The organism is Nostoc sp. CALU 1950, from assembly GCF_051172895.1.
GTDB classification, from domain to species: Bacteria; Cyanobacteriota; Cyanobacteriia; order Cyanobacteriales; family Nostocaceae; genus Nostoc; species Nostoc edaphicum_A.
Window position 1 is genome coordinate 1 of sequence record NZ_JBDNJQ010000048.1, and the last position, 47,732, is coordinate 47,732.

The 47,732-nt window shown below is 41.3% G+C and carries 50 protein-coding genes and 2 pseudogenes; 20 read left to right on the plus strand and 32 right to left on the minus strand.

Annotated features, from left to right (window positions below; genetic code table 11):
• Window positions 1-259: 259 nt before the first annotated feature.
• Both ABF638_RS14975 and ABF638_RS14980 read right to left on the minus strand, forming a co-directional pair.
• Complete coding sequence (locus ABF638_RS14975; protein WP_435023491.1) at window positions 260-589, minus strand: hypothetical protein; 330 nt, start codon at window positions 587-589, stop codon at window positions 260-262.
• 108 nt (window positions 590-697) lie between these two features.
• On the minus strand, window positions 698-976 hold the full coding sequence (locus ABF638_RS14980; protein WP_435023492.1) for a hypothetical protein: 279 nt from the start codon (window positions 974-976) through the stop codon (window positions 698-700).
• Window positions 977-1,440: 464 nt separating this feature from the next.
• On the opposite strand from ABF638_RS14980, the gene ABF638_RS14985 reads away from it, so the two are divergent.
• Window positions 1,441-1,734 (plus strand): hypothetical protein, encoded by a 294-nt coding sequence (locus ABF638_RS14985; RefSeq protein WP_435023493.1) that lies wholly within the window; start codon window positions 1,441-1,443, stop codon window positions 1,732-1,734.
• Window positions 1,735-1,958: 224 nt separating this feature from the next.
• Here ABF638_RS14985 and ABF638_RS14990 read toward each other — a convergent pair whose 3' ends face one another.
• The 12 genes from ABF638_RS14990 to ABF638_RS15045 all read right to left on the minus strand — a co-directional run bounded on the left by ABF638_RS14990 (window position 1,959) and on the right by ABF638_RS15045 (window position 8,702).
• A complete protein-coding gene (locus ABF638_RS14990) occupies window positions 1,959-2,267 on the minus strand; it encodes a hypothetical protein (protein ID WP_435023494.1) in 309 nt (102 codons plus the stop codon).
• 26 nt (window positions 2,268-2,293) lie between these two features.
• Entirely contained in the window at window positions 2,294-2,443 is a 150-nt protein-coding gene (locus tag ABF638_RS14995) for a hypothetical protein (RefSeq protein ID WP_435023496.1), read from the minus strand.
• A gap of 126 nt (window positions 2,444-2,569) precedes the next feature.
• Complete coding sequence (locus ABF638_RS15000; RefSeq protein WP_435023497.1) at window positions 2,570-2,974, minus strand: hypothetical protein; 405 nt, start codon at window positions 2,972-2,974, stop codon at window positions 2,570-2,572.
• An 11-nt stretch (window positions 2,975-2,985) separates the two neighbouring features.
• On the minus strand, window positions 2,986-3,300 hold the full coding sequence (locus ABF638_RS15005) for a hypothetical protein (RefSeq protein ID WP_435023499.1): 315 nt from the start codon (window positions 3,298-3,300) through the stop codon (window positions 2,986-2,988).
• A 603-nt stretch (window positions 3,301-3,903) separates the two neighbouring features.
• Window positions 3,904-4,158 carry a hypothetical protein gene (locus ABF638_RS15010; RefSeq protein WP_435023501.1) on the minus strand — a complete coding sequence of 85 codons (255 nt, stop codon included), beginning with the start codon at window positions 4,156-4,158 and terminating at the stop codon, window positions 3,904-3,906.
• 108 nt (window positions 4,159-4,266) lie between these two features.
• Complete coding sequence (locus ABF638_RS15015) at window positions 4,267-4,545, minus strand: hypothetical protein (RefSeq protein ID WP_412982556.1); 279 nt, start codon at window positions 4,543-4,545, stop codon at window positions 4,267-4,269.
• A gap of 142 nt (window positions 4,546-4,687) precedes the next feature.
• A complete protein-coding gene (locus ABF638_RS15020; RefSeq protein ID WP_435023503.1) occupies window positions 4,688-5,710 on the minus strand; it encodes a tyrosine-type recombinase/integrase in 1,023 nt (340 codons plus the stop codon).
• Between the two features lie 319 nt (window positions 5,711-6,029).
• Window positions 6,030-6,527: a DUF3368 domain-containing protein gene (locus tag ABF638_RS15025; protein WP_435023505.1), complete on the minus strand. Its 498-nt coding sequence runs from the start codon at window positions 6,525-6,527 to the stop codon at window positions 6,030-6,032.
• Window positions 6,524-6,769, minus strand: coding sequence for a UPF0175 family protein (locus tag ABF638_RS15030; RefSeq protein WP_292840248.1), 246 nt, complete (start codon window positions 6,767-6,769; stop codon window positions 6,524-6,526). Before ABF638_RS15030 ends, ABF638_RS15025 begins: the two co-directional genes overlap by 4 nt.
• Before the next feature lie 119 nt (window positions 6,770-6,888).
• Entirely contained in the window at window positions 6,889-7,314 is a 426-nt protein-coding gene (locus tag ABF638_RS15035; protein ID WP_435023507.1) for a hypothetical protein, read from the minus strand.
• Complete coding sequence (locus ABF638_RS15040) at window positions 7,311-8,036, minus strand: ParA family protein (RefSeq protein WP_435023509.1); 726 nt, start codon at window positions 8,034-8,036, stop codon at window positions 7,311-7,313. Before ABF638_RS15040 ends, ABF638_RS15035 begins: the two co-directional genes overlap by 4 nt.
• Window positions 8,037-8,285: 249 nt before the next feature.
• A complete protein-coding gene (locus tag ABF638_RS15045) occupies window positions 8,286-8,702 on the minus strand; it encodes a lysozyme inhibitor LprI family protein (protein WP_435023511.1) in 417 nt (138 codons plus the stop codon).
• A gap of 471 nt (window positions 8,703-9,173) precedes the next feature.
• Between ABF638_RS15045 and ABF638_RS15050 the strand changes: the two are divergent.
• Window positions 9,174-9,452, plus strand: a pseudogene (locus tag ABF638_RS15050) (ATP-dependent RecD-like DNA helicase); the annotation flags it as partial.
• A 35-nt stretch (window positions 9,453-9,487) separates the two neighbouring features.
• On the opposite strand, the gene ABF638_RS15055 reads toward ABF638_RS15050, so the two are convergent.
• Both ABF638_RS15055 and ABF638_RS15060 read right to left on the minus strand, forming a co-directional pair.
• Complete coding sequence (locus ABF638_RS15055; protein ID WP_190938666.1) at window positions 9,488-9,856, minus strand: DUF2834 domain-containing protein; 369 nt, start codon at window positions 9,854-9,856, stop codon at window positions 9,488-9,490.
• 256 nt (window positions 9,857-10,112) lie between these two features.
• Window positions 10,113-10,718, minus strand: coding sequence for a GIY-YIG nuclease family protein (locus ABF638_RS15060; RefSeq protein ID WP_435023513.1), 606 nt, complete (start codon window positions 10,716-10,718; stop codon window positions 10,113-10,115).
• Between the two features lie 333 nt (window positions 10,719-11,051).
• Here ABF638_RS15060 and ABF638_RS15065 point away from each other — a divergent pair, with 333 nt between their 5' ends.
• Window positions 11,052-11,429, plus strand: coding sequence for a hypothetical protein (locus ABF638_RS15065; protein WP_435023515.1), 378 nt, complete (start codon window positions 11,052-11,054; stop codon window positions 11,427-11,429).
• A gap of 379 nt (window positions 11,430-11,808) precedes the next feature.
• On the opposite strand, the gene ABF638_RS15070 is transcribed toward ABF638_RS15065, so the two are convergent.
• The 5 genes from ABF638_RS15070 to mobV (ABF638_RS15090) all read right to left on the minus strand — a co-directional run bounded on the left by ABF638_RS15070 (window position 11,809) and on the right by mobV (ABF638_RS15090) (window position 16,754).
• Window positions 11,809-12,279: a GIY-YIG nuclease family protein gene (locus ABF638_RS15070; RefSeq protein WP_104902360.1), complete on the minus strand. Its 471-nt coding sequence runs from the start codon at window positions 12,277-12,279 to the stop codon at window positions 11,809-11,811.
• A 146-nt stretch (window positions 12,280-12,425) separates the two neighbouring features.
• Window positions 12,426-13,100, minus strand: a complete 675-nt coding sequence (locus ABF638_RS15075; protein ID WP_435023516.1) for a hypothetical protein — start codon at window positions 13,098-13,100, stop codon at window positions 12,426-12,428.
• A 106-nt stretch (window positions 13,101-13,206) separates the two neighbouring features.
• Window positions 13,207-13,842: a hypothetical protein gene (locus tag ABF638_RS15080; protein ID WP_435023518.1), complete on the minus strand. Its 636-nt coding sequence runs from the start codon at window positions 13,840-13,842 to the stop codon at window positions 13,207-13,209.
• An 89-nt stretch (window positions 13,843-13,931) separates the two neighbouring features.
• Window positions 13,932-14,258, minus strand: coding sequence for a hypothetical protein (locus ABF638_RS15085; protein ID WP_435023519.1), 327 nt, complete (start codon window positions 14,256-14,258; stop codon window positions 13,932-13,934).
• Between the two features lie 768 nt (window positions 14,259-15,026).
• Complete coding sequence (gene mobV, locus ABF638_RS15090; RefSeq protein ID WP_435023521.1) at window positions 15,027-16,754, minus strand: MobV family relaxase; 1,728 nt, start codon at window positions 16,752-16,754, stop codon at window positions 15,027-15,029.
• A 640-nt stretch (window positions 16,755-17,394) separates the two neighbouring features.
• Here mobV (ABF638_RS15090) and ABF638_RS15095 point away from each other — a divergent pair.
• Together ABF638_RS15095 and ABF638_RS15100 are read left to right on the plus strand one after the other, a co-directional pair.
• Window positions 17,395-17,736: a hypothetical protein gene (locus tag ABF638_RS15095; protein ID WP_435023523.1), complete on the plus strand. Its 342-nt coding sequence runs from the start codon at window positions 17,395-17,397 to the stop codon at window positions 17,734-17,736.
• Window positions 17,737-17,835: 99 nt separating this feature from the next.
• Window positions 17,836-18,729 (plus strand): hypothetical protein, encoded by an 894-nt coding sequence (locus ABF638_RS15100; RefSeq protein WP_435023525.1) that lies wholly within the window; start codon window positions 17,836-17,838, stop codon window positions 18,727-18,729.
• Between the two features lie 132 nt (window positions 18,730-18,861).
• Here ABF638_RS15100 and ABF638_RS15105 read toward each other — a convergent pair whose 3' ends face one another.
• Both ABF638_RS15105 and ABF638_RS15110 read right to left on the minus strand, forming a co-directional pair.
• On the minus strand, window positions 18,862-19,128 hold the full coding sequence (locus tag ABF638_RS15105; protein ID WP_190938010.1) for a hypothetical protein: 267 nt from the start codon (window positions 19,126-19,128) through the stop codon (window positions 18,862-18,864).
• 187 nt (window positions 19,129-19,315) lie between these two features.
• Complete coding sequence (locus ABF638_RS15110) at window positions 19,316-19,468, minus strand: hypothetical protein (protein WP_435023527.1); 153 nt, start codon at window positions 19,466-19,468, stop codon at window positions 19,316-19,318.
• A 67-nt stretch (window positions 19,469-19,535) separates the two neighbouring features.
• Here ABF638_RS15110 and mobV (ABF638_RS15115) point away from each other — a divergent pair, with 67 nt between their 5' ends.
• A complete protein-coding gene (gene mobV / locus ABF638_RS15115) occupies window positions 19,536-19,976 on the plus strand; it encodes a MobV family relaxase (protein ID WP_435023529.1) in 441 nt (146 codons plus the stop codon).
• Between the two features lie 14 nt (window positions 19,977-19,990).
• Here the strand turns inward: mobV (ABF638_RS15115) and ABF638_RS15120 are convergent.
• Window positions 19,991-21,482, minus strand: a pseudogene (locus tag ABF638_RS15120) (ISNCY family transposase).
• Window positions 21,483-21,676: 194 nt separating this feature from the next.
• Here ABF638_RS15120 and ABF638_RS15125 point away from each other — a divergent pair.
• From ABF638_RS15125 to ABF638_RS15140, 4 genes are all read left to right on the plus strand, one after another.
• Window positions 21,677-23,014 (plus strand): DUF3991 domain-containing protein, encoded by a 1,338-nt coding sequence (locus ABF638_RS15125; protein ID WP_435023531.1) that lies wholly within the window; start codon window positions 21,677-21,679, stop codon window positions 23,012-23,014.
• A gap of 1,099 nt (window positions 23,015-24,113) precedes the next feature.
• Window positions 24,114-24,434, plus strand: coding sequence for a hypothetical protein (locus tag ABF638_RS15130; protein WP_435023532.1), 321 nt, complete (start codon window positions 24,114-24,116; stop codon window positions 24,432-24,434).
• A 752-nt stretch (window positions 24,435-25,186) separates the two neighbouring features.
• Window positions 25,187-26,116 carry a HEAT repeat domain-containing protein gene (locus ABF638_RS15135; protein ID WP_435023533.1) on the plus strand — a complete coding sequence of 310 codons (930 nt, stop codon included), beginning with the start codon at window positions 25,187-25,189 and terminating at the stop codon, window positions 26,114-26,116.
• Window positions 26,117-26,134: 18 nt separating this feature from the next.
• The gene (locus ABF638_RS15140; protein WP_435023535.1) at window positions 26,135-28,303 is read left to right on the plus strand and encodes a pentapeptide repeat-containing protein; all 2,169 of its coding nucleotides are present in this window, start codon (window positions 26,135-26,137) and stop codon (window positions 28,301-28,303) included.
• Between the two features lie 746 nt (window positions 28,304-29,049).
• On the opposite strand, the gene ABF638_RS15145 is transcribed toward ABF638_RS15140, so the two are convergent.
• The 5 genes from ABF638_RS15145 to ABF638_RS15165 all read right to left on the minus strand — a co-directional run bounded on the left by ABF638_RS15145 (window position 29,050) and on the right by ABF638_RS15165 (window position 35,914).
• Window positions 29,050-29,199 (minus strand): hypothetical protein, encoded by a 150-nt coding sequence (locus tag ABF638_RS15145; protein ID WP_435023537.1) that lies wholly within the window; start codon window positions 29,197-29,199, stop codon window positions 29,050-29,052.
• A 1,210-nt stretch (window positions 29,200-30,409) separates the two neighbouring features.
• Window positions 30,410-30,655, minus strand: a complete 246-nt coding sequence (locus ABF638_RS15150) for a site-specific integrase (protein WP_435023539.1) — start codon at window positions 30,653-30,655, stop codon at window positions 30,410-30,412.
• A 118-nt stretch (window positions 30,656-30,773) separates the two neighbouring features.
• Entirely contained in the window at window positions 30,774-31,478 is a 705-nt protein-coding gene (locus ABF638_RS15155) for a hypothetical protein (protein ID WP_435023541.1), read from the minus strand.
• Between the two features lie 358 nt (window positions 31,479-31,836).
• Window positions 31,837-35,130: a plasmid replication protein, CyRepA1 family gene (locus ABF638_RS15160; RefSeq protein WP_435023566.1), complete on the minus strand. Its 3,294-nt coding sequence runs from the start codon at window positions 35,128-35,130 to the stop codon at window positions 31,837-31,839.
• A 601-nt stretch (window positions 35,131-35,731) separates the two neighbouring features.
• Window positions 35,732-35,914: a copy number control protein gene (locus ABF638_RS15165; protein ID WP_435023543.1), complete on the minus strand. Its 183-nt coding sequence runs from the start codon at window positions 35,912-35,914 to the stop codon at window positions 35,732-35,734.
• A 286-nt stretch (window positions 35,915-36,200) separates the two neighbouring features.
• Here ABF638_RS15165 and ABF638_RS15170 point away from each other — a divergent pair, with 286 nt between their 5' ends.
• The 8 genes from ABF638_RS15170 (at window position 36,201) to ABF638_RS15205 (ending at window position 41,843) form a co-directional block, all read left to right on the plus strand.
• Window positions 36,201-37,259: a ParM/StbA family protein gene (locus ABF638_RS15170; protein WP_435023545.1), complete on the plus strand. Its 1,059-nt coding sequence runs from the start codon at window positions 36,201-36,203 to the stop codon at window positions 37,257-37,259.
• Entirely contained in the window at window positions 37,246-37,473 is a 228-nt protein-coding gene (locus ABF638_RS15175; protein WP_196516384.1) for a hypothetical protein, read from the plus strand. Before ABF638_RS15170 ends, ABF638_RS15175 begins: the two co-directional genes overlap by 14 nt.
• A 2-nt stretch (window positions 37,474-37,475) precedes the next feature.
• The gene (locus ABF638_RS15180; RefSeq protein WP_435023547.1) at window positions 37,476-37,691 is read left to right on the plus strand and encodes a hypothetical protein; all 216 of its coding nucleotides are present in this window, start codon (window positions 37,476-37,478) and stop codon (window positions 37,689-37,691) included.
• A complete protein-coding gene (locus ABF638_RS15185; RefSeq protein ID WP_435023548.1) occupies window positions 37,688-37,963 on the plus strand; it encodes a hypothetical protein in 276 nt (91 codons plus the stop codon). Before ABF638_RS15180 ends, ABF638_RS15185 begins: the two co-directional genes overlap by 4 nt.
• Before the next feature lie 248 nt (window positions 37,964-38,211).
• Window positions 38,212-38,655: a hypothetical protein gene (locus tag ABF638_RS15190; RefSeq protein WP_435023551.1), complete on the plus strand. Its 444-nt coding sequence runs from the start codon at window positions 38,212-38,214 to the stop codon at window positions 38,653-38,655.
• A 12-nt stretch (window positions 38,656-38,667) separates the two neighbouring features.
• Window positions 38,668-39,384 carry a hypothetical protein gene (locus tag ABF638_RS15195; RefSeq protein ID WP_435023553.1) on the plus strand — a complete coding sequence of 239 codons (717 nt, stop codon included), beginning with the start codon at window positions 38,668-38,670 and terminating at the stop codon, window positions 39,382-39,384.
• Window positions 39,385-39,405: 21 nt separating this feature from the next.
• On the plus strand, window positions 39,406-39,954 hold the full coding sequence (locus tag ABF638_RS15200; protein WP_435023554.1) for a hypothetical protein: 549 nt from the start codon (window positions 39,406-39,408) through the stop codon (window positions 39,952-39,954).
• Window positions 39,951-41,843: a hypothetical protein gene (locus tag ABF638_RS15205; protein ID WP_435023556.1), complete on the plus strand. Its 1,893-nt coding sequence runs from the start codon at window positions 39,951-39,953 to the stop codon at window positions 41,841-41,843. Before ABF638_RS15200 ends, ABF638_RS15205 begins: the two co-directional genes overlap by 4 nt.
• 91 nt (window positions 41,844-41,934) lie before the next feature.
• On the opposite strand, the gene ABF638_RS15210 is transcribed toward ABF638_RS15205, so the two are convergent.
• Complete coding sequence (locus tag ABF638_RS15210; RefSeq protein WP_435023558.1) at window positions 41,935-42,108, minus strand: hypothetical protein; 174 nt, start codon at window positions 42,106-42,108, stop codon at window positions 41,935-41,937.
• 98 nt (window positions 42,109-42,206) lie between these two features.
• The gene (locus ABF638_RS15215) at window positions 42,207-44,510 is read right to left on the minus strand and encodes an NACHT domain-containing protein (RefSeq protein ID WP_435023559.1); all 2,304 of its coding nucleotides are present in this window, start codon (window positions 44,508-44,510) and stop codon (window positions 42,207-42,209) included.
• A 126-nt stretch (window positions 44,511-44,636) separates the two neighbouring features.
• Here ABF638_RS15215 and ABF638_RS15220 point away from each other — a divergent pair, with 126 nt between their 5' ends.
• Together ABF638_RS15220 and ABF638_RS15225 are read left to right on the plus strand one after the other, a co-directional pair.
• A complete protein-coding gene (locus tag ABF638_RS15220) occupies window positions 44,637-44,993 on the plus strand; it encodes a hypothetical protein (protein WP_435023561.1) in 357 nt (118 codons plus the stop codon).
• 1,087 nt (window positions 44,994-46,080) lie between these two features.
• Window positions 46,081-47,070 (plus strand): tetratricopeptide repeat protein, encoded by a 990-nt coding sequence (locus tag ABF638_RS15225; protein ID WP_435023563.1) that lies wholly within the window; start codon window positions 46,081-46,083, stop codon window positions 47,068-47,070.
• A gap of 186 nt (window positions 47,071-47,256) precedes the next feature.
• Here ABF638_RS15225 and ABF638_RS15230 read toward each other — a convergent pair whose 3' ends face one another.
• Window positions 47,257-47,388: a hypothetical protein gene (locus ABF638_RS15230; protein WP_435023565.1), complete on the minus strand. Its 132-nt coding sequence runs from the start codon at window positions 47,386-47,388 to the stop codon at window positions 47,257-47,259.
• Window positions 47,389-47,732 lie beyond the last annotated feature (344 nt).

Here is a 47,732-nt window from a genome sequence, read left to right on the forward strand (position 1 = left end):
CTTGATTCTGGTAGGTTTTCGGGAGAGAGCGAATCTATTGATAAGCCTGTATCTACAACAATATTTGATAAATGATAAATTGATTTACATCCATCATCGGTACAAAATACTAAACAATTATTCCTAACGTAAATCTCAGTAATTCTCATTGTATAAATCCATGCTTTGATGATCTGATTGTATAAAATTCTCCCTGAACGTCACTTATTAGCCCCAGTCAGGGTATTCTCGTGGATCTTGATAATCAATATCGGTAGAGCTAAATCTTCCTGTGCTGCTTGCTCAAATCTCCCTGTGCTGCTTGCTCAATTGATATTTCATCAATAAGATCATGATACTGCCGTGCAAAAATATGCCCTTTTTCAATGCTGTTAAAATTTTTTACAAAAAGTTGATGGGCTTCTTCAGCTTGTTTACGGCGGGTAGGGTTTTTTATCCAATCAAAATTTTTGATGAACAAACGAGGCTTTGGGACAAGAACTGGATATCGATAGCCCGAATGAGAATCAATCCGAGAGCGTCCGCGAGAATGTAATGGGAGAAATCTAAGGCGATTTAAATTGATTCTTACTTTAAAAGATGTAGTCATAATTCCCTTTTCGTCACTTGATACTTAAAACTACTAAAATTCATGTATCAATAATCATGATTGATTTCCTGTCCAAGGATTTAAAGCACTCCGAGAAATATTTTGGCTTCAGCCAAGCTTATCAAACCAGTTCAAGTTAGGACTTTCCCCATTTTTTCGTCGGTCAGCCTCAGCACAAGCCTTTTCATAAACCTCATCCCACCCACGAAGAAAGTCCTTTTCATAAGATGCTAAATCTTTGTATGGGATAGCGCTTTCAAGCGAGACAGCCTGTACTATCTCTTCAAAGCTTTGAAAATATCCCGGCTCAATTGCGATTGCTGACAAAAACCTCACGGAATTGTTTTTAAACTCTTGATGACATAGCTCTAATGCATCTGATTTCATCCTACTACCCTTGAGAAATATTTGGACTGAGAAACGGTTTGATAGGTGACTTGATAAGTCACGTAAAAATATCTTATTAAACATATTTAATTAGCAATTATTCAATAATATCAATCTCCTCTAATTAGTCAATATATTATTTTTTATTGTTCCGAATCCTTCAACATACCCGTTAACAATTCCGACATTTTTTTGTCAATGTCTTGCTTTATTCGTTGCAGCTTTGGAGCGGATAAAAAGACTAATAAGATAACAGCTTAATTTCTCTAGAGCAGTTCCCACTATATATACCAACAATGCAGTAAAACCAATATATATTCTTAGTTGATTCCAGTCCCGAAAATCGAATTCTCTCATGGCTGCTGAAATCCTGAGAAATTCGGGAGCGAAATCACGATAATTCAAGGGTTTTGACAATCTGGTAAAATAAATATTGAACAATTATCTTAAATAGTAATGATGTTATGGATATATTTAATAAATCAGAATTATTTGTCAAAGAATTTTCTAAATTACATACAGACGAGCTTGAGACAATTACCCAGATACTAGTTGAGATAACTCACCGTAGTCCATCGGAGATTAAACCTGTGTTGTCTGCCATGCTCGTGCAACTACTAGAATCTGAAACGGAGTGTATTTTCTCTGCAACTCCTACCGAACAGGTAGTAGCAGCACTTCAGCAGTCGGCAGAAATCACTGATTTTATTCGTTACTCAGAAATAAAAACAGTTAATTCAACCGGAATCAAGCATTAACCAATATTGTAGAGAATTAAAGCTTTGAAGTTCCCTGATAAAGGCACGAGTTTGTAATAACGCATGATTGACAACGATTAAATAATCTTTTGGTTTTGATATGACAGCTTCGCAAGATCCACCCCAACAAGGAGAACACGCTACGGATGAGGCTGTGCGTTACCTTACTCCATACCAATCTTTTCTTATTCTCCCCCTTCACTCTGCTTGTGCTATTTCTCTCTTTAGTCCAACATCCACGTACAAACTTCTTTATGTCCGCTAACAGTTTGCTCCCAATTTGAATATCTCCAGAATTTACCATTGTATTCACCTCCAAAAACCATAGTTTCAAAAAGCTGTACCTCTTGATTAGGGGAACTGGAATAATCCTTTCCTAAAAAAATTGTAGATACTCTTCCCCAAGAAAAACTACTTAAAGCTACTTGTACATTGTTATCATTTTTCCGCCATTTAGACCATTGCTCAATACTTTTGGGAGCAATGGGTTTGTGATTTTCATCTAATATGTAAAGACCATCGAGTACATTCATACAGTCTCCTACAATAACTAACAACTTTAAAAAATATACGACCCAAATAGAAACACGACTTTGGGAATTAGATACAAATCTTGCAATAACTCAATAGCGTGGTCGATTCTGGTAATATTTTCGCCAAAAGTCTCAAGCCAGTACTCAATACGTCTCTCTGCTTCCTGTTTGGTCATAATTCCCTTTTTGTACAATAAGGCAGGAAATTGAGTGATGCACTGTTGGGTCAGAACTGGCGAAGCTGTCATCAAGCGCAAACTAAACAATTTAGTTTAAATATCAAGCATCACCATCCAAAGCCCTTAAATAGATACAGTTAAGATTTTAAACAACCAGTCTTCTAGAGGTACGCCGAATTCTTCTGGAATAAGTTTTTGTATCTTGGTGTATTCAACCTGATTCCAATATGCAGGATTAAATATACTGTGCGGAACTTCTACATCAACTAATTGTGGATTTTCCATAACACGACACCACATTCTAGCTCGATAATCAATTGTTAGGTTCCCACTCGGCAACTCAATCCAATAATGCGGTGACACTTGACTATGCCCAATCCATTGGAATGAACCGCAACAAATTATATGTTCAATACCCTTATTAAATAAAATAGTAGAGAGAACTTTGCTATGCCCATCACACTCCGTTGGAGAATTATCCCAAATATCTAATTCTTCACGTAGCTGGTCAATAAAATCATTATTCATGACAAGCATATTTATTCTCCCTCAACCATTTCTTCAATTTTAAAATAATAGGAAACTTCTGTCCCTTCTAACTCCCTTAAAAAGCCAGCCAATGCAAATGGACATTTACAATTTAGTTCTTTTTCTATCAACTCAGCATTCAGGTGGTATTCTTGACACACAACATCAAAAATATCTTCAGTGGTTAATTCGAGATTTTCATCTAATTCCCAAACTCGCGCTTCTATTAAGTTAAAGTCTGTTGTCGATTTTCCGTAATTAATATGTTTAAGACTTCCTAAGTATCTACGTTTGAAAGGCGGAAGCTGGTTCTTCATAATTTTCATTATATTTGTCCAGTTCAAAGAATTCTACGCTCTCTTGAAGCTAACCGCAAGTTAACTTAGAATGAACCGTTTACTCTTGTTGTCTAATAATGTTTTAGTCTAGGTCTATGATCCACAATCCATTATCCCACTTCCAACCCCAAGAATTCATATTATGACGTTCAAGTTCTGACATATTGGTATAAGTTTTCAAAGACTTATCCTCTACATAAATGATACCCGGCTCGTTTATCTCTGAGCCAATACCAACATAGGCTGATTCATCGTACTTAACAATTAGGTTTAATCCGTTTGATAAGCGTTGGATTGTTGACATAATTTACTATTTTTTATCTAACTCAACCATTTCTTGAATTTTCAAATAATAGGAAAGTTCTAGCGGTTCTAACTCCCTTAAAAAGCCAGCTAATGCAAATGGACATTTACAATTTAGTTCTTTTTCTATCAACTCAGCATTCAGGTGGTATTCTTGACACACAATCTCAAAAATCTCTTCAGTGGTTAATTCTAGATTTTGATCTAATTCCCAAACTCGCCCTTCTATTAAGTGGATGTCATCTCCTTCTGGGTAAGAAATTTCTGTTTGATAAGCGAAAATTCATGTCAGTTATTTGGGATGTCATTTTTCAATGAATTTGGATCTACTAGGGCAGGATCTGGCAATCCTAAATCTTCTCGATGATTTTCAAGTACAAAGTCTATTTCCTCTTCCTCTATTTCTTCATAAGAAACAAATTCGACTTCAGGATTAGCGTTTTGAAGCTCAGTAAAGCTTTTTTCTATGTTGCTGGTATGAATGATCCTAGTATCTGGCTCATAATCGTCAGGGTGGAAAAAAGTAATCTTATAGCGTGGCATAATTCCCTTTTCGTCACTTGATACTTAAAACTACTAAAATTCATGTATCAATAATCATGATTGATTTCCTGTCCAAGGATTTAAAGCACTCCGAGAAATATTTTGGCTTCAGCCAAGCTTATCAAACCAGTTCAAGTTAGGACTTTCCCCGCTTTTTCGTCGGTCAGCCTCAGCACAAGCCTTTTCATAAACCTCATCCCAGCTACGAAGAAAGTCCTTTTCATAAGATGCTAAATCTTTGTATGGGATAGCGCTTTCAAGCGAGACAGCCTGCATTATCTCTTCAAAGCTTTGAAAATATCCCGGCTCAATTGCGATTGCTAACAAAAACCTCACGGAATTGTTTTTAAACTCTTGATGACATAGCTCTAATGCATCTGATTTCATACTCCTACCCTTGAGAATTATTTGGACTGAGAAACGGTTTTCTAGGTGACTTGATAAGTCCCGTAAAATATCTTATTAAACATATTTAATTACCAGTTATTCAATAATATTAATCTCCTCTAAGTCATCAATTTATTAATTTTTATTTATCCGAATCCTTCAACATACCCGTTAACAATTCCGACATCTCCCACAGGTCTTTATTCCGGTTATCATCATAAATCATCAGCGTCCTGGGGTCAGCATGACGGCTCAATTTCTGCACCTTTCTAATATTCCCATCAGTAGCATCAAGCGCCGCCGTAATCGCCGAATGCCTAACCCTGTGAGGTGACATGGGTTTTTTAACCCCCGCCTTCTTAAAAGCAGTAGCCACTATTTTATAGATGGCATCGGTAGTCAATCTATGCCCTTCATTATGAAAATCCAATGCTGTAAATATCGGTAAATTAACATTCAAATCACCCCTGGCAATTAACCAATCTGCAAGAGCATGAGCCACATCCTTGGACATATCCAAATATTCTTCATTCGTTCCCTTACCCTTACCCAAAACCCGCAACTTACGCCCATAAAAATCAAAGTCACCCACATTTAACTGACATACCTCCTGGCGACGCAACGCTAAACCCCACAGCACCAAAAAAATCGCATAGTTGCGTTTACCAATCAAAGTCTCCCTATCAAATTGCTGAATTACAACAGCTATCGCTTTGCTATCAACACCCCGCGTATCCCGGTACGCCTTAACCTTCTCCCCTGAAACATCTTCCAGGGAATAGTTGCACACTCCCAACTTCCGCCCCATCTTCGCCAACGACTTAATCGCCGCCAACCGCCGATTGATTGTCGCCTCCCGCAACCCAGATTTAATCAACATCGCCTTATACTTCAACACCACCATCACCGCTTGAGAGGGCTGCAAGTGCAGAAACTCCAGCACACTATCACCAGTTGGCGGTACAAGAGTCATCTTCAGAAAAAAATCTTTCAAATCCTTTTCATAAGCCCGTCGAGTATTGGGGTTGCGCTTATCTGCCAACAGCTGCGCCAACACATCCGGGTCTTTGTCAAGTTGTGCATCAAAATATCTGGCGATCGGGGCATCTAAACACGCCTCCAACTCAACTTTAACTAGCTCCCCCCAAAGCGGCTGATTAGGCATAAGTGCTTACTAGCTCGTTATTGATAATGCGCGTTTCCAATAACGTTCATCATTACATACAATGTTCTTGCCAAGCGTGTTTACACAAGATATAGCAAGAGCCACTTGTTGCGTAAGTTACTAAGTATCATTAGCACTGTGGTAGTCTGTAAAATTGCTGCTTTGATATCGAAATTGATATCAATTTTGGTAGCACAAGAATATTGGGGATTCTGCCCCAAAGCGATGCCTGCGGCTGGCTACGCCAACACCCAAAAACTGCTGCCCTCTATGGTAAGTAGGCTAATATTACCTACTCGTACTTTTTTCAACGCAGTGTCTAGCCCTCATCAGCAGATTGCAAGACAATTGCATACAACTTTTGGCTAACCCGAAAGTCAGCAGTAGCAATTAACTGATCAATTAATGGTTTAATAGCTGGAATTAACCCTTGTTTTTTGGCTTGTAGCAAGACTCCCAACAGACCCGTTACATTTAGTCCATAACTTGTAGCGACTGCTCGTCCTCGGCGTTCATCCATTAATAGCAAGTCAGCTTTCAGTTCTAAAGATAAAATAATTGCTTCGGCTTCTCCTAAGTCAATATTGTCCTGTTTTTCCTGAATTTCTGTAACTTGTTGAGAATTAACAACACTTATCGCCTTAATCCAAGATAGCTGTTGTACTTCTACTGCCCCAGGGACAACTTTATCTACACCTACCATCTCGTTATAAACGGCTTGGGGAATGATAACGCGACTATACAACTGACGCAGTAAATCTAACTGACCAATCGCTGCCAAGTTTGTGATCGGTGATGTGTCGCTAACTATAATCACAACAAGCCCATTGATTGCAGTGTCCGCACATCGGATTGGAAATCTTCTACATCATAGTTGATGTGTAAACCGCGTTTAGCCAGTTCATGCTGGAATTCAAGTACTGTGATTCCTGTCCAGGCTCGGACTTTGCCACTGCTAATTTTACCTTGCTCATAAAGCAAGATGCCAATTTCTAATTTCAGTTCATCCTCAGTCATGTTTGATGCTCGGAGGATGTCATCGGGAATTATGACGCTCATAAAGGAAAACTCCAATTCAAAGTTTATTCTAATTCTTCTGTCATGCTGGGCAAGAAATATCTTTTAAACCTTTATAGTATTAGACCTTTATAATTTAAAGCAATTATACCTTAATGAGCTTATAGGTTTAGTAATCGTTTGAGGTCTTCAGCATTCTTAACTTGGCTCCAGTCAACCTCACAAGAAAGCAATAGTTCTATTGCAACACCAATTAGGTGTTGAGGGTAAACCCGCTCACCAGGGGGAACTGCTTCTGTGTTGTTGTCCCGCACTGTTCGGGCTGTATCCGTTAACCAGTCATGCTGTGTGCGAGTAATTTTAATATTGATCGTCACGGGCTTTTCCTTAACTACTGCTTGAGAAGTTGGTGATGCAGTAGGCGCTTCTAATGCTGACTTTGGGGCTGGTGATGTTATAGGCATTTTCTCAACTACTGGGGAAGTTGGTTCTACTTCGGTGGGAGGTTCGGTAATCTCTGGCTCTGTTTGGCTCTTAATTCCAGAAAACTGGCTTAATTTCATGCCAGACATTTTCTTTTTGGTCATTTCATCCCCCAATGTTTAATGCACTCTTTAGCCAAAGATTGGTAAGCTCTAGCACCACTGGACTTGGGGGCGTAAGTGCTAACTGGTTGTTGCGCTGCGATGGATTCAGCAACAGCTATGTTATCAGGGATAGTTGTGTGCAATAGTCGATAACCTAACTCCACTGCTGCCTCAATTAGTAAATCGTCAGCTTCTTTAGTCAGAACTAACCGGGGCTTATACCGAGTTCTGACAACATCAATGGGAATATCTGCCTTTTCCCCTCGAATTAACTCCACGGCTTCCGAAAGTCCTTTTAGGGAAGCCGGTTCGTTCATTGTGGGGATAAGAATACGATCGCTGCTAAGGATAGCTTGCACTGATGCTACCGACAGTCCAGGGGGACAGTCCATTAAAACTACATCAAACCCAGAAAGTCGTGACAGTGCTGGAACAAACAAGTTATCCTCCGATGTCAGGCGAAACATACCTATATCACCTGGAATCAGACAAAGGTGTTTTACTTGGGTCTGTTTGGGTGTGAGTGTTTCTTTACTGGTTAGCCAGTCAAGGGTTGTTGGCTCAGTACCATCCATGCCTAGACCGAACGAGAGAGTACGCTGTCCATCTAAATCAATTAGCAGGGTTTGGCGTTTGGGAGATGCTAGAAATGCCCCTAAGTTCAGGGCAGTAGAGCTTTTAGCTGTCCCACCTTTAAAGTTGAATACACTGATAACAATCACTGTTTAAAAGTTAAAACGTTAATGAGTTTATAGCATAAAGGTTTAATACTTTAATATGACTATATATTTAGACATCCCACGTAACTTTTCAATGATGCAAAAGCAAATGCTTAATCTGGCTAATACTATAAAGGTCTAATACCTTAATAGCGTGTGACTCCTACCATTTTCTACAAAAGGATTGATGGAACGTTAAAAGTTCCTAATGAAAATAACTTGGCTGCTAATAAACTCCCTGACCCATTTGCTTCAGATTTGGGACTCCCTAAGAAGCCACTCTCCAGCAAACTCTCTTAATTCAGCAACCCGTGAAATATTTAACTGCATTGGGCAGTATGAGTACATCGGTGAACCAACATAAGCTCCAGCCAGCTTGCAATGACTATCTCGATAGCTCAACCAAAACTTTTGAGAAAGTTCAAACTTTTTCGCGTCTTCCGCCTGCCGAGATGCAATTTGGTGATAAATTTTACCGTAGAGGCGATTTATTTCCTGCTCCGAAGCCTTAAACGTTTGGCGCGAACACTGATCCACTGAACTATTATTCGTAACACCAACAGCCTTCAAGCACTTGCTATACATCTGTTGATAGTCAACTTTATTTACAGGAGCAGCCTGCGCTACACTCGAAAAAAGTAAAACAGCAACAACCATCCGCTTCAGCATAAAACGCTCCTTAACTTTTTCAAACACTAAATTTTTGGGATATCGTTAATATCCACTTATATACCAGTACCTTCGCCAGAATTATCAGCTGTGACATACTATCAAAGCTTTTAGAATTAAGCTTGGCATCACCGTGGTCGGGTAGCAGGACTATATAGGGCGTCACCGTGCCAAAAGAGATAATTTGTACGCTTTGGCTGAAAGGGGTGAAATGAGCAACCGTGCAGAAAGTTACGCTAAAGAATTGATGAGCCGTTTTCAATATCTCGATCGCTAGGGATGAACCTGTACCAATTGATCTGTCTAAAATTTAAAAGCCTCAAATCCTTACTGTGCCGTACAAAAAAGCTGTACCAAATGACCTATAGGTTAATTGGTACATCGAGAATTGCCAAAAATATCGATTTACAGAATGCTTATCCAGTAAGGGTTACAGCCTTAGCGTAACTTTCTGTACGATTGCTCATCTAGCCCCTGTCACGGGGATTAGTCGGTACACGCAATCTCAATCATGTATTGCAACAATTGATTAATCCCCCTAGCCCTGAAAAAATTGAAGTAACCAGGGGTGGAACTATTTTTAGAACAGGCGATCGCATTATCCAACTCACCAACGACTACCAACGGGAAGTTTTTAATGGCGATGTGGGATTTATTACCACAATAGATACTGAGGAACAGGAAGTAATTGTACAGGAACAAGAATCGCAAAAGTCTTATTATGTAAGGATTATAGATTATTCTCTGGCAGAAGTGATAAAAGAGGGTTAATCAATAACTACTCTTTAAGCAGCTTTAGGAACGCTCTGGAGAGAAATTTCTTTGGCGATCTTGATGTGTCTAGCGAGCAGAAATAGTGGGAACATAACACTAACAGCAATAATGGCTGACATAATAATATACAACCAGAAATATCGAATACCGACACGTTTTCCCTCAATCGCCATAAATATACACGTTGCCAAGCTAACCAAAATCAAGTCGTTGGTGAGAGACGCAGCAGCAGCATTGACGTAGGCTGCACGAAAAAAGTCCGCGAAATAAGCATTACTAGGCTGGGTCATGAATGCAAGATTGTTGAGCCAAGTCGCTGGTAATGCCGCCAACGCAATGAGGATATAGGAGGCACAAATGAGTTTATCTTTGATGTTCATGGTCAGTAGATTCTGATTTTTCTGTACGTTCAGATCAATTCTATTGAACAGTAACTTGACGGGCTGCTTTGAAACGTGCCAAAACGGGAAAATTGGACGCTTTGGCTGAAAGTCTTTGTCTGTCTAGATTTTGGGCGTTAATTTTTTTGATGGTGCAGAGTATTAGTACTACTCTGCACCAATAAAACTGTATCAATTGAAGTTTCTGAAATTTAAGGGCTTCAAACCCTTGCTGTATCATCCCATTCACGCACTTTTAAATCAATCTACTCACAACATATAAAAATAAAATAATACAAATGACTATTGCTACTAAAAATAACAAATTATTATTGAAAACTTTACCTAAAACAGTAGGTTTCCTTTTCTTAATTTTCTTCTTCTTGTTTTTCTCCCCGACTATGCCTTGTCTCAAACGATTGTGGGGTTCATATCGTCTGGATATTAAATATTTTGGGATTTCCTCTCTATCTTGACTTGCACGTTCAATATCTCTAGGAATTATAGGTAAAGAAACATTTAGTTTTTTCTGATATTGACCGTAATCCTGATAATTATTCTTTGATTTTTGCGCTACATTACTACGCTCCATTAACTGAATAACTTGTTGCAAATATGCGTTCTTTGCAAATTCAAACCACTCCCTATAAACATTAAATGACTTACAAGCTTGATGAATTTCTTTCTCTACTTTGTAAACGTCAGCAACAAAGACATAATGAATGAGTTTCAATGGGTAGGGACTTTGACGGCTATTCAGTTCTTTTAATCTTTCCTCTGGTGTCCGTGGTGCTACAGTTAGCCCTATTTTGTATCTATATGTGCCTACACTATGAATTAAATAAATGTACCCTGGTTTCATTATTGTATCTCTGTTCGTAGTTCTTCTAAAGCTGCAATCGCGTCTGCAACTGTAAAATCTGGTGAATATTTTACCTTTTCGTAGTCGGGATGCTGTTTGATTTGCTTTAAAATTAATTATGATTGATTAAGTAAATCACTTAGCTTAATGAAATGTTTACCCATAATTAATCCTTAAAAATAATAGGTTTACCATTGAAGTCTTTGTAAATATCTCTGGTCTTAGCTAACGCCGGTAAACTTACGTTGTATTCCTCTAGTTCGTTACCATCTGCATCTACTAGACTAAGGAATATGCTTATACTGAAAATTTATTTAATATGGATATAAATATATGGTTCAACGGATTGAAGAAATTTTAGGTAACTCAATTACAGAATATACTCCCAACGCAATCAAATTTCACGGACTATCTTTAGAATCATTGGAGCAAGTTATTCAATCAGGCTACACTACACTAAATGCGAGTTTTAATGCTGCTCCATCAGTTGGTTCATTTATTGAATTTGGGCAACGTTGTAAAAGTATAGAAGCGACAGCAATTTTTGATGGTGTAGTCATCAATGATACAGAAAACCCAGATTTGGTGATTGATGCAATTACAGTTAAAGGGGTGAAAGACTTAGACTTTGCAGGTGAATTTGTAAAATTTGTGTGGGGTTGCGATGAATTAGAGATTAATTCTCAACAGTTATATGCTTGGTGGGATTAACTGTTTCCTCTACTGAAATCAGATGTTATACGGAAACTTTCCGTATAATAAATAGTTATGCCGCACAGTCCTTATTAGGGACAGAGCCGAAAGCTTACCCATCAGTGTTAAGGGCTGATCTGGGCATCACCGTGCCAAAAAAGGTTTTTTGTACGAATCGGAAAATTCTGAGCTACGACCGAGCAGAGTCGTTGCGCGGTCGCACCTCACGGACGCAGTTAATAGATAAAAATCTATGCCAAGGGAGCTATTTTCAGTCATTAACTAATAATACTGCCACCAGGATTTTTTGACTTTGTATAGATGAAAATGTGGTCTAGAGTCACTCTAGATTAGTTTTTAGAAACTTTTTACCGCAAGTTTACCGCGTCCTGAAGGGTCAATGACTGATCTGGTCTATTGATGTTGTAAACTCCCATTGATTCCAGTTAAACGTTTTGTTTTTCTTACGCAATTTAAGTTGTATAGTTTCTGATAGTCGTTCATCTTTACAAAATTGTTTAAATTCTTCACTTGTTAAATCAAGTATCAGTTCTCTACCATATTGATTTTTGGCTTTGATAAAATTAGTTCTTTTCAATGGTTTTATAATATTGTATTTTGGTCTGTGTTTAGTAAAATGCTCATTTTCTTTGTTATCTATTTCATGCCATATACATTTTTCTAAAATGATATATTCAAAATTATCTTTACCGGATTCATTCCAATCACTTTGTAAAAGTTTATTAGCATGAATATTTCTATTTAATGCCGATTTATGTGTTAACCAGCGTGATTTTAAATCTTCTGTTTTACCCACATAGCAATCACCAGTTATTTTGTTTTTAATCATGTAAATACCAGCACTCATTTTAATTACCTCATAGTTATTGCAGGTTTTTATACTTTAAAGGTAGCCAATGAGCTTTGAAAGTCACCATCACTGCCAAAGCTAAAGTAGACCCAGGTGAGATATTCTAAGCAGCCCCAAAACTTATCATCTATACAGAACAGCAACTAAGCAGGACAAGAATTTGAATCAAGCTTTCTCAAATCCTCAATCCGACAGCACCCCCGCTTCCAAAGCTGCCTTTGGTTTTTATCTACAGGATGGTAATAAGCCCAAATACTTCCATCTGCTGCTGAATATAAGGAGATAATAAAAACCTTTTGTGTACCAAAGTTACAGGTACTTACCTCAATCTTTTCTTTGACAGTAAACGTCTGTCCTGAACTATTAGTTGCTGTTGATAATTTTTCATAGGCTGGTTTAAGAGCTAATTGCGGTTGCTCTGTTTCTATCTCTGATTGCTCATGTTCAACAGAGGTATTTTCAATCAAAGCAGTTGATGATGATGAATTAACTGGTGCGGCTTCGAGAGTTTGAGGTAAAGCTAACTGTTCATTCTCTGCTTCTATTGTTTGAGGCACAGCGTCAGAAATCAGGACAGGACTACTATTTGATTCTGAAACTGCAATGCTTTGACTCTGGTTATTATTTACTTCTAATTCCGGCTCAACAGGCTGATTTTCTATTGGTACGCTAGTTGATGCTGATGAAGATTGTGCAGGATTATTATCGTCTGTGGCAGTAGATTTTTGCTTGACGACACGTAAAATAGCTGGCGGGAGCTGCGCGGCATCTGATGGTGATGGTAAACTATTAGTCTTGGTGGATTTACGTTTAGGCATAATAAATTATTGCAGCAATGCACTCTTAAACGTTGATTAAATTACCCGAAGAACCGGAATAACTACACTTTTTTTGTCAGGTTAGCTCTCAGTTAGCTCGGTAGTATCAACCTGTTGTATCGGTTGAGATATCTGAAGTTGAAGATTGCTCACGCTCCTGTAATTTAATGCACTCCCCTGATTGAATTACTAAGCTAGTCCCGAGACGTCGCACATTAAAATTCCAGAAACACTTCACCGATTTGGGGGGTAAAAATCCTCGGAGTCTCAGTTTAAAGTCCTTGGTTGGCTCCAAATTCATCCGAGGTTTACGTTGAATTTTGACTTCGACTATCCCTTTTTCAAAATCCTGATATACGACAAGACCTTGTACAGAAAAGTTATCAGCTAGTGACTGAAATTCTGCCTTAACTGATTCGGTATATTCCGATGGTGTCTTCACACTTATTAAACTCACATCTAGCTTTATACCATTTGGTGATAATAGTGTTCTGGGGTAAACAGTCCACAAGTAATCTCGTGATAAATCAAGTTGGGCTTGAACTATTTTCGATGCTCTCTTTTGGAGAATGGCATCGAGTATTACACCGTCAACAGTTATTAGTTGTCCTTTATAAATAACCTCCTGGCTTGGAACATACCTTCCCCACAGCCGCCCAATTGCACGATATTGTAGAGAATCTGTTGGCGTTATCGGTTGATTATTGACTGATAACTGCTGTGTATCGGTAGTAATGGTCATGCTGACAATCTTGAATATATATATGAGAACACTAACCTTTGGAAAAGCGATCGCTTTTAAAGAAAACCGAAACGCGACAGAAAATCTGTCTATGAAGAAGCGCCTGCTTCAGATACAGCAGCGCCCACGTCTGGCTTTACCTCCTTCGCTTTCTTTTCAAAAATCTGAATTCCCGCGTCAATCACTTCAAAGCCGTTCTCTGTGCGTTGGCCAAGCTTGCCCGAAACTGCCCCAGCCCAGTCTGCAAATTCTGAGGCGCTAGTTTCAGCCTTACGCCAACTTTTGGCATTAACTTGAGCGGTGAAGACTATGCCGTTCTGGTCAGTCAACTCGATTGCAACTTTCTTGTTCGCGGCTGGTGTGGCTGTTGGTAGTGAGCCACTAAATTTTATTGTCACTTCGCTTTTGACTTCCATAGCTTACCCCTGGCTCATCATCAATTTCATTTTCCCGCTCCTGATTTTATCTTGGATTAGGTTGACGCAACCTGCGGGAACTACGGTTAATCTCTTTGATATCCAACAAAGTAAGCCTTGAGCATTCCCCTGGAAAGAGAACCAAGATTCAACATTAAATCTACAAAAATTTACCCCGTTTTTGACCCCTTATTAAGAATTATTCCGAAAAGGCGAAAACGCCTATACCGTAATGCTTTCAGCCTTTGTAAATAAATCTTGTGAAAGATTACAATTGTGCTGTGATTTTGCTGTTTTGTGCATGACACCGAAAATCGCCAAAATTCCCGATTTTCACTAATTCTCACCAATTAAACTCAATATATCCCAATCCTACAGAACGCAAATTCAAATTCATCCCTAATTTTTTTACCTCTTCAACATCTTCCAGTCACTAAATTCTCATTAGCTCAATAATTCCCAATAAATCCCAAAAGTCACCCGATTTATCCCCATATTTACCTACTAATTTTAAACACGCTAATTAGTGCATAAGCTCTGTAATCCATCTTTTTTTGACGCACAGTACGCCATCTTTGGCGGAAAGTTTCTTAGTATATTTCTTGGACAATTCCAAGATTTAAGAACTCTTGGCGAATAAGCGGCGAAGCGGAGTGGCAATGAGCGGGCTTGCGTATCTAGTTGGCCTCACCAATATGACAACTGCCCGCTTATTGCCACCGCTAATTCGAGCGAAGCGGTCAAGAGTTCGTGCGGCTACGTTTTAGCTCAACGGCGCAAACCAAGAGATCGTGGTTTGTGTTCTAATTGCTCCCGTTCAAGTGTTGCCAAAAGCTGCTGATTCCAATCAGATTCATCAGGCATAACTATTTGTGCTTGTGGCAGCAACTCCTTGACAGCACGAGCCGCTTCATTCCCCAACTCATCATTATCAAAGGTCACTCCAATTCGCTTGATTGTTCGGAGAAACTCTAACGGTAAGGACTGGGGGCTATCCACTGCCATATACATGGTTCTGTCTGGGGGTTCTCCATTGTGTATCTCCATCTCCAGTGCCGCCACTGACAGGGTATCAATGGGAGATTTACACAAAATCACCCTTTCAATTTCATCGCTGACTTGGACACCCAGCCTGATATAAAACCAGCTTTGTGCCCGTTTTGTACCTTTGGCGTAACCCATGAAAGTGTTGTCTTCTCCAACTGTGCCGCGCACAAATGCACCCATGACTTCACCAGACAATGAACGCATTCCAAAAACAGCGTTTTTTCGCTCGTCAGCATAAAGCAATCCCGACTCAAAAAGGGCTGTCACCAAATTATTAGGCAGTCCTCTTTTTTTAGTTAAGTAGCTGTGAACTGAGAGCCATTGGCTAGAATCTGTTGATGGGGGTGCAAATTCGGGTCTTGGCTGTTGCTGGGCAATCTTAATCACTTCTGACTGAGTTCGGGCTATGGCGGCCCTCATCACCCCCGACTCGCCAAATCGGTCAGAAAGCCAAGCGATCGCTTTCTGAAAATCGCAATTGTTGACGTGCATCACCAAATCAATCGCACCGCCACCGCCCTTTTGAGAACCGGGGGCAAAGTCATAAAATTTTGCTCCATCTATATTAATGATGTAACCGTGACCCTTCCATCTATTTGCTTGGTTGCCGTCGCGATCTAATCCTAACTGCCATGCCACATCTTCTAATGCCAACTCACGCAACAAGGTTGCCTGCTGTAACCACTGATTTTTAGAAGCCTCTAATTCTTGAATTCGCTGCTGTAATCGTTCATTTTCTTGTGCCAAAGCTTTGGCAGTGCGTTCTAGTTCCTGTTTTCTAGTTTGCGCCCTATCCCGATCGGCGGCTTTAGCTTGCATTTGGGACTGGGTAAGCCTACTGTTCGGTTCTATGCCTGCGTTGACAATGCTGTAAAAGTCTTTGATGTCCTGGTGTTGTGCTTTACTCCCCTTGATACCACGCTCTAACCCCAGATGCTCGGTCGCCGCAGAATAAGAATCTTGGAACTGCCTCATTTTCTGCCGACCGTCGAAGAAGTGTTTGGCTCTGAGTTGTCGTTGCTCATCCAAGGGGACAAAATAAGCATGAATATGTGGCGTTGCTTCGTCTAAATGCAGTTCTGCTCGCACAATGCGCGAGCCGTAATTCTCCTCTAACCACTGCTGAGATGCTTGAAGCCATGCCTGTACTTTGTCAGCTTCGTAATATCCGGCTTGTGTTGGGCAGTCGGGACGGAAGTATTCTGGTGAGGCTGTTAGCAAAATCTCTACAGCATACACAGCATCAGGGCGAATCTTCCGCTTCTGTTCCCCAATTTTTTGGATCACCAGACTATCTAAAGTTTCATCCGAATTTTGACTACCAATGAACCTGATATTTTTTTTGTTGCGGTCTGCGTTGGGAGTTTCTCTAAGTCTAGCGGTATGCGCTTCACTTCCCCCCAAACTTGACCGCTTTAATTTTTTTATTCGGGCTATAGCGTAAGCCATGCTATCCCCCCAATGTTTTGTGAAACAATCACAGCGTCGCAGACCCCACAAGCCTTTTTGTCTCGACCGAAGGGAGAGATGGCGCAAGCCACCCGTAGGGCAAAAAGGTGTAGTGGGTACACTAACCTATGCTACTTCACATTAGAGCCTTTTGTAGTAGATCCGCCCCCAACACCCTACCCGAAATCTCTCACGAAACTTGTGCCAATATCGTAGTACTTTTTTGACACTTTATGTCATTTTTTTACATGATTTTGACATGGACTGTCACAATCATGTACTTTTTTGACAGAGGTAAGGTTTCTTGAGAAAGTCATTCAATAAGTCTTTTTTGGCTTGTCAGAATTTACTTTTATTCTGACATGGCTTGTCAAAAATCTATCTATTTTTTGACTCTTGTTGCCATCATTTTACTAATTTCTGACACTAACTCTTTTACCCCTGTTTTCTCTCAAAAACCGTTGGGTGAAATTTTTCTCTGAAAGGTATGCCAGTAATAGCTAAAAGCTATTTTTGATGCCGGGGAAATATCAGCCCGTTTTTACTGATTTTCACTCCTTCTCGAAAAAGCTTATTAGGAATAGATGAGAATTAAAACTCAGCAAAACACTACAATCCTATCGATAAACCGGACTTTATTATGAGTGACTCAGAATCGGTTGACTTTTTTTTCCGCTATCGTCCTGCTGCTGATAGTCCTGATGGTGTTTTATTAAGCTATCTGCTCAGTTATAATCCTACTCAACGCAAGCAGATGATTTTAAAAGCTCTCCGCGCTTTCTATTTGGTCGCTGCTTACGGGCAAAAAGGTCAGTTTCAACAGTTCTCTGATGTTCAAAAACTTGTCGCGCTCCTCGAACAAATTTATGGTCAGGGCGCTGATGGCCCTATCGACCATTCTTTGAGTCTTAATATTGATATCGGTGTTACTTATTCTGGTATGAATACGTTGGCAGATGAGTCAGAAAATGAATGGGGTTAAAAATCAAATTAGCGGTAATTGGGCAGCAAATTGGAATCCATACTCTTTTGGCAATGTTGGAACTGCGGCAAAAAACTGGCTTAATTAGTACGATTTAACATGAATAGATTAACCTTAGCCAAACTCAAAAAAATTGCAGCAGATAAAGGATACGAAGTTCGATTTGATAAGGGCTGCTACAAGGTTTTTGAAAAGATTGCTGATTTCGATTCTTTGTCCGAGGCCGAAGAGTTTCTAGCCCAAAAAACACCCCCACCACCACCCAAAGCGCCAACACCACCCCAACCACCAACACCACAGTATGACCTTACTGTTATATGGCAGCGTGTTTTGGCAAATATCCCCAAAGCCTCCATGAAGGCATTAATAGAGCAAATGTGTTTTTTACGTGATTATGATGGAGAATCTGCATTAATACAGTGCAAATCGCCTTGGTACAACAAAATAACAACAGAATTACCAATACTCAGCGAGGCTTTTTATAGTGCATTTGGTAGAGTCATCGCTATATCACTGTCAAAGATTCCTACTGCACCAACGCCATACCTTACACCCTCATGCTCCCAAATACCAGCACCGCCACCGCCACCTAGACCACCTATACCACCACCAACGCCATCCCAAATACCACTGCCACCTAGACCACCCGGCACAAAAGAGATACTATTCCTCAGTTCTGGAAAATACAAAATTAGGGTACTTGATGAAATTATTAACCAAGGCTACCCAGGCTTAGATGGTCAAAAATACTTGGATGTGCTGAAAACGGTACAAATAGCGAAAATACTTGATTTTTATCATTTATCACAAGGCATGAAGTTATCTATAGCTATCCCTTTTAATTCATGCCAATCTTGGTTTTTGAATTTTGAGGTTATCAGTTTGGCTATTCAATCGCTGAAGAATAGTAATTACTTGTTTGTTATTTTGCAACCAATATCACGCATAACATCAGCAGATCACTATTTGGGTATCCACACATACGAGCAGTGAGGCGCAAGTGTGCTTTGAACTTGCCCCTACAATTAAAGCCACAATTAAGAAGCCATTTTTCTGATCAATAAACCCCAGGCTTATTGATCAGAAATAATACAGATATATTGCAAACGTACTTCAAAGAATCGCTCAATCGAGTAATTGCTTGAGCAAGTGAATCTGTAATTCCAACTGTGAGACAGAGTAAATCACAGCAGTCTTGAGAGTGTCGCTGTCAGCACCAATACGCTTTATGACAAATGGCCCCCAACACATTCTCAAAGTACTCAAAACAATTTTAGTCAAACCTCTGCCCGACATTTTACGCTCTCGCTCTCGTAAAAATTGCAGCAACTGACCATCGCTACTGTCGTGACTGCGCTTAATCGAAAGCACTTCTAAATTAGGTTGCTCCATGTTCTGTATTCCTACCGAATTATAGGAGATTATAAGTAAGCCATCGTGTTGATTGATACCAATTTTAAATGACTGTCAAAATGCGCCGTAAACTACCCCTAGTATCCCTCCACTGTACCAAATGACAGTCGTTTGACAGTCATTGTCCAAAACCCCGATGACTGTCAAACGACTGTCGTTATGCACCCTAAAGGTGCTTTTGGGCGTATTTTCGCACCAGCCAGTAAGGGCGATTTCTCCCCCAAAAGTGGATTTCAGGGTTTTGTATAAGTGATACCATACTCACTATGGTTTCATGCCCTGCGGGTGGCTGCGCCATCTCTCGCTGCGCTCGTGACATGAAACCGCCGTTCGCCCTGCGGGGTTTTTGAGTACTACAAAGTACTGCATTTGTAGCATATTTTTTTATGTCGCCACTAACGATTCTCAGAATTGAGAAACTAAAAACATTCGGCAACGTTGCCGGGAGTGATGACCATGTTACCAGGAATAGAGAAACACCCAACGCAGATCCAACCAAAGAGAATGTCCGGTTGATTGGGGGAGAAGACGAACGCGCACTCGAAGAGATAGTTAAAGAAAAAATTTCTACGCTCAAGCATCGCCCTCGGCATGATGCGGTGTTATGCACCGAGATGTTTCTCTCGGCATCGCCTGAATATTTCCGTCCTGGTGATCCATCTCTTTCTGGGCAGTGGTCTAATGAGAGGATGCAGCAGTGGGCGATCGCATCTCGTGACTGGCTAGCTCAAAACTATGGGTCAAAGTGCGTCAGGGCAGAGCTTCACCTAGATGAAAGTACTCCACACATTCACGCCTACATCGTGCCAGTGAATGAAAAAACCTAGTGTGGTAAAACTTACTAGAGAAGACGACTCTCTAAATTAGCCAAGTAACCCTTGGGATCTCTGCGAAATCGATATTGTTCAATTCTGGCTTTATGGTGTTTTTTCAGTTGAGAGCGTAATTCGAGCCAAGTATGAATATCAACTTGTGCTAAATCAGATGCGGTAAAAGAATGAAGTTTAGTAGCGATTGCACAGGCAAGTTTGACAGAACCACGAATAACGAGGGATGAGGGGGCAACTTTACGACCAGTACAACGACGTTGATGATGACGTAGCATACCAAAAGCATGTTCTAAGTCATTATTAGTTCTGGGAAAATCTTCAATTTCATAACAATGAAAAAGTCCAGACCAGTAGTTATGAGTGGTTTTTATAAAGTTATCGATTGCGGTACTAAGTGTACCAGCTTTCTGCTTTTGTTGGGACATTTCTGTTAAAAGTTCCTGATAACTTTGTTTAACTCCAGCAGCATCAAGACCTATTTTATTATTGAGAATATTACTAGCTCTATCAACCCACTGATATGCAACTATAACAGGTGAAAATAAAGATGCAGTCGCAGATAACCCCTTAGATATCAGGTGTTTTAGGTTGACTAAAGGTGGTGGTAAAGCACTTTTTTTTCCATCCGTTCTAAGCTTTGCTCTATTAGCGTCAAATTTTCTTGTAACTTTAATCCAGATGCCTCTAACGGTGGATGACCATCATTGGTTATAGAACTACGCACTGCCGAGCAATAATCTTCAATAATAGTCGCCAAATCCTTATCTTCATTGACAACACTACGTTCAATGTCTCGTAGTCCTCTAACCTTTTTTTTTAATTCCTTTTTTGCATGTCGATCCGCCTCATATATGGGTTTAATTGCTTCCTTCAGGTAATGATAATGACACAAACCATGAGCAATACTAGGTAATGCTAACCTAACAGCTTTGCGAATTGATTGTTGTCCATCACTAACAACGCCATCAATTGGTACATTTAGGGTATTAGTTACTTCTAATAATAACGCCACTAAATCTTCGTTTCTTGATGATAATAAGGTTTTAGCTAGTAAAATTTCTCCTGATAAGCAATCTCGAATTACCCATAATACTTCATGTCCAATTTCTGGCTGCATTCCATCGATCGCTAATATCACCCGCCCTTGATTAGCCACTATTGCTTTTAACCTTTTATGATCTTTTAGCCATAAAGAATTTTTTCGTCATATCTGTCAATTAGGTGCGTGACCGTTCGTTGACTGATACATATACCCTTTAATTCAAGGTGAGTGTGTATTTGGGGAACACTTCTATGTTCCTGGTATCGTAACGCTCCTATATAAGCAATCACATCCAAACCAAATTCGCTCTGTGGTAGAGCGAGTGACCCTTCTTCCTCTGGACGATATGCTTTTTTATACCGCAGACATGACTTATTTTGACATCGACGAATTTTTAGCTGTAGTTCTACTACCCCATTTAACGTTCTTATATGTCGAGGATTATTGTATTCATTCCACATTGCTTGACCGCACGAAGGACATTTTTTTTGAACACAATCGAGTACTTCAAACGATGTTGCCTCTGGTTTTAGACTTTTCCTTGCCAAGTTTTTGCACCATTATTTCCCTACAAGGTCAAGATTACAGGATTTCCGCTCTTCTCTAGTAAGTTTTGCCACGCTAGGAAAAAACTGGCAGAGTCAGTCATGATGCGATGTTTGGCGGCAGAGGTGGACAGGGAAGAATTAAGTTATCCAAACTCCAAGATAGTTATGCTGCTGCACTCGCTCCTTTGGGCATTGAACGAGGGGTCAAGGGCAGTAAGGCAACCCACACCAAAGTCAAAGAATATTACCAAGCGGTTAACAGTGAACCACTCACCGCAGTCATTACAAATAACCAATTAGCGCCAACGCCTTTTGAATCAGCTAGTAGTTATGTAACCAGGATTCAGTCAGATGACCAGTTCCAAGCGATTAACCACCAACTGGCTGACCGCAAGTTCCTGATAGAACGATTGGAGAGGGCGGAACAACGGGCTAGGGCCAGCGAGAAGGAGCGACAACGGCTAGAAGAAATTGTACGATCGCTGGAATTGAAAACCCAACAACTGCGCGACTTGCCACTTGTTGATGTCGCCTGGGAGTTGGGGCTACACCACGAGGAAGGAAAATGGAAGGGTCACGGACACATCATTAATATAGATGGGCCCAAATTCTACGACTTTGCCCCCGATCAACAAAAGGGATCAGGGGGTGCGATTGACTTGGTGATGCACGTTAATCAGTGCAATTTTCGGCAAGCGGTTGTCTGGTTAGATGAGCGATTTGGTGAAGCTGGTGTAGAACGTGCAGCGATCGCTCACGTTAAGAACAGGGCGGCTGACATTATCCAGACTGAACCACGTCCCCAATTCGCCCCACATGTTGAAGATAAAGCTAACTGGTTAGCCGTTGAGCATTACCTCAATCAATTTCGTGGCATCCCCTCTGACTGTATTCAAATGCTTCATAACCAGGGGCTAGTTTACGCTGATCAGCAACAAAATGCTGTTTTTGTCATGCGAAATGTTGATGGTCAACGTAACGGTGCATTCCTAAGAGGAACTTGGGGAGAGAACAACACTTTTAAGGGATACGAGAAAGGAACCAAACGCCGTGATAGCTGGTTTTACTTCCACTTGGGAGGTAAAGCTAATGATAAAACCTCAACAGCGATTCTATGTAAGTCTCCCATTGATGCTATTTCAAGAGCCATGCTGGAATATCTTATCAGGGGCGATGTTCCACCCGAACGAACAGTCTATATGGCTATTGATGACTTCAATTGCTTACCGCTTGAGCGATTGCAGAAAGTTCCTAATATACTGGTGGCGTTTGGTAACGATAAAAGCACTGATGCGGCAGCACAGCGTGTATTAGAACTAATGCCACAGTCCCAAATCAAAAAATCTAAAGCCAGTGATTGGAATCAGCAGCTACTTGATTATGGGCGACAGTTAAGGCAACAGCAGCAACAGCAACGCCAGCAGGATGATGAATTGAGTCTTTAATTAAAATCCCTTTTGTAGTGCTGATGTAGTTTTTAGTAGTTATTTTTGATGGCTATTATTCAGTTGCGGCGGATGGCGAATAGCGGAGTAGGGGTGAAATGAGCAGTGATACCGAAACTTACGCTAAGGACTTGATGAGCCACTTTGGCATCACCGTGCCAAAACGGGAAAATTGTACGCTAAGGCTGAAAGCCATGCCCAGCAAGCATCTTAGACCCTCTCTTTTCTAAAGCACCCGTGAGCGCCTGTTTACCTTCAATTGATTGGTGCAGAGTATTGGCAGTACTCTGCACCAATCAATTGAGGGTAAACAGGGGTAAATATAGCGAACCTGTCATCAGGGGCAAGATGGAATGAAAACTCTTACTATATAGTTTTCAGCGATATTTGAGTAAAATTGACACCAGGGGACAAAACTTAAGTATCTATAGCTACAAAAACCGGAGTATTTATTAACTTTATTTACAGGTTTTATAGCTAGGGCAATGATTATCGTTTGGGGCTAATTGACTGAAACTTTTTGACATCAAGCTTTATAGCCCAATCCAGAGACTCCAACCAAACAGTATTTGTAATTCTGTGTGCAAGGCGAAAAGCAATTATGGGGTGAAGAGTACCAGTGCTTTCATGCAGAAATTCTAATTCGATGTCAAAAATGCTTAAGCGTAGATATAGCAATAGTTCCCAGCTATGTTTCCCCTCATGACAGCTTCGCAAGATCCACCCCTGCTAGCTGAGATTAGGCAATGCATGAAAGTATTACCAAAAATCGTTTGAGTCAATGAAATTTACCGAGCAAAATTTATCAAAATCGTGATGTAGTTGGCAAGGTTGTTTATAAAACTTTACAAAAAACTGTATCAAGTTTTGATACAGTTTTTGCTTGACAGCCCCAAAATATTGTGTAAAACTAGAAATAGGGTAAATGTTATCTTGACACCCAAAAGTTTTTGTGACATTGTATATATATGACAACAATCCCCAACGGGTTAATTATCTCGTTGGGGAATTGTCATTTGATAATCCCTTATGAAAGTTTTTGCCGACAGACTAAGGGAGTAATGTTGTTTCAACCAGTTATAAAACTGGCTATCTTAGTATGCCACAAAATTTAGAAAATTGCAACCTCTCCAATTTAAATGGTGAGTTAGAACCATTGAATAATACAACTGCACTAGAAAATCCAGAAACAGTTTTAGCTGAAGTTGTATTAGACAAAGCTTTAGAAGCGGTTGAGGAAAATCCAGTTAAACGCTGGATGGAAATCGCCAGCCCAATTCTAAAATCGGGTGGGAGAACAGTAGCTGTGATATTAGCGCTTGGCTTCATATCCATACCTTTAATGGTCAGTGGTAGCCCTTGGGTTGCTTTAGTCTTAGCGGTAGGAGCGAGTGCAACTGCCATTTGTTCATGCTTCTAGCGTCTTTGTCGTCACATGGTTGTAAATTGTAAACGACCATTGTGACACCATCATTAAAAAAGCACCTTCACAAAATTAGGAAGGTGCTTTTTTATGCTGTTTACGATTACCCCAAAAAACTAAGCTGTGATAAGGCTTTAAGCTTGTCCTCATCAGTAACGCCTAAATACTTCTGAAGTTCAGTTAGTGACTTATGACCAGATATCTCTTGTATCTTGCCCCTCATGACAGCTTCGCAAGATCCACCCCAAACAGCCGCATACGGGGGGTGTAGAAAAGGGAGGGGCTAAGATACTTACTATGCAAGGCTTTCAGGCTTAACGTACAATTTTCCCGTTTTGGCACGGTGATGCCACTTTCAATACTGCGATCGCTAGGAATAAAACTGTACTAATTGAAGTCTCTGAAATTTATGGGCTTCAAACCCTTACTATGCCGTCTTAAATTGTTGCACCAAATAATCTATAGGTTAATTGGTACATCAAGAATTGCGAAAAATATCGAATTCCAGAATGCTTATCCAGTAAGGGTTACAGCCTTAGCCTAACTTTCTGTACGATTGCTCATCTACCCCCTTGCCGCTACGCTCGGCTCATGCCGTCTTCGGGACGGGCAGAACGATCATTAGTGATGCCGACCAGTCCCGCAAGCCCGCCCCGAAGACTCCGCGTTGCCGCATGAGTCGCAACGAGTTCTTAAATTTTTTTGCTGGTCGCTACAGCTACAGCAGATGGCAGCTTGCTGGGGTATAGATGATTTTAGGCGTGAATACTAGTTTGTCTCTACTCTTGTATTTCATTTACATGAAAAAATGTTGTATGTTTAGAAATTTTGCTGTGCTAGGAGTTATAACCTTTCCCCAGTTAACAAATCCAACAATGTTTGCTCAAACTTTATCAATTAAGCCTCAATGTACTGATGTAGAGATTAATAAGTATATCCAGCAATTAAATAAAGGTGAAATTGCTGATTTTAACGCCTTAGTAGCTTGTAACTCAAAAGCTATTCCTGCTTTAATCAAAACTTTAGGAAACCAAGATGAAGAATTTCGTCTTCTCACAATTGCTGCACTTGGTGAAATTGGTGCTAAATCAGCACCAGCATTACCTGTATTAAATGGATTATTGAAAGATGAAGCAGAGAATGTTCGTATTGTTGTTGTTTATGCTTTAGGACAGATAATGGGTAAAGAGGGGATTCGTACTCTGATTCAGGTTCTCAAAGATAAAAATCAGGATGTTCGTTCCAGTGCGGCTAACGCACTTGCAAAGCTAGGAAAAAATGCGGTTCCATTGTTGATAATTGCTCTCACAGATTTAGATAGTAATATTCGTAGTGGTGTTGCTGATGCTTTAGGGCAAATTGGCATAGACGCAAAAGATGCAATTCCTTATTTAACCACTGCTCTTAAAGACTCAGACAATACAGTACGCTCTGCTGCTACCAATGCCCTAGAAAAAATAAAAAAAGCTATGGATGCCCAACAGCAAATTGAAGAAAATTATCAACGTCAATGTATTAGACGTAACCAAGAAAATGCACGCCCATGTAAATCAAAGAAACGGCGATATTACCATACTAGTAACGTAAGACAAACAACATTAGTTTATCTAAAACAAAACCCACCCGTAATATGCAAAATTCCAATAATTAAATCTGTACTGGCATGGAAATGCTCTTGAGTCCAAGGGATAAAAATAATGGCGAATGAATTTTACCGTGCTAACTTACGGTACGCAAATTTTCAGAATAAAAACCTCTCATCCACAAACTTTAGCTACGCCGATATCCGAGGTGCGAACTTCCGTAATGCTATTTTAGTTGGCACTAACTTCCGCAATGCAAAAGCAGGATTACCAATTTTTTGGGCGATTAGCTTAATTACTTTATCACTTAGTTTGTCATTATTTTCTGGATTAATTTCAGCTTATGCTGGTGCTTTTATTGGTGATTTATTAAGTAATAATATTTATGGAAATTTATTTTTTGGGGTGATTTCTCTAATCATTTTGTGTATATTTTTGATTGTTATTTTCTGGCAAGGATTAGGAGCAATACTAGCAACATTATTTGCAGTAGTGACAGCTTGTCTAGTTGCAGCACTGGCTTTTATCCCAGAAAATGAAGCGGGAAACAATCTAGTAATTGGTACAGTATTTACTACTCTAGCTATAGCTGGTGTTATGGCTGGGATTGGCAATATGGCTGCTGCTGTAGCTTTAGCAAGAGTAATGGCTTTACCAAAAGTTAGAACTTTAACAGCGCTAATGGCTTTTATCGGTGCTTTACTTGGTGCTTTATTGGGAGTCAGATCACAGGAGTCAGCTTACTTTACAGCCGGTTTGATTGGTTTAGTGGCTATTGCCTGTGGTAGTTACATTGGTTGGCAAGCCATAGCTGGAGAAAAAAAATATTATTTAATTCGAGGTTTGGCAGTTAGTATTGTGGCTCAAAAAGGAACCAGCTTTCGTGGTGCAGATTTAACAGATGCTGACTTTACTCAAGCTACTCTCAAAAGTGTAGACTTCAGAAATGCCATTCTCACCCGCACCTGTTGGTCTGATGTTCAACATCTAGATCACGCTCGTGTTGAAGGTACATATTTAGAACATCCAAAGGTGCAACAGTTGTTAATTACTAAAGATGGTCGAGATCGAAACTTTGATCGCTTAGATTTACGGGAACTTAACCTTAAAGATGCTAATTTGCAAGATGCCAGCTTGATATGTACGGATCTGAGTGTAGCCACTTTACAGAATGCTAATTTATCGGGAGCAAAACTTGCCCAAGCACAGCTATATCATACTAATCTGACACAAGCTTGTTTAACTGGAGCTTATATTGAAAATTGGGGTATTTCGACTGATACTCAACTAGACGGTGTAAAGTGTGAGTATATTTATATGCAATTACCTACCAAGGATGACCCAGATCCTTGCCGTAAACCTGATAATCGACAGGAGACTTTCAACGAAGGAGACTTTGCTGATTTTATTGCCCCAATTATTAAAACTCTTGACCTCTACCATACTCAAAATGTTGATTTGCGTGAGGTAGGCAAAAAGTTTAAAACTCTTGACCTATTCCACAGTGAAGGGATTGATCCAAGTGCTGTTGCTATTGCTATTACAAAGTTAGCAGAAAATCACCCAGAAGCTGAATTAGAAATAATAGCATTAGAAGGTAGGGGTCATGAAAAGATTCGAGTTCAAGCTAAAGTTTCTGAGAACGCAAATCGCTCCGAATTATACAAAGAATATTTTCAAAAATATACAGAAATTCAATCTTTACCTTATAGTGATTTACAAGCACTTATATTAGGAACACAAGAAAAAGATGAAAGGATTAGAAGTCTAGAAAGACTTTTAGAAAATGCCATCCATCAACCTAAGTTTTATGTAGAAACTTATCAAAATAAAGGAGAATTTATCATGTCAGAAAGTAAAGGAAACGTTAATATTAGTGGTGTTGAAGGAAATATTAGTGGTGTTGCAGCCGCAGGTGAAAACCAAACCATGACAGGAGTTGCAATTGGAGCAATTAGCGGATCAGTTACAAACACTATTAACCAACTTCCCGATTCTTCTGAATCAGATAAGCCTAATATCAAAGAGCTATTAACTCAATTACAAGCAGCCATTAAAGCCGAATCAAATTTGTCTAATGAAGACAAAGCCGAAGCTTTAGAGCAAGTTAAAACTCTAGCAGATGCGGCACAAAAGCCAGAAGATGGGGTGCTTCAAAAAGCTGCAAAAACAGCTATAAAGATTTTGAAAGGTACTGTTTCTGGTTTGCCTCAGGCAGCAACACTTGTAGAAGCTTCTACTAAATTACTACCTATAATTAGCAAAATTTTGCTTTTAGTATAAACCTATTTTTTAAAGTCAGTCTTTAGTTAGTTCTCAAACTATCAATTCCCGACATCACCGCCCACAGCCTACAACGTTTTTGACACTGGGATATTGAAAACGGCTCATCAAGTCCTAGCGCGTAGCTTTCGGAATTACTGCTCACAGAGAAGGCGTGTGTTCCGAGTCTGGTAACTGTAGCGACCTGCAATTATAAATCACCCAACCTGCAATCATCGTTGTTCTCAGCCAGGATTATTTGCAACTATAATTGTGCTTCAGCCAGGATTAATTGCAACTGAGCCAGGATTAAATGCAACCAGCCTGCAATCATCCGTTTCGACCAGGATTAATTGCAAATAAGCTCAACACTTTACTAGGACTGAGTTTTTTTCCTTGACAGGGGTTTGTCAAAAAACTCATGTCAGAATTTGATAAATTAACTTTGAATTATTTACCGAGTTTTTTTACTCGAAAACCAACGGTAAAAGTAACTCTAAGCCTTACTGGTAACGCAGTTAAGAAAACGTTCGTTTTTTTTACTTTTATAGTTGCAGATAATCCTGGCTCAAACCGATGATTGCAGGTTGGTTGCAAATAATCCTGGCTCAGTTGCATTTAATCCTGGCTGAAGCGCAATTATAGTTGCATTTAATCCTGGTTTGTAAATGTCTTGATTGCAGGTTTGAGCGATTAGTATTGCAGGTCGCTACAAGTATTGATAAGGTTGTAGTCCTATAAGTTAGCCAAACTAGCTTGAGAGTTTTTTATTTAAGTAAGTAACCCAAGTATCCAGCTAGGAATAGCTTTGAGAACTCAAGTAAAACAGTTTGTGCTTGACTATCTACTACGCTACGCATAGCTAAAACCACAAAAATCACAGAAAACATTGCAAATAAAATAGTTTCTTTGGACATAAAACCTCTAAAAGTTTAGTACTCAACAATAATTAATTGACTGTAGTCAGAGTTGCAAAAATGTACTTTTTTACCTTTTTATAAGTCATCAAAAGTATGTTTAGTAGTCTATAGAACATTCAAAGACTAAACCTAGTTTATAAACATCCAATTCATCATGAATCAACCACTTTGATAATAGCAATCCAGGTTTAGAAAATAGGAATTTTGTAGTTTTTGTAACAAGATAAGGGAGACTTTAGAACAATATTTTGAAAGTAACGATGGATTGAGTGGTTCAATATAACACCATTCCTTTTGTACGGAAATTTCCGCAATACATAGTCGTCTAAGTAATCTGAAGACCCATGCCAGTGAACATAATCAGAGGATAACCGCAGATAACTTGTGAAAGTACCTGCGGTCAACCTAGAGTTATTTAGGGGATTTCCTGTCTTCTTTACCGTCTTCTTTGCTAGTAGCTGGTTTGAGTAAATATGTAATACCCAGTGGTGCGACTCTTTCAGCTAAATCTAAAAAGTCGTGGTTAAAACCCGCAATAGGGGTGGATCTAGCGAAGCTGTCATGAGGGGCAAGATAGCTGGAAACTCTTGCTATATCTACGCTTAAGCTTTTTTGACATCGAAATAGAATTGCTGCATGAATGCACTGCTACTTTTCACCCCATAATTGCTTTTCGCCTAGCACACAGAATTAATAATACTGTTTGGTTGGAGTCTCTGGATTGGGCTACAAAACATGATGTCAAAGAGTTTCAGTCAATTCACGCCAAAAGATGATCATTGCCCTAGCTATAAAACCTGTAAATAAAGTTAATAAATACTCCGGTTTTTGTAGCTATGGATACCTAAGTTTTGTTCCCTGGTGTCAATTTTACTCAAACATCGCTGAAACCTTTATATAGTAAGAGCTTTCAGGTTATCTTGCCCCTGGTGGCAGCTTCGCTATATCTACGCCCAATAACAATAGTTGAAACAGCTAGACCAGCAATCGTATTCTTTAGAAAGGACATAAAAATATGTGTAATGGATACACATAATTTGTCAGAGCAGTACTGCTATTAAGTGGGCTAAATTCTTGAGACTATCGCAGTGCGAGTATGGGGTTTTGTATTGTGTGTGGATTGTAGACCCGTGCTTGGCAGTAAGTCCCAGGTGAAATTGAGGAAAGACGAATTTAATTATGAGAAATTTCTATCTCTACACCATTACTAACCACAGGTGACAACATAGCCATTCGTGTTTGCTTTCCGAATCACCAGCCGGGGTCTGACATTGCCTTTGGGTGTGTAGATATCTTGAGTTTGTAGCGTACAGCATTCACGGATTCTACAGGCACTAAACAGGCAGACACCGAACAAAGCGCGATCGCGGTCATTGTCTAAGACATGACTGAAAATTAGCTGTATCTCTGACTGGGTGAGAACTTTGGCGCGTCTGTGCCGATTGATTTTCATTGGCAGACTGTTGACCCTGCGATTCACAGCGTACAGCGATTTGAACCCGATTAGCCAAGTGCTTAACCAAGATTAGTGAAAGGCGATAGCGAGAGGGGTGACGGAAGCGATCTTCTAATTACTTACCACAGACTTTCCAAATTAGTTGATCATAGACATTCCCCTGAGTAAATGTCATTTCCTGATTTGGATATTGGGCAACTACATCAATACCTACATTTCCATAGAAACTTACTAATTTCCCTGTTAAGTTCTCACAGCTAAGGTTTTGTATATCATATTGCAACATATTTGAAGACACTCCTTCTACCCAGCACTCTAAAAGTTGAACTTGTAAAAGACCATCTGGCTGATGATTAACAGCAGTTACCTGTACTGTTCTTTCTCCATTACTTATTATTTGGGCAGAGGCTTGGTTAGCAGTCAACGCATCTGATTGTACTTGCACTGGGTTAACAGTCGGTACAGAGCTTTTTAATTGGGCGTACACTTCTATTACTAGGTCTGGGTCAACTACGGGTAATCCATTAGTTTGAACGTAGCTATTTCTTGTAACCATTAGCATTGGTTGTGCTTGATAGAAAATGACAGGGGGATTGAGGCAAAAAGTGTTGTAAGGGCTGTATAAACCAGATTGTCCACCATACATACCATGCAGATTACTAATGCTGTATAAGCCATATTGACCCCCATATATCCCATGCAGATTGCTGATCGAGTTTACGTCATATTGATTACTGGATAGCACTCCCAAAAATTGTTCATTAGCACCCCATAACTGAGCAACACCGTTAACAGCAACTAGAAAATCTAGAATTCGCATTAGCTTCGCAGTAAATTTGTTCCTTTTTTAGTTTCAGGGGAGAACCTCATGAACTACCTCAGTGACAATGGTGAATTTTCTATGAATATCAAGCTATTGTTCTTTTGGCATAATCACAGAAATTAATTGATTACGATTTTTCCGATAAATCCTAAAATCACTATCAAATGTCAATAAGTTCGCCTACCCGACCACGGTGATGCCTAATACGGTCTTAATCCCTACTGTGTGCCGATTTAACCCCAATGTTGTCATATATTGATATCTCGACATCGGGACGAAAGCTGAACACACAAAGACTTGATCCCTAAAGCAACGGGACTTCAAAGTGCGATCGCACAGACTGGAAACGGGACGATCACGCCATCCATTCCACCCAATCGGGCGCAAGAGCCACCAGTTGAGCAAACTTGTTCGGGTCAATATCCTCAAACTTGAAGATCACGCCCCACCGCTCATCAATCGTTAGTGTACTGAGTAATTCTTTAACTGACTCCACCCCATATTCAACCCGCTCAATCGCCAACTGAGCATAATATTTAACCCGTTTCCACCAAGAAATACTGGATTCTTCATCTGTGTCCATACCCCCCCGATTATTACTTCCATCTTCATTAATGGGGGGTGTGGACGGCGGGTTAATCCCATATTGAGACTGCATTCTAGCTGCGTAAGCCGCATCTCGCTCAAGTGACTCTTGCCGCTTTCGTTCCCTCTCTTCCCGTTGACGAAGCCGATAATCCAGAACCTTCTGGATAAACTTGACATCCTCAGTATTGAGCCGATAATACCGAACCCTTTGACCGTCCTCCATTGGTCTTCGTGACTCAGTAGACAATCCGAGTTGCCAGAGGAACTGCCCCAAAATCCAAACTGGAGACTCCGATAGCGGGATGGTCAGATTGAGAATACCTTTAACGTGAGAGGCGTTGCGCTTGGAAAACTCAGCCAAAGCTTGAATCATCGCCTCGTCGCCTTTAATCTCAACGCCAGCCATGAGATCCATCAAGATTGCCCTCAGTCCAAGCCGATGACGCATCAACCACGCGGTAGAATGATTGCTCCAGTCAGTGCAAATGGCTAATCGCTCCCGTTCCGATTTATCGCGTTCGGCAACAATAGCCGGCGGTGGAATAAATTCTCGCCCAAGGTCATCAGTGACCATTTCCCCAGGGGTTGCCAATATCGCTTCAAGTGCGACAATCTTTTTAATTAAGCGTCCCCCGTCATCTTGCTCAACCAGTTCAGGGGTTACGCTCATCCCGTAAGTATCCTGTATGCGGAACTTCTCACATTCCAAAACCTCTTCTGGTTTGAGATAATCCTGATGCTGCCTAGCCGTATAAGTCCTTCTATCAATATCTTTGGCGTTAGCAACTTTGCGGTAATGCTCCTCATCGATGGCAATACCTGCCGCTTTCATCCACCGGGAAGCCCCCTCATCGGTTGCATCACCCACAGGCACAATAGTATTACCCATTTCTTCTAAGAGCGATCGCAAATCAGCCCGTAAATTATTAATCGACCAATTCCGTTGCCCTTCAATCTGACAACTGGCATCTAATGCCCAATCCTTCTCAGCCCCACGTTTGCCCGTTTCCCGGTTAATGCGAATCAGAAAAGCGGTCATTTCATTCGTTTGAAGAATCCTTTCCTTGATGCGACGGGCATTAGTTTCGGCATAACCAAAGGGAGGACGCGGAGCAACCCAAACATACATGGGGACATTTGGACGATACCGCCATAACTGCTGGGCGCATTCTGTAGCCGACTGCGAGACAGCATGAAACACGCCAAACACGGCATCAAAATGATAGCTGGAAATGTCAACCCCTGAACTGAGACTGGGAGTAATTAAAAAAGCGTCAAGATCCTTAATGGCAATGTTAATCTCTCTGATGAAAATCACATTCTCTTCAGAGCCGCTATTTTCCGAGTGAATAGCCCACACCCGTAGCTGTCGGTCTTCGGCTGATTCCGGTGTTTCGTCGCTATCATCAATTGCGGAACCATCATTGAGCGCTCGTTCTAACTTTTTGATGAAGCGCTTACTGTCACTGACCATCATCAGTTTTTTACCCAACATCAGTTGAGCGTGGAACTCGGCAACGATTGCGCTGCTATTTTTCCCCTCGTACCAGTGAACTTGACGACCACCTGAGCGATACAGGTTTTTGATGATGTACGGTTTTTCACCAGCCGGTCGCAAATTCATGAAAAACTCAATGGTCAAATCATCGAGGTGAGCATCAGCTAAAACAACCAGCTTGGCATTGTAAACCAGATACTCCAGCACTTCCAGAATCGCCCCCCGGTGTTCCTTGCAGGTTTTGGACTTCAGCAAGTGAGCGAGATACTGGCAGGCTTCATCAATAAATAGAATATCGTAAGCCTGTAGATCATTTGCCATTTTATACAGAGAATCCACGGTAATGCTGAGAGCTTTTACCTGCCCCCAGTCCCCGCAAGAAATCGCGGAGTACATTGCAGTTTGTAAGCGATCGCTGAGATTCTTGAGCAAAGTAACCCGATGCCCATTGTTCAAAAAGCTCAAGTTTGGGTTCTCTCTTCTGAGAACTGCCAAGATTTCAGTCTTTCCTGTTCCCATATCGGAAACCAAACCAACTAACCCCGATTGAGGTAGGGAGTGGATCGCAAGTGAGAGATAACGGGTATTAACTGTCACATTGGGTTTGAATTTGCGAAGTCCCCTAGCACGGTTAATGAAAAATCTCTGCTGGTACTCGCTGATTCTCAAGGCATCAGCAATCATTGTGGTGACGGCTTTATCCGCTCTTTTACCCAAAGCCACAACCCAATCGTCAATTCCTTTCTCTGGCCCTGGCAGCAGCGCTACTTCACATTGGCAGCAAAGTTGTATAATAGCTCCTGCTGTCCGGCGTGTAGCTTGAAAAATCTGCTGTTTGGTTTTGGGTTTGCTTTCGTAGTCGAACAGAACAACGAATTTCCGCCCTTTTTGAGTCATTGGGACTAAATCAGGGTGCAGTCGTTCTAAATCCTCCTTGCCCACTCGACCATTCCAGATTCCAGGGAGTGCGATCGCCACAAATCCCAGTGTGAGGAGACAACCTGCCTTCTTCTCGCCCTCTGTAAGGATTACAGGGATTTCTGGATGTGCCATTACCCAAACCCAAAAACCTAACGCCTCTCCCTCCGAGGTAACAGTAATATGTTCTGGCATCGGCACGTTATAGCGAAGTGATACCAACCGCCATAAATGTAGGGGCATTCTCAAGTAGGTGACTCGGTTGGGAGTTTTGGGTGGTGATTCGTACTTGACTGGCTTTTGAGTTTGCTGCTGTGTAGTCTTGTCCCATTCGAGGCGGGGGTAATCTGGTTTCATCCGTCCCCAGTCCATCGCCAACCAATCATTAAGCGGGTCAAGTCCGCTAACCCACCATGCACCGGCTTCCGCGTGGGCATATCGTTTCAAGTACCCATCACGCAGCCGCCCATCGTTACGTCTGGCAGTTTGAGGTAGGGCGCATAGCAGATATTCATACACTGAGGGGCCACTAAGAGAACGGACATTCAAAGCTGTTAACTTTTGGTCAACAGCACTGGCTAACCATTCATTCCAATGGTTGACTTCTATGTGAGAGGGGCGAGACATCATCTCGAACCCACTCATAACTTCATGTGGTTGAAGTACGCAGTTGCTATTAATCACGGATTTTTCCCTCAAATACTTTGGTTTTCAGTATTTGGAGGGGGTTATCGCGCTGCTAAACCCTAATATCTACATAATTCGCTGTATTGCTTGACTTTTCCAAGTTTTGGTTTTTCACATAACAAATTAATGACTTTTTTAGCCAAAATCTGCCACCAGTAGCACACCAAAGTTGCCACAGCTATCGATATAATATGGGAAGGCAGCACGGATTAAATCTCATTTGCCAATCAGTGGTTTCTAAGCTTCCAACTTTTCGTCCACTGCTTTGGTGCGTTTGAGATCCCCCTCCGGCTCCAATTTTTGGAATATTGAATTTTCAGTTTCGGATAAAGCGTCACTATTTAGTAGTGGCGCTTTTGTCCATTTATCTTTTGATAGTGTTGTATATTTACCTCCGTTGTACGCTTCATTTCACTACTGCCTCATCTTACAGAACTTCTGTTAGCCTGACATCCAAGTAAAATACAAACTTTAAGTAAATTTGCTTAACACAAGTGATTGCCCGTTGTAGTCGCTCGGTATTTGAGTCATAAAGTGCAGTGCGATCAATCTAGTTAATTTATTGATGCTGCTTTTTATCAGCATCAATTTTAGTTTGTACCCACTGTTCTATTAGTGTTCGGGCTTTCTCACTCATATTTGTGTTTTCCCTGGCACACCAGACCTTAAATTCAGTTCGCAATGATTCAGGGAGAAAAACACGAAAACTTACAGTAGGTTCGTCTTTTTTGTCATCTGGCATATCTAGGCTATGTACATCATTAAGCCTATCATGCCTTGCTTTTGTAATCTTTACTATATATCATCTGCCATTTACGACATACAAGCCCCTGTTGACATATATGACCTATGTGATATAGCATAACAGATAACAGCCATAAATGTCAGGGGAAGACTAAATCTGTGTTAGGTGGTTGAAATGCCAAGTATAAATTCTCGGTTACGACCTTAAAGCAGAGATAGTTGAAACCAAGGCACAAAGGCAATTTCAGAACCTTGCCAATTAAATATTTTGAGGATTCAAACCTATGACAGATTTGGCAGTTAATACCGAAAATGGCAATACTGGGCAGAAAGGTAAACTCACAATCATTGCTGGTTATGACCTCGGTAATTCCAGCATTAAATTTGTATCATCAGACCGCCAGATAAGATTTCCTAGTTATTTAGAGAATTGCTACTACCGTCCTACAGAGACTCCCACAGAAGGTTACGTTGAGTACCTAGAGGGTGATGCACTAACTAAACTGGACTACAAGCAATGGTTATCGGGCTATGCAGCTTACGATGCCAACCCCAAAAACCACTTGCGAGTGACCGACGATGCGACTGCAAAAGTGAATCAATCGCTGAAACACTTGCTAGCAGTGCTTTCCTATTACCCTTATAAAGCCTCAATTGAGTTAGTAATTTGTGCGTCTCTGCACGAGAGAGGTGATTTAGAAGATCAGTTAATCGATGCGCTTACGGGGCGGCACGTCGTGAAGTTTGGCGGTAAGATTTGCCCAACCGAGGTCAAGATCCATGTTTTGAAGGTTTACGACGAAGGTCATGCAGCAATCGCCGCCTTTGCCCAGAACTTGAACACCAGTAAGCAAAACGTAATTGTTGATATTGGGAATCGGACAGTTATTGCCACTTTAATCGGTTCTAAAGGACATCTGGCTAACCGAAAGACTTTTGATAATGGTGTGGAGGAATTGATCCGAATGATTTCGGTCAACCCGGACTTTAAAAATCGCTTGGTGGGCGAGATTGCAATGCCGCACCTGATCCGCCAGGGACTAGAAAGCATTGAAAAGCCCTTTTGGTACGGCAACCAGTTTAGTTTTCAAGATGTCTACCAAAAAGAGTTAGCGCCTTGGGTACAGAAGTCCCTAGCGCCAGTATTCAAGTTTATTCATCCTTGGAAGATTAACGCAGATGCCTGCTTAATTACCGGGGGAGGCTCACGACTGCCATCAGTAAGTGAAGCACTTCAGGCTAAAGGGTTTGTGGTAGCAGATAACCCAGTTTGGGCAAACGCGATTGGGCTTTACCAACTAGCAAACATGATTCATTTAAGGAGTGTGAATGAACAGCAATGAAAGCATTCGGGTAGTGATTCGTAAGCCCTACCATCCATTACTAAAAAAGCTTGCACAACAAATGAACTTAGACGATTACGGGGAGGTGATTAACTTCCTACTTTTAGAATTCCAGCGAAATGGGTACAACTTCCAAACTGAACAACCGACTGATTCTAAGCTCCAACAACAAGACGAAAAAGATTTAGCCAGCAATCTCGCTGCAATGTTCTAGCCATGAAAATTAACAAAACAGTTGGACTCTCTCTTGCTGCCCTTGGCTTCCTGGCTCTTGGCTACTTCGGAGTCCAGCAGCTTGGCAGAAACAATATGTTCACCATCGCCGCAGCTGTCGGGGGTGCAGGGGCTATCAGCTATGTACTTCAGAAACCAAGTCAGCCAGAAGCCCCAGCCGCACCAGTTAAAACCCAAAGGAGAAAAAATAAGTCATGAGCGACCAAGACACCATGCAGACACAACCTAGCCTAACAACAACCGAAATCATGACTATTATCCTGGGTTGCGAACAAACTTTAAGGTTCGTGCAAGCATCTCCCAATTACAAACAGATTGAAGCCTCCGAGCGGTTCAGTACATCGAATGACTTAAAGATGGGCGATGCAGTGCAAGCTTTGATGGAGATTCACGAAGCGATTCTAAATATCGAGTTTTATTCCCAAGTTGAGGGACAAACTTATGCTTTCAATGACAGCCTTAGTGCGTAACCACCTCTATGAATTCCGTGGTCAACAACTGCGCTACAGCCACCGCTCTAATTCTCTTGTCAATGCGCCTTTCATTTTCAATGACTCGAAAGGCAAACGAAAAGAATTAAGCCAAACCCAAGTGCAGAGAGAGGTTTTTGAATTAAATGAGTTTTGTGAAAACTGATGATGAAGCGATTGCATCGACGACCAATCACCGCAATCGCCCATCTGTGCATTGAAACTACACACATTTTGGATTCTAACAAATGGCACTAGACTATAAAAATCCCAACGATTGGGGCAAATCACCTCTGACCGACTCCGCCCTTAGATTAGAGCAATTCAAAGCAGAAAATCCTGAACAATGGGCAGCAATGATCTCAGCAGATATTGAAGCACTTTCTACACCGTTATTCGAGAGTGAAGATTGCCCACCCTTCACCGGAACGGAATTTCTAGCAACTCATGAAACCATAGATGACCATCCATACTCTGCTGCATTTGGTCAATTCTTGGGTAATGGGATTGACCCGGATATTGCAAATATTTTGGCGTTTGGCTGCAACAGATTTGATTTAATTTCTGAAGATTTTGACGACCCCGTAAGGCAATTAGCAACGAGAATTTATAGCCGATTTGAAGACATGGGCTATTGGGATGAATTGCCCCTAGAGCCGAGTGATATCAACTACGACTTAATACCTTATTAGGAGAATAACGCAATGGACTTTGCAATACGCAATCCGGTACTTGGTCATGCAAGCCACATTGATGAGAAAGCGCAAGCTTGGGGAGGATTTGAGTCTGATATTTTGGGCTATCTTTCAGATATAAATAAGCTCGAACAGTTTGCCGATTATGCGAATAATGCCCAAGAGTTAAGTGACAGATTAGAGCCATTTCTGGACAATGCCAAGGTCGTCTTTGAGGCGATGGAGAAGCTGACCAAAGGACAAGTTATCTGGGTCGAACTTCGTAAACAATATGGCTCTCATGTTGCGGGTGCTATCGCTAAAATTCGCAAGCTTAACTCCGAGTTTGATTCGGAGATGGGCAAGATAGATGCCCAAGATAGAGCCGACTTGTTGCGAATTGACCAAAAGCGTAAACACGCATTAACTGAAGTTGCAGCCCAATTACATCAAGATTTACAAGCTGAACTTTGGCGGCATGAAAACAAGATTAGCGGCATAGAAAATAGGCAGATTGTACAAGCCGAAAGGCAAGCAATTACTACGGGATTGAGAGAGAAACGCCAACAACTTTTAGCCCGTGCTAGGTATGGTTCCAGAGCTTTAGAACCGAATCAAACCCCTCAAGAAGTCATACCAATTCAATCCCAAAATCATGCACCAGCATCAAGTGTTTCTGCAACAGGAACAGTTCGCGGTTGGGGTGCAATGTTGGGTAACTTGTGGAACAAATTGGGCGACAGATAATCAATTAATTAGGTAAGGCTGATGCTAGTAAGGAAACGAAATGAAGATCCTCATAGCGTCAGCCCTTTTTTGCATGAAGGGCTGGCACAAACACCACAACAACAACATCAGCATCAACAACCAGAACAGCCACAACCATTACCAGAAAATAATAGAGGTCGGACATTTAGACGTGCTGGTAATGCCTGTGAAATTGTCGCTGGCAGTTGTTTAAATAGTGCAGTGATTTTCACCTTTCATCTATTGCAAGTTCACCCAGTTGGAATGTTCTTAGCTGTTGGTACTGCACACTTGTATTTTACTGCCACTGCAACAGGTGAAGGGTTTAATAATTTTGTCACTAATTTAATGACTGGTTGCAGTGCATCGTTAGCGTTATTGTGTGCGCTTAGTGAACCGATTAATGAGTGGAATGAAGCGAGAACTTCTACTGATACAGCTAATACTTCAATTGAGTCGGTTTATAAGCCAAAAACTGCTGAATCTTCAAGTTGGATGGATGGTGCAGGAGTGGGCATATTTCTAGCGATATTAATATTTTTTCTATTTGGTGGTAGGAGAGGTAAATGAATTATCTATCTGAGAAACATAAAACTTTATCCGAGTCGCAACAATCGGGTTTAATGTTGTGGTTTGGTCAGTTACCAATGGACAAGAAAGCTGTTGCCATTGGGCTGAGTTTAACTGTTGGTATTAGCTCGGCGGCGATGGCTTGGAAAGGGGAGTCAAGCGACCGCATTTATTTCTGCGTTCGGACTCCCCAGAAAAAATTGGTATGTCAGGACAAGAATAACAGACCATTCCGCATGACCCCCCATTACTGGGAGCAATGGCAGTTAGAAGGAATGCCGCGCCAAGTAGTGAGAGATCCAGCAATGGGGGTAAATGGGTTAGTGAAAGCGACTAACCCATATAAACCGTTTTGGGCGTTTGGGGGATTCCTGGGGTTTGCGCTTGCGGGGTGGATGCTGCGCCATTGCCAGGATGAAGAGAAGCAGAGGGCAGTTTTTGAAGACATAGCCCAAAAACGGGATGCAGCAAAGGCAGAGATGGCCGCACGTTCCGAGTTGTTGGAGAGTTACAGGGACGTTGCGATCGCAGAAGTTCAACTGCAAGCTGACCTGGATCTAGTGGCCAATGATCGCACTGTGGATATCCAAAAAGCTGAGATTTACGCTCACACGGAAATTGAAGTTACCCAAATGGAGGCATCCGAGGCTATCTTTGAGGCGCAGACGGCGGGGATGACCGAGCAACAGAAGGCAGATTACATTAAGCAGTTGCGTGAGATGAAAACCCCTTATCTGCAAGGTAGCCAGACTTTACAGGGGACGATTGACCCCAACGATAAGGTTACAGGGGCAGACAGCCAAGCGATCGCTCCTACTGAGAAATATCGCTGGATTAACAACACCATCGGCTACCCCACTCTGATATTTGGTGGCATGGGTGCAGGTAAATCATGGACTACCAGAGAGATTATTTGGAAGAAAGTACAAGCCGGATGGAACATCGTAGCGCTTGACCCGCACGGCACACAGGTCGAGTGGAAAGGCGTAAGGCTGATTACTGGCTACAAAGAAATAGCTCTCTTCATGCAATGGTATATGGATGAAATGCGCCAGCGCTATGAAGATTACCGCAAGAGTGGATTGACTGAGGAACAGTGGACAGAACGGTTAAGAAATAGCGGCAAGATGCTATCAGTTATCTGTGAGGAATTTACGACCTGGACAGATAACATAGTTGAGCCAATGCCAGATGATTGTGAGGATGAAAAATGGAAGCCCGACCCTGATTTAATTGGTAAATGGTTTCGCTGTGCCATGACTGAATCTCGTAAACAATTAATGATTCCTTTGTTCGTAGCTCACGACCGCACAATGGAAATCTTAGCTAAAGCCAAAGGATTATCAAAACTTCGGGATGCGGCACTGTTAGAAGTAGAACTAATCGCAACTATTGACCCAATCACCACAGAGGCAAAAGCCAGTGGGAGAGGTAGGATTAAGCTACCTGGGCATGGGCAATGGATTGATATTGAACTGCCTAAACTTGACCACAAGCGAATTGATTTTCGGCTTGATGAATCTGTAACAAGCGACGCTCAAAGCAATACCAAAAAGGTAGAGCCAAAACTTTCAAGCGACACCGAAACAGCCGAGCGCATCTGGCAACTCGAATTTAATTTAGATAAGCCCCCAGCAGACTCTAGCCCTACCCCATCCCTAACACCTGTTGCCCAATCACTGCTGCAATACCTCCAGCGCACAGGAAGAACATCGGCAGTCATACAGGAGATACAGCCCAACTTTAAAGTTAAGGGTCAAAGATTCAGTTCGGAGGAGTTGAAGCGACTGTTTAATGAACTGGTAGAGGCGAGTCTGTCCGTCTGGCTAGATGCTACGACCATCGAAATCAGCGATTTTCAGACAGACGGACAGAACGGACAGGATTAGACAGAATCCTTATGCAGCAAGGGACAGAGGTAGACAGACATAAAGACAGACAGCAGACATTAGCCCTCGGATTGTACCGGGGGCTTTATTATTAGCGCTCACCCAAGGATAATTCCCTAATAAATGCGTCAATCGCTTTACTCGCGGCCGACTGCCGCCCCATCTTTAGTTTACCGAGGGCGCGATCGCAAATTGTCTCATAATCTGGCTTAGGTTCCTGCCCAAGAAATTCGCCCTCTACAAGAGTTGCTGTAAATTCCCCCAATTGCTCGTCTACTTCTTGCCGAAAGTTGGCGTTCGCAAAGTGCTTTATGGGAATGATTGTTAGAAATTGAATAATTTTTGGCTACATCTGTAAGGGGCTTAGGTTCGATTTATTGGCAACAGTAACGTATCTTCAATCTCCTGCCGAACTGAACGACTAACATAACATTCGCTATTGAGGCAATCAACCAGTAGCTTATTTGCATCATAGTACTGCTTCAATAGTTCCTTCTGAGTATCGCTAAACTGCCAGTCATGCCTAATATTGCGATGTTGAATCATTACAGTTCTGAGTTGTTCAGCCCAAGCTTGACTATTTTCCTGCCACCGATACTTGGATGCTTCTTTCTCATCAGTTCTTAGCTGAGGCAGTTGGTCTTTGAGTTTTTGTAGCGATCGCTTTAATTCGAGGTCGAGGCTTCGGGAGAGATCGAGGCTTCGGGAGAAATCGAGGGTTCGGAAGAGGCAGAGGTAGAGGGTTCGGGAGAGGTCGAGGTCGAAGGAGAGGTAGAGAGAGAGTCCGAGGTAGAGGGCTCGGGAGAGATCGAGGCTTCGGGAGAGATAGAAGGCTCGGATAGCAACAGGTTTATAACGGGTTTCTAAACATGATTTTTGATTAATCCAGGTAAGGAATTGCTGTAGTTTTTCATCGCCTGCAAGGTGCGTATCAATTTGCTGTTTCATCAACTGCAACAAGTCATCAGCATTTTTCAACATCCCTACAGTCAGCAAGAAGACTTCTCGCCAATGCTTGTCAGTAATATGAGTAACCAACTGTTGAAACGTATGCTGAGAATCGATATTTCTAGCGGTGAAGAACTCATGAAACGTTAGATGGGAAAATGAATAAATTCCTCTTGCTCGTTCTACGAGTAGCCCATGCTGTGCTTCAATCGATTTTAGTACTGCTTTGCTGTCTAATAGCAGTGCTTCTGGATCAGTTTGGGCATCAGGTAAATTTTGGATATAATCACTAATGTATTCTTCTACTTGCCTTTCTTTGAAAAAATAATTTCCTGACTCAAAGGTTTCTAAAGCTATTTTGCTGAGGAGGTCTTCTTTGCGTTTGAGAGAGAGTTTATGATATAGCTGGTCACGCTCAATGCTGCGTGTACCATCCCACTTTTTTAGCAATACTTCTACCCCTTCTTGATAAAGCTCAGAACGGTTGGAAGGAAAATCTGTAGATTCACCAAATAGCAAGCACAGCAATGTTAGTAGTAAGGGATTGGTTGCCAGTTCTTTAATTCGCTGATTTTCTTGAAGTTTTTGAATGAACTGTTCGGTTTTCTTTGGGTCTTTATTTTGAAACCAATTTCTAGCAAACTCAGCAATCTGCTTATCCTTAAAGTCGGCAACCTCAACCTCGGTAAACTCTTGAAATACATATTCATTTGACGCAATCCGACAGGTGATCACAAAATGGTTAGCATCGTACTGAGTAGAAAAGTTACGAATTTCTCTTAAAACCCTATCATTGTCTGCTTGCTTAACTTCATCTAAACCATCGAGCAGCACAATTGCTCGACCCTCACACAACAGCCTTTTAGTTATTTCCTGGTTTGAAATATCGTTAAGAGCAAATTGGTCATTGATATATTGTAAAAACCCTGGTTGTCGAGGTTCTTCAGCAAAGTCTTTTAGCGTAATGAAAATGGGGACATGATCCGCTAAAAATTGCCCTAATTTACATTGAATTGCTATTCGCTTTAAAAAAGTTGTTTTACCGGCCCCCGGCTTTCCTAAAATTATCAGTTTGGAGTATTGCTCGACAGCCTCTAGACCTGGTACTCGCTTTTCTACCACTTTATTCAGTCCAAATCGCTCGAAGTCTTCCAGATTGCAGTTTTCCAAAAGTTGAGCTATTTCTAATCGTTTGCGTCCTGTAATTTTCTCCAGAATGTTGACATCGGTATAAATATCGTTTATCCCGATGGGGTGAGTCATGTCCAAGACACGCATCCATCCGCATCGTTTTTGGATGTCTGCGCTGACTTTTTCACGTACCTGATTTACTAAATCATCAATGTCTATAGGCTGGACAAGTTCCTTTTGACTTTGCTGCCATTCACTAAATTTAGTATCCCACAACCATTTAAAAGCTTGCTCCCAAGGACTTTTACCTTTAGCCTGTCTTCCTGGCTTCGGTTTTTCAAATGGACAGCCATTGTTCTCCAATACCTGACAAATTTTCGTTAACTCATCTTGGAATTTTTGTGCTTTATCTTCAGGTTCTCTGTTCCAGGAAATCGTAATTGCTAATGAAGAATTGTCTTGATTGCGCTTTGCTTTATCAAAACGAGCTAAAAACACAGTCAACATATCACTTCCAAAATTCAACTGTGTTGCCATTGCATCTAAGAACTGAGATTGCTGTTCTGAGAGATTGGCTGAGTAATTCACTTAATTAAACCTATAGCCGATTTATTTCTATTTAAATCTATTTTTACTCTATTTTTGACTAATTTGGTTTCTATTTGGCAACTCCTAAACTCAAGTCATCAAACAATTTGAATTAAGGAGTTCCTGATGACTTCTCAACAACTAGTAAATCGCCGTGTTCGCTCAATGATGAAGATTGCCCTTTCATTGGGGCTTATGCTTGGTTCAGGTCTAGCGTATGGTTTTGTTCAAACTGCTTTTTATCCCAAGCAGCATGAACAATCTACCCAAGCTGAACTCGGTCGCTTCGGTCGTGCAGAGTACGAACAGCTAAAACCAGGAATGTCCTTAACGGAGGTGCGGTCAATCTTGTACCGAGGTATCGAGGTTAGCCGCTCTGCAACAACAGCAACCTTTGTCTGGGAAAATCCTGATGGTTCTAAAATCACAGCTACTTTTGAGCATGACTTGCTTAAGAGTAAACAGCAGTCGGGATTGAAGTAAAGGACTGGAGAAAGGCGTTCGTACCGTTGTTCGCCTTCTACTGACTAATTATTTACCCCAAGCTTTTGCTCGTCCCCCAACACCGGGAAGTACCGCCGAGCGTTCAGGGGTTTCTTCCACCCAGTCAACTCAAACAGGTATTCATCAGGGTCAAGGTTAAGCATCGTAGCCCATTGATTGATTTGACTGCCGTTGATGTTTATCCGCTCACACAGGTCAGTCTTGGTTAGCCCGTAAGTTACTCTCGCCTAAACCCAGACAACTAGCGGGTGTTATCTCAATCGTGGTTGGTGGTAGCAATTGCTGGCGCATCCAGGGAGAGCGATCGCTTTTAATCGGCAGTCATTATTGAGATACAGCCCAACTTTAAGGTAAAGGGTCAACGGTTCAGTTCTCTTGAGTTGAAGCGACTGTTTAACGAGTTAGTTGAGAACAGTCTGTCCGTCTGGCTAGATGCTACGACCATCGAAATTACCCAAAATCAGACAGACCTCTAGAACGGACAGAATTAGACAGAATCTTTATGTAGCAATGGACAGAGCAGACAGACATTTAGACAGAGTTAAGACAGGAGACATTAGCCCTTGGTAAATCACCGGGGGTTTTATTGTTAGCGCTCACCCTTAGACAATTCCCTGATAAATGCGTCAATCGCCTTGCCGCTTGCCTAGGGTGCGATGCCTGCGGTGTTCTCGTTGCCATCGCGGATTGTTTTATAGTCTGGCTTCACTTCCTGCCCAAGAGATTCACCTGACTCTCTCAAACTGCGAACTCCCCCAGGCGCTCGTCTACCTCTTCACGAAAAGAGGTGAACGCTTGAGATACGAACTGCCTCACTACCTCTGTGATGCTGACAAAAAAACTTTCTCCAGAATTATTCCTGGCTGCTCAAGAATGGGAACACTAAGAATAAGAATTATCTATAAGCTTCTCACCGCTGCTCAATGTCTCAGTCAAAAAAAGTTACATCCTGTAGTATTAGTGTCTTCGTTACCGTTGCCAGGAAGTCCCTTATTTTAAGGGACGCTGGCGAACTAAATCTAAGTACTTCTTGGGGCTAAAAAAGTCTCACGTCAGTTTAGCAGTTATGAATATTCAATTTCTCTTCAATCAGGGAATCGAAAAATATCAGCGTGGTGACTACCAGGGAGCGATACTAGTCTTCACACAGGTAATTCAAGCCAATCCAAAACATATCCAAGCTTCTCTCTATCGTGGCATGGCTTATGCCAATATAAATCAGTTCCAAAAAGCAATTGCAGATTATTATCAAACCCTACGTCTTGATAGCAGCAATTGTGATGCCTATTTGAATAGAGGATTGGCCCGCTATCGCCTCAAGAATTACCCAAGTGCAATTAGCGATTACGACCAGGTAGCCCATCTGTTACCAAATCATGCTGATACTTATCGGCATCGGGCGGATGCTTATTGGGCATTGGGCAAGTACCCAGAAGCAATTGCTGACTATACGCAAGCCCTAAAACTTAATTCCCAAATGCTAGTTGCTTATTTACATCGAGGCATTGTGTATGGGCTGATGGGCAATTATAAACAACGCCTAGAAGATTGTAATCAGGTTCTAAGACTGAATCCAAGCATCTTAGGGGGGTATACTTTTCGTGCTGCCGCACACTGCGCGCTGGGGAATTATGAAGCGGCTGTGTCTGATTGTGAGCAAGCTTTGCAGCTAGAACCTAAGAAAATTTCGGTTCATATGGCCTTTGGAGATACTTATTACCACACCAGAAATTACTCCAAGGCAATCAGTAGCTATAGTCAAGCAATTGACCTGGGAGGTAACATAGCAATAGTCTATGCCTGTCGCGGTCTGTGTCGGCATCATGTGGGAGATGCCTCAGCAGCAGTTATCGACTGTGACAAAGCACTGGAACTAGACCCGAATTGTGCAGAGGCTTACAACCATCGTGCGTTAGCCCAAACTTTAATTGGAAATTATCAACAGGCAATAGAGGATTTGCACAAAGCTGCTTCCCTATTTCAACAACAGACCAAGCACAAAGAGCATCAGGAAGCGATTGAGTCAATTCAGAAATTAGAAAAAAGAATGAAATAAAAGTGGTTCAGCAAACTTCTGTTGTACTCTAACTACTGCCTATACACCCGATACAACTTTTATAAATAACCTTAGAGAAGGAAATTTAACACTAATAGAATCCCAAGTTTCACAATTTATGAGTGACTGTAAGAGCTTAAGTATAAAAAGTGAGAAGCTTGAACTTCTCAAGAATGAGTGGAGTATCTATTGAATCCAAAAACGTGTTATCTCAATCGTGGCTGGTGGACGCACAACATTTGTGAGAGGGCAGGCGATTGCTTTTCTCTTCTGTGCCAGAGCGATCGCTGTGCAAATGGGTGTTCGCCTTCTTGGCATTTCCTGATTCTAAAAATGCGTAGCGATTTAATTACCAGTTTTTTGATAAGAGTAATCTACTATATATAAGCCCATTTTTGTTCTGAATGAAGATATCAGCCCAATGGAATTAGCAACCGACCAGCAGATTCAACAGGCTCTATAACATTATGAAATAAGCCCCAAGCAAATCGATACATTTGTGCATATATTTGAGCATGAGCGTATTCTTTTATTCCTGATATTCCTGAATCTGTCATTGCGTAATTCCCTTTTCAACTCACAAAGTTAACTAAAAAGTTGATTTAAAATATTGTTTATTTGCCCGGAAAAGCAATAAGAGCAACTGTGAGTAGCTTCATTAT

What these genes read in the sequence shown, in the direction of transcription:
- ABF638_RS14990 (WP_435023494.1), bottom strand. Translation starts at nt 2,267, where the DNA reads ATGAATGTACTCGATGGTCTTTACATATTAGATGAAAATCACAAACCC.
- ABF638_RS15095 (WP_435023523.1), top strand. Translation starts at nt 17,395, where the DNA reads ATGAGTGACTCAGAATCGGTTGACTTTTTTTTCCGCTATCGTCCTGCT.
- ABF638_RS15175 (WP_196516384.1), top strand. Translation starts at nt 37,246, where the DNA reads ATGAACAGCAATGAAAGCATTCGGGTAGTGATTCGTAAGCCCTACCAT.
- ABF638_RS15035 (WP_435023507.1), bottom strand. Translation starts at nt 7,314, where the DNA reads ATGACCAAAAAGAAAATGTCTGGCATGAAATTAAGCCAGTTTTCTGGA.
- ABF638_RS15230 (WP_435023565.1), bottom strand. Translation starts at nt 47,388, where the DNA reads ATGCCAAGAAGGCGAACACCCATTTGCACAGCGATCGCTCTGGCACAG.
- mobV (WP_435023521.1), bottom strand. Translation starts at nt 16,754, where the DNA reads ATGGCTTACGCTATAGCCCGAATAAAAAAATTAAAGCGGTCAAGTTTG.
- ABF638_RS14975 (WP_435023491.1), bottom strand. Translation starts at nt 589, where the DNA reads ATGACTACATCTTTTAAAGTAAGAATCAATTTAAATCGCCTTAGATTT.
- ABF638_RS15170 (WP_435023545.1), top strand. Translation starts at nt 36,201, where the DNA reads ATGACAGATTTGGCAGTTAATACCGAAAATGGCAATACTGGGCAGAAA.
- ABF638_RS15000 (WP_435023497.1), bottom strand. Translation starts at nt 2,974, where the DNA reads ATGAATAATGATTTTATTGACCAGCTACGTGAAGAATTAGATATTTGG.
- ABF638_RS15135 (WP_435023533.1), top strand. Translation starts at nt 25,187, where the DNA reads ATGATTTTAGGCGTGAATACTAGTTTGTCTCTACTCTTGTATTTCATT.
- ABF638_RS15045 (WP_435023511.1), bottom strand. Translation starts at nt 8,702, where the DNA reads ATGCTGAAGCGGATGGTTGTTGCTGTTTTACTTTTTTCGAGTGTAGCG.
- ABF638_RS15205 (WP_435023556.1), top strand. Translation starts at nt 39,951, where the DNA reads ATGAATTATCTATCTGAGAAACATAAAACTTTATCCGAGTCGCAACAA.
- ABF638_RS15185 (WP_435023548.1), top strand. Translation starts at nt 37,688, where the DNA reads ATGAGCGACCAAGACACCATGCAGACACAACCTAGCCTAACAACAACC.
- ABF638_RS15195 (WP_435023553.1), top strand. Translation starts at nt 38,668, where the DNA reads ATGGACTTTGCAATACGCAATCCGGTACTTGGTCATGCAAGCCACATT.
- ABF638_RS15190 (WP_435023551.1), top strand. Translation starts at nt 38,212, where the DNA reads ATGGCACTAGACTATAAAAATCCCAACGATTGGGGCAAATCACCTCTG.
- ABF638_RS15140 (WP_435023535.1), top strand. Translation starts at nt 26,135, where the DNA reads ATGGCGAATGAATTTTACCGTGCTAACTTACGGTACGCAAATTTTCAG.
- ABF638_RS15005 (WP_435023499.1), bottom strand. Translation starts at nt 3,300, where the DNA reads ATGAAAATTATGAAGAACCAGCTTCCGCCTTTCAAACGTAGATACTTA.
- ABF638_RS15085 (WP_435023519.1), bottom strand. Translation starts at nt 14,258, where the DNA reads ATGGAAGTCAAAAGCGAAGTGACAATAAAATTTAGTGGCTCACTACCA.
- ABF638_RS15150 (WP_435023539.1), bottom strand. Translation starts at nt 30,655, where the DNA reads ATGAAAATCAATCGGCACAGACGCGCCAAAGTTCTCACCCAGTCAGAG.
- ABF638_RS15225 (WP_435023563.1), top strand. Translation starts at nt 46,081, where the DNA reads ATGAATATTCAATTTCTCTTCAATCAGGGAATCGAAAAATATCAGCGT.
- ABF638_RS15145 (WP_435023537.1), bottom strand. Translation starts at nt 29,199, where the DNA reads ATGTCCAAAGAAACTATTTTATTTGCAATGTTTTCTGTGATTTTTGTG.
- ABF638_RS15220 (WP_435023561.1), top strand. Translation starts at nt 44,637, where the DNA reads ATGACTTCTCAACAACTAGTAAATCGCCGTGTTCGCTCAATGATGAAG.
- ABF638_RS15100 (WP_435023525.1), top strand. Translation starts at nt 17,836, where the DNA reads ATGAATAGATTAACCTTAGCCAAACTCAAAAAAATTGCAGCAGATAAA.
- ABF638_RS15065 (WP_435023515.1), top strand. Translation starts at nt 11,052, where the DNA reads ATGGTTCAACGGATTGAAGAAATTTTAGGTAACTCAATTACAGAATAT.
- ABF638_RS15200 (WP_435023554.1), top strand. Translation starts at nt 39,406, where the DNA reads ATGCTAGTAAGGAAACGAAATGAAGATCCTCATAGCGTCAGCCCTTTT.
- ABF638_RS15110 (WP_435023527.1), bottom strand. Translation starts at nt 19,468, where the DNA reads ATGTCACGAGCGCAGCGAGAGATGGCGCAGCCACCCGCAGGGCATGAA.
- ABF638_RS15010 (WP_435023501.1), bottom strand. Translation starts at nt 4,158, where the DNA reads ATGCCACGCTATAAGATTACTTTTTTCCACCCTGACGATTATGAGCCA.
- ABF638_RS15130 (WP_435023532.1), top strand. Translation starts at nt 24,114, where the DNA reads ATGCCACAAAATTTAGAAAATTGCAACCTCTCCAATTTAAATGGTGAG.
- ABF638_RS14995 (WP_435023496.1), bottom strand. Translation starts at nt 2,443, where the DNA reads ATGACCAAACAGGAAGCAGAGAGACGTATTGAGTACTGGCTTGAGACT.
- ABF638_RS15125 (WP_435023531.1), top strand. Translation starts at nt 21,677, where the DNA reads ATGTTTGGCGGCAGAGGTGGACAGGGAAGAATTAAGTTATCCAAACTC.
- mobV (WP_435023529.1), top strand. Translation starts at nt 19,536, where the DNA reads ATGTCGCCACTAACGATTCTCAGAATTGAGAAACTAAAAACATTCGGC.
- ABF638_RS15165 (WP_435023543.1), bottom strand. Translation starts at nt 35,914, where the DNA reads ATGCCAGATGACAAAAAAGACGAACCTACTGTAAGTTTTCGTGTTTTT.
- ABF638_RS15070 (WP_104902360.1), bottom strand. Translation starts at nt 12,279, where the DNA reads ATGAGTGCTGGTATTTACATGATTAAAAACAAAATAACTGGTGATTGC.
- ABF638_RS14980 (WP_435023492.1), bottom strand. Translation starts at nt 976, where the DNA reads ATGAAATCAGATGCATTAGAGCTATGTCATCAAGAGTTTAAAAACAAT.
- ABF638_RS15055 (WP_190938666.1), bottom strand. Translation starts at nt 9,856, where the DNA reads ATGAACATCAAAGATAAACTCATTTGTGCCTCCTATATCCTCATTGCG.
- ABF638_RS15030 (WP_292840248.1), bottom strand. Translation starts at nt 6,769, where the DNA reads ATGAGCGTCATAATTCCCGATGACATCCTCCGAGCATCAAACATGACT.
- ABF638_RS15160 (WP_435023566.1), bottom strand. Translation starts at nt 35,130, where the DNA reads ATGAGTGGGTTCGAGATGATGTCTCGCCCCTCTCACATAGAAGTCAAC.
- ABF638_RS15180 (WP_435023547.1), top strand. Translation starts at nt 37,476, where the DNA reads ATGAAAATTAACAAAACAGTTGGACTCTCTCTTGCTGCCCTTGGCTTC.
- ABF638_RS14985 (WP_435023493.1), top strand. Translation starts at nt 1,441, where the DNA reads ATGGATATATTTAATAAATCAGAATTATTTGTCAAAGAATTTTCTAAA.
- ABF638_RS15075 (WP_435023516.1), bottom strand. Translation starts at nt 13,100, where the DNA reads ATGCCTAAACGTAAATCCACCAAGACTAATAGTTTACCATCACCATCA.
- ABF638_RS15105 (WP_190938010.1), bottom strand. Translation starts at nt 19,128, where the DNA reads ATGGAGCAACCTAATTTAGAAGTGCTTTCGATTAAGCGCAGTCACGAC.
- ABF638_RS15060 (WP_435023513.1), bottom strand. Translation starts at nt 10,718, where the DNA reads ATGAAACCAGGGTACATTTATTTAATTCATAGTGTAGGCACATATAGA.
- ABF638_RS15155 (WP_435023541.1), bottom strand. Translation starts at nt 31,478, where the DNA reads ATGCGAATTCTAGATTTTCTAGTTGCTGTTAACGGTGTTGCTCAGTTA.
- ABF638_RS15080 (WP_435023518.1), bottom strand. Translation starts at nt 13,842, where the DNA reads ATGACCATTACTACCGATACACAGCAGTTATCAGTCAATAATCAACCG.
- ABF638_RS15020 (WP_435023503.1), bottom strand. Translation starts at nt 5,710, where the DNA reads ATGCCTAATCAGCCGCTTTGGGGGGAGCTAGTTAAAGTTGAGTTGGAG.
- ABF638_RS15015 (WP_412982556.1), bottom strand. Translation starts at nt 4,545, where the DNA reads ATGAAATCAGATGCATTAGAGCTATGTCATCAAGAGTTTAAAAACAAT.